This window comes from Polymorphobacter megasporae (assembly GCF_018982885.2).
In the GTDB taxonomy this organism is placed as follows: Bacteria; Pseudomonadota; Alphaproteobacteria; order Sphingomonadales; family Sphingomonadaceae; genus Polymorphobacter_B; species Polymorphobacter_B megasporae.
In genome coordinates this window covers 2,791,507-2,847,853 of sequence record NZ_CP081848.1, presented here as the reverse complement: position 1 = coordinate 2,847,853, position 56,347 = coordinate 2,791,507, and the positions used below count along the sequence as shown (strand labels likewise).

The following is a 56,347-nucleotide window of genomic DNA, read 5'->3' as shown; positions in this document are numbered from 1 at the left end:
CCCGATCCCGACGGCACCAGCGAGGGCTTCGCCACGCTCGATGCGATTCTCCGGATCAAGCCCGGGACCAAGGTGATCGTCGCCTCGGGCCACGGTGCGCGCGCAAGCGGCCTCCGCGCGATTGCGAGCGGGGCGTTCGACTTCTACGCCAAGCCGATCGACATCGACGAGCTCGGCATGATCGTCCGGCGCGCGTATCACGTCCACGACCTCGAGGCCGAAAACCGGCGGCTGACCGCGGCACAGGCCGGCGGCGACGTTCTCGGAGGCATCATCACCGGCGCTCCCGAGATGCTCAAGGTCGCGCGGATGATCGAGCGCGTCGCCACCGCCGACGTCACGGTGATGCTGCTCGGCGCCAGCGGGACCGGCAAGGAACTGCTCGCGCGCGGCCTCCACGAGGCGAGCCTGCGCAAGGGCAAGCCGTTCGTCGCGATCAACTGCGCCGCGATCCCCGAGAACCTGCTCGAGTCAGAACTCTTCGGCTATGAAAAGGGCGCGTACACCGGCGCCGCCAAGACCACCGAGGGGAAGATCGAGCTCGCCGAGGGCGGCACCTTGTTCCTCGACGAGATCGGCGACGTGCCGCTCCCGCTTCAGGTCAAACTGCTCCGCTTCCTCCAGGAGCGCGTGATCGAGCGGATCGGCGGACGGCGGGCGATCCCGGTCGATGTCCGCATCGTCTGCGCGACCCACCAGGACCTCGAGGCGATGATCATCGCCGGGCGTTTCCGCGAGGACCTCTACTATCGCCTCGCCGAGATCATCGTCCGCATCCCGTCGCTCGCGGCGCGCCACGGCGACGCGACCTTGCTCGCGCACCACTTCCTCGCCAAGTTCGGGCGCGAGCACGGCCGGACGTTCAAGGGCTTCACCCCCGCGGCGCTGACCGCGCTCAACGACTGGCACTGGCCGGGCAATGTCCGCGAGCTCGAGAATAAGCTCAAGCGCGCGGTGATCATGGCCGAAAATCCGCTGCTAGACGCCGTTGACCTCGATCTTGGCGGCAAGGACGCGGCGTCGCTCAACCTGAAGCTGGTCCGTGAAGACGCCGACCGCAAGGCGATCCGCCTCGCGCTCGCACGGACCGAGGGCAATCTGTCGACGACGAGCAAGCTCCTCGGCATCAGCCGCCCGACGCTGTACGACCTGCTCAAGCAGTATGCGATCGAGTCGTAAGCGTCACCGCGCTTGCGCTTCCCTCCTCGGCCCCCTAAACCGCGCCTTCGGTCGGAGCGTGGCGCAGCCTGGTAGCGCACTTCGCTGGGGGTGAAGGGGTCGCAGGTTCGAATCCTGTCGCTCCGACCAGTCTTCCCTTCACTATCCCCCCTCCCCGCTCACTCGTGCGGCGCGTCGATGGAATAGACGATGTGGCGGAGGAGCGGGTGGCCGTCGGGCAGTTCGGGGTGGTCGAAGTCGAGATCCTCGCGGCGAACCATGCCGAGCCGCTCCATCAGCCCCCACGACCGCGTGTTGCGCGGCACCGTCATCGCCACGACCGACGTCAGCTCGCGCTCGACGAAGGCGACGTGCAGCGCCGCGCGCGCGGCTTCGAGCGCATAGCCCATGCCCCAGTCGTTGCGGCCGAGCCGCCAGCCAATCTCGAACTCGCCGTGGATCGGGCTGCTGATCGTCACCGGCTGAATTCCGGTGAAGCCGATGAAGCGGTTGGTCGACAACGTCTCGATCGCCCAGAAGCCGAGGCCGGTGGCTTTGATCGCCGCGCTCTGGCGGGTGATGATCGCGTCGCTCTCGTTGCGGAACAGCAGCGCCGGGAAATGCGCCATCACCCGCGGATCGGCGTTCATCGCCGCGAACGGCGCATGATCCGCATCGTCCCACTGACGGAGACGCAGGCGCGCGGTGACGAGGCGGCCTTTGGTGTCACGGACGGGCGGGGCTTCGATCATGGCACCATCGCTTCGCTTAGGGGAACAGGGGGGCGGCACTCAATCCGGCAGCTTCGGGCAAGCCGAGCATGGCGTTCATGTTCTGGATTGCCTGCCCCGACGATCCCTTCACGAGATTGTCGATCGCGACGATGACGATCGCGCGTCCGGGTATGCGGTCGGCGAAGACGTTGACCACGACATGGTTCGACCCGCGCACCATCCGCGTCGCCGGGGCGACGCCTTCGGGGAGGAGATGGACAAAGGCTTCGGCCGCGTACCGCGTGTCGAGCGCGGTGCGGAGGTCGGCGACGGGGTGCGCGGTCTCGACGATCATCGTCACCAGCTCGCCGCGGTTCATCGGGATCAGATGCGGGGTGAAGCTGATCATCACCGGCGACGCGGCGCGAAGCGACAGCTCCTGCTCAATCTCCGGCATGTGGCGATGGCGGCCGATCGCGTACGGCGCGACCGCCTCGGCGACTTCTGCGAAAAGATTGGCCTCTTTGAGCGACCGCCCTGCCCCGCTCACCCCCGACAGCGCGTTGACCGTGATCCGCTCGGGCGAGATCAGGTCTATCAGCGGCAGCAGGCCGAGCAGGACTGCGGTCGGGTAACAGCCCGGGCAGGCGACGATATCGGCTCCCGGGAGGTCGTCGCGGGCGAATTCGGTCAGGCCGTATAGCGCGCCCGGCAGCAGATCGGGGGCAGGATGCGCGTTGCCGTACCAGTCGGCGTAGGTCGCCGCGTCCTTCAGCCGAAAATCCGCCGACAGGTCGACGATCCGCGGCCCGCGGATCCCGCTCAGCAACTCGGCCGACGCCGCGTGCGGCAGGCAGCCGAACACCACGTCGACCCCGGCGAGATCGATATCCTCGGCCTTGACCAAGCGGGGCAGCGCCGGGAACATCGCGAAGTGCGGCCAGACTTCGGCCATCGATTGGCCGGCCTTGGCGTTCGCCGACAGCGCGGCGATCTCGATATTCGGATGCGATAGCGCCAAACGCACGAGGTCGGCCCCGGTATATCCCGAGGCCCCGAGCACGGCGATGCTGACTTTCGACATGGTGTCGGGTTAAGCCACGCTTCAGCCGGTCGCAAGCACGATGCGGCCGCCGACAGGAGATGTGACCGATGCTGCTTCTTGCCCTGACCGTCTTCAGCACCCTAGGCACCCGGCCGCCGGTGACCGTTCCGCGCTGCCAGACGGCGGCGACCACCGTCGCCTTCGACCAATGCCTTGGGCGCGAGCGCGACACATCGCTGCGCACTCTCGAACGCTACCGGCTTGCCGCCCGGTCTAGGATTGCCCGCGAGAACCCCGAGAACGGCCGACTGCTCGGCGACTTCGACGCGGCGCAGACGGCGTGGGTCGCCTACCAGAAGGCCGAGTGCGGCGCGGTGTACACGCTATGGCAGAGCGGCACGATCCGCGGCGCGATGAGCCTGCGCTGCGAACTTCGCCTGACGCAGCTCCGGACGCACCAGCTGTGGTCGACGTGGCTCGTCGACGAGAACGGCCCCGCCCCCCAGCTGCCCGAGCCGGTCGTCGAGGCGGGCTCCTAACGCGGAGGCCGGTCGTTCGGCGGACCGTCGTCGTCGGGCTCGTCCGGCGGCGGGCCGAGCCGCCAGTGGTGGTCGTCGAACTGGACCTCGCTAACCTTGCGGCCGCTCGCGTCGCGGGCCGGGCGGTAGCGGAAGCGCTTCATGACGAGGCGGCACGTCGTCGAGTCGAGCAGCGCGCTCCCGCTCGACCTGACGATACGACAGTCGGTGATGCGTCCATCGGGGCTGATGACGTAGCGCGTCGTCAGGTCGCCCTGGATACCGGCGTCGCGGGCTTCACGGGGATAGTCGCGGTCGCGGATATCGCCGCGCAGGTATTCGGCATGCGATCCGCCGCCGCCGTCGCCGGTGCCGCTCGACCCGCTGCCGGTGCCATTCCCCTGCCCGCCGCTCCCCGATCCCGGGCCGGGGACGGGAGCGGCACCGGCGCTTGGGTCGGCTCCTATTCCCGGCAGCGGCGCGGCGATGATCAGCGGCGGGCGCTCGATCTTGATCGCGGGAGGCGGTGCCACGACCGGGGTCGCGCGTGCCCGAAGCGCGGGGGGTGCAGCGGCCCCGCGCGGCTGCGGTGCGCGGGCATGCGGGGGCACTGGCCGGGGCTTCGGCGGCGGCGGCGCGACGGGTTCAGGCGGAACGTCGAACACCTTCAGCGTCTCAGCAAGGCGCGGCACCGGCGCGACCCCGAGCCCGACGATCAGCGCGTAGCCGAGCAGGAGCTGGAGCGCGACCGCAAGGGTCGCGGGGATGATCCGGTCGGAGTTGAAGGCGGGCATGATCCGAAGGTAACGCCCGATGGCGCGGTTCGTCGCGCGACGAGTGCTTCAGGGCCAGCAACTCGCTGCCGGACCGGTGTCGGGAATTAACCAGCACCGCCGCGGAAGTCCACGAAGTCCACACGAAAGCGGGTAAGATTCCGCCCCTTATGAGCCGAATTGGTACTTTCGACCGGCAGGCTTATCCATCGCTTTAGGAGCCCGATCGTAACCGAGCGACTCGCTCGATTTGAGGTCGACGGCGCTACCCGAGCAGCCGCGCGACATCGCGCGCGAAGTAGGTCAGCACCCCCGAGCATCCCGCGCGCTTGAACGCGGTCAGCGTCTCGATCATCGCCTTGGCACGGTCGAGGACGCCAGCGGCGACCGCCGCCTCCATCATCGCGTATTCGCCACTGACTTGATACGCGAAGACAGGGACTTCGAAGCGGTCCTTCACGCGACGCACGATGTCGAGATACGGCAGGCCGGGCTTGACCATGACGCTGTCGGCGCCCTCCGCAAGGTCGAGCGCGACTTCACGCATCGCCTCGTCCGAATTAGCGAAGTCCATCTGGTAGGTCTTCTTGTCGCCCTTGAGATACCCCCCCGACCCGACCGCATCGCGAAACGGACCGTAGAATGCACTCGCGTATTTCGCCGCGTAGGCCATGATCTGGACGTCGTGGAAGCCTTCGCCTTCGAGCGCGTCGCGGATCGCGCCGACCCGCCCATCCATCATGTCCGACGGCGCGATGATGTCGGCCCCGGCGCGAGCGAGCGTCAGCGCCTGCCCGACCAACACCTCGACCGAACTATCGTTGACGATCCGGTGCTGGGCGTCGAGCAACCCGTCATGGCCGTGGCTCGTGTACGGATCGAGCGCGACGTCGGTCAGCACGCCGATCGTAGCCCCCGAGTCCTTGATCGCCTTGACCGCCCGGCACATCAGATTGTCGGGGTTGAGCGCCTCGGCTCCGTCGTCGCTACGCGCGCTCGCGGGTGTATTGGGAAACAGCGCGAGGCACGGGATGCCAAGCCCGGCAGCCTCGCGCGCCGCTGCGCCGATCAGGTCGACCGACAGGCGATCGACCCCCGGCATTGTCCGCACCGGCTCGCGATTATTGATGCCGTCGGTAACGAACAGCGGCCAGATCAGGTCGGCGGGCGAAAGCGTCGTCTCGGCGACCATCGCGCGCGACCAGGCATAGGCGCGGCTGCGGCGGGGACGAAGGGCGGGATAGCGGGCATGGGTCATATCGGACAATTAGCGCGCGCCGAGTGGCGTGTCCAAGGGTCAGGCTGAATGAGCCGCCGTGGCGCTTTCAGACCGTCGTCATGCGCCAATCATACCCTTCGCCGAGCCATCGCGCCGCCGCACTGCCACTCCGACCAGACCGAAGCCGGCAACAAGGAATGCCCACGACGACGGTTCGGGGGTCGAACTCGCGATCGAGTCGGGCCGCCATGTGCCGCCCCACATCGCCGGACTCTCGCCGAAATCGAAGCTCCAGCTGTGGTTCGAAATCGCGTGGCCATCGGGATCGCCGAGATGGCTGAGTAAAAAGCCAGTCGGGTGGCAGTGGACGAAATCGACCGATCCCGCCGTATATTCGTTCGCCGGGTCGAGGGACGAGGCATCGTCGGCCGTGCTTACCGTCCAGTCGAACGACGAATAGCCGTCGGAAATCATCATCGGGGTCATCGTGTAGGTACCGGTGAACGAATTAGACGGCGCGGGAGGATAACCGTCCGCCGGGTCGCCGGCCGCTGTGCCGAGACGGATGTCGACGTCGATAACGACCGCCTTGCCAACGGCAGGACCGAACTGGCCCGAAGCAGGATCGGACACCGAATAGGTCACGACGCCCGTACCGTGAAACGACAGGTCGGTGATCGCCGCGGTCACGGGCGCTGCTGCGATGGCAACGAGTGCTGCGCCGATCACAAAAATGTGCATCGCGGGATCCGATTAGAGCCTGCCCGAATTGGTACGTCTGCACAGACCATTGCGCCAGCGGTACGGTTGCGGCGGCAGGACGCGCGGGTTAACCGACGGCAATGACCGCTCCCCTGCTTGTCTTCGATTCGGGTGTCGGCGGCCTGTCGGTCCTCGCGCCGATCCGCGCGCTATTGCCGGGCGTTCCAGTCGTTTACGCCGCCGACAACGCGGGCTTTCCCTACGGCACCAAGACCGAGGCCGAGATTGCGAGCCGAGTCCCGGCGCTGCTCGGGCGACTCGTCGAGCGCTACCGACCGCGGCTCGTCGTCATCGCGTGCAACACCGCGTCGACGATCGCGCTCGCCCCTGTTCGCGCCGCGCTCGACCTTCCCGTCGTCGGCACCGTCCCCGCGATCAAGCCCGCCGCCGAGGCAAGCCGCAGCCGCGTCATCGGCGTGCTCGGCACGGCGGCGACGGTCCGGCAGCCGTATGTCGACCGGCTGTCGGCAGAGTTCGCCGCCGATTGCCGCGTCATCCGCTACGGATCGAGCGTCCTCGTCGACCTTGCCGAGGCCAAGCTGCGCGGCATCGCCCCCGATCCGGCGGCGATCGCACGCGAACTAGCCGGGCTGCTCGACCAGCCCGATGGCGACAAGCTCGACACCGTGGCGCTCGCCTGCACCCATTTTCCACTGCTCGCGGAGGAGCTTGCCGCCGCCTCCCCGCGCCCCCTGACCTTCGTCGATGGCGGGCGAGGGATTGCCCGCCGCGTCGCGTATCTGCTGTCGAACACGGCGCCGGTCTTGAGCTCCACCCCTGCGCAAGACCACCGAGCAGCGCCCCCCGCCAGCTCACGCGCCGTGTTCACCCGCCCCTCCCCCGACGTTGACGCGCTCCGCCCCGCGCTCCACAGCTATGGCCTCGACGAGATCGACTTCCTGTAAGGACCGGACGTGGCGCTGACCGATGCCGAACTCGTCGAGCGGATGAACCGCCGCACCGCGCCGACGTCGGCGCTGCTCGGGATGACGGTGCTTGGCGTCGACCAGGCGGCAGGGACGGTCCGACTCAGCTTCGCGCCAAAGCCCGAATTTTGTAACCCCATGGGCAATGTCCAGGGCGGTTTCATCGTCGCGATGCTTGACGACGCGGCGGCACTTGCGGCGATCGTCAAGGCGGGGACGCGGATCGGCATTCCGACGATCGAATTGAAGACAAGTTTCTTCGGCCCCGCCAAGCTCGGCGAGCCGCTTTATGCCGAAGGGCGTTGCATCAAGCTCGGCAAGCGGATCGCCTTCATGGAGGCCGACCTGACCGACGCGGGCGGGAATCTGCTCGCGCGGCTGACGACAAGCGCGGTGCCGCTGCAGATGGCGGGCCCGGCAAATTTGGTGGAGACGGCATGACCGACACGACGATCGACCCGATGATTGCTCCGGCTGCCGATGTGCTGATCGAACGGCGCGGGCGTGCGCTGTGGATCACGCTCAATCGCCCCGCAGCACTGAATTCGCTGACTCGCGCGATGTGCAACACGATCCAGGCGGTGCTTTACGACAGCATCGGCGATGCCGAAGTCGCGCTCGTCGTCATCGAGGGCGCGGGCGAACGTGCATTCTGCGCGGGCGGCGACGTCGTCGCGATGCATGCCGCCGGGCGCGTCGGCATCGAGGGCTGGCAGGCCTTCTTCCACGACGAATACCGGATGAACCAGACCATCGCGCGTTATCCCGACCCGTATGTCGCGATCCTCGACGGGGTCACGATGGGCGGCGGCGTCGGCCTGTCGATCCACGGGCGCTTCCGCGTCGCTACCGAACGGACATTGTTCGCGATGCCCGAGACCGCGATCGGGCTGATCCCCGACGTCGGCGGGACCCATGCCCTGCCCCGCTTGCCCGGGCATATCGGGACGTGGCTCGCGCTGACCGGCGCGCGCCTGAAGGCGGCGGACTGTGTCTATGCCGGGATTGCGACGCATTACGTGCCCGTCGAACGGCTGGCTTTGCTCGGCGAATTGCTGTCGACCGGCGACGAACCCGTCGAGACGATCCTCGAAACGCTCAATGCCGACCCCGGCGAGCCGCCGCTGGCGATGCTGCGCGACGCGATCGACTACCACTTTGCGCACGACACGATCGAGGCGATCCTGGCGAGCCTTGCGACCGGCGACGACTGGGCGCTGTCGATCCACGCGACGATCGCGGCAATGTCGCCGACCTCGCTCAAACTGACGCTGCGCGCACTGCGCGACGGTGCGGGCGCGGACATCGAGGGCGCGCTCCGCACCGAATACCGCGTTGTCAGCCACATCCAAGGGGGTCACGACTTCTACGAGGGTGTTCGCGCGGTCCTGATCGACAAGGACAAGTCGCCGAAATGGTCACCGACCACGCTGGGGATGGTGACAGAAGCCCAGCTCGACCCCTATTTCGCCGAACCGGCGGGCGGCGACCTGACCTTCGACTAGGCGAGCCCGGTATTACGGATCGACATCTGCCACGCCCAGTGCTTCGGGACGAAGAAGCCGGCGGCATGGACGTCGGCAGCATAGGTCTTGAATTCGGCCATCCGCTCGATCGTGCAAACCGAGCCATATTTGCGTAGCGGGCTGATGCGAACCTTGCCGGGTTCCGCCGGATCGGGTTTGAGGTCGGCGAGCGCGCTCGGCGGGTGGAACGCGGTGAGCGGAAAGCCCTCGCCGCCATCCATGTCGCGGCGGGTCAGTGCGCCGAACGCACCGTGGCGATGTGATTCGGCATTGTGGTGGACCCGTCGCAGCGCGGCGTTCGGGCCGATTGCACCCATGTCGATGTTGAGGGCATTGATCGCACGCAGGATGCGCGGCGTAAGGTTGCCCATGTCGCCGTGTTCCTGGAAGGCGACCCCCGTCTTGCCGTCGACCGGCAGCTTCGCCTGTTCCTTGATCTTGGCGATCTGGCCGGTGTGCAGTCGCATGTCGAGAACCTTGTCGAGCGCCGCGCCCGGCTTGTAGACCAGCCCATGCGGCGTGTGACCCGGGACCGGCTTGGCGAGAACGATCGCGTCCTTCGAGATTTCGACCGAGCTTCGCGCCATGTAATCGCCCCACCGCGGGCAAATCGCCATCAGGTCGTAGTCGCCGGTCATCGCTCGGTTGCCGGCACCGACTTCGGCCGACACCATGACTTCGAGCGGCTCGAGCTTGGCGATCATCGCGGCGTCGAGTTTGCCGGTCTTCATCCGGTCGACGAGCGTATCCCAATGACCCCAGATCGGCCCGGCGGGCGGCAGCATGATATCGTACTGGTTCCGGCCGGACTTCTTGCGGCCGATGAAATTGAACCGCATCCGATCACCGCTGCGGAAACAGCCGAGCAGGATGATCCCTTCCTCGGGAAATTCCTTGATTTCGAAGACCGCGGTTCGGGGCGGCGATTCACACGTTTCGCTCAGCTGCATCTGAATCTCGGCGCGGGTCAGGCTGAGCTGTGCCTTGTCGGCAAAGCCCGACTTGATGCCGTCGTTATTGAGCTTGGTCCCGGCTTCGGCCTTGCCCGCGTTGTTGCCGACCTTGCTGTAGATGCCGAGGTGCGGGACGAACCCCGCCTGCGGGCCCCAGTCCGAGCTTTTTCCCTTCACGTGGAAATTCTTCGACGGGTAGGGCGGGGTCGAGCTGAGCCAGCGCTTCGACCACGGGCCGGTCGACCGAAAGACGATGATCTCGTCGAGCGTCGCGGCGGTCTGCAGGCACGCTTCCATATCGCCGCGGGGCATCCCGTTCTCGGAATGTCCTACCGACGGACCGATACCTATCTGCATGCCATTCCCCCCGAACGATAGTAGCAGGACGATGGACTTGCCGGGTGGCCGGGTCCAGCAATTGATTACGGCTGTTAACGAGGGCGCTGCTGGATCGATGGCGCGAATTTTCGAGCCGCCGGTGCTGGCCCCTACTCCGCCGGCTTGACCCGCTCGTCGACGCGGCCCGAGCGCTCGAGCTTGCCCCATCCCACGCTCGGCCCGCGCAGCGCCGCGGTCAGCGCGCGGATGACGACGTAGTACATGATCTGGCGGTAGCCGAAGCGCTGCGGCAGCATCAGCCACAATAGCCGCCAGCGCTCGTTCGCCTCGAGCCCGAAGGCGACGACCCCGGCGAGAATGTCGATCGCGCCGAACGCGAGCCAGAACAGACCCATCCGCGCGACGTCGCTCTGCGTCGCCGCCCAGCCGTGCGCCTCGACCGATAGATAGGTCGCGACGATGCTCGCGAGCAGCGCGAGGTCGATCAGCGGCGAGATCGCGGCGAAGACAACTTGGAACACGATCGCCTGCGGCAGGCCGATCCGCGCCAGCCCGCGCGGCTTGCCGGTGACGAAGATGCCGCGGTGCTTCCACAGGCACTGGAGCGTGCCGAATGCCCAGCGGTAGCGCTGCCGGGCGAGCGCGGCGAAGCTTTCGGGCGCCTCGGTCCACGCGATCGCATCCTGATCGTACATCACCTTCCAGCCAGCGCGCTGGATCGCGATCGTCAGGTCCTGGTCCTCAGCGAGCGTGTCGGCCGGGTAGCCGCCGACCGCGCGGATCGTGCTCGCGCGCCATGCTCCGACTGCACCGGGGACGACGGTCATCGCATCGAGCCGCGCCAGCGCACGGCGTTCGAGGTTCTGCGCGGTGATATATTCGAGCGCCTGCCAGCGCGTGACGAGGTTGACGCGGTTGCCGACCTTGGCGTTGCCCGCGACCGCGCCGATCGCGGGATCGACGAACCAGCGCGCGAGCCGCGCGATCGTGTCAGGTTCGAACTGGGTATCGGCGTCGAGCGCGACGACGATGTCGCCGGTGGCGAGCCCGAGGCCGTGATTGAGCGCGCTCGCCTTGCCGCCGTTGACCAGAGTCAGCAGCCGCACGCGGGGATCGTCGGCGAAGGCGGCGGTGACGATCGCGCTCGTCGCATCCTTCGACCCGTCGTCGAGGACGATGACTTCGAGCCGGACGTCGCGACTGGCGAGGACGCGGCGGACCGAGGCCTCGATCACCCGCGCCTCGTTGAACGCGGGGATCAGGACCGAGACGAAGCGGTCGGGGTCGATCGGCGGACGGACGATCGCCGCCTCGAGCCGCGCCTGCCATAACGCCAGCGCCGACAGCGTCAGCGCGCGCCCGATGCCGAGCGTGATCGCGATCCCGAACATCCATTTTAGCGCGAGGATGCTGAAGCCGAGAATGTCGAACAGCGCGAGGTCGGTCTGCGACGCGGCCAGGTCGTCGGCATTGAGCGCAGGCATGACCTGCGCCGACGTCAAGCCGATCAGCTGCGACACCGGTACGAAGCGGTAGCCGCGCGCGCGGAGGATATCGATGAGCTGCGGGAGCGCCGCGACGGTCTGCGCGCGGTCGCCGCCCGCGTCGTGGAGCAGGACGACGTTGCCGCTGCGGTCTTCGGTCGAATCCTCGACGCCTTCGATCGTTGACTGGACGATCGCATCGACGCCCGGACGCCGCCAGTCGCCCGGATCGACGTGGAGGCCGACGGTCAGATAGCCAAGCTTCTGCGCGACGGTGACCGGATCAATTTCGTCCGCCGTGGTCGGCTCGGCGTCGCCGAAGTACGGCGCGCGGAACAGGCGCAGCGAGCGCCCGGTGAACGCCTGGAACAGCCGCTGGTTGGCGTTTAGTTCGAGCCGCGTCGTCCGGTCGCTCGCGGTGCCGAGGTTGGGATGAGTGTAGGTGTGGTTGCCGATCTCGTGCCCCTCGGCGAGTTCGCGGCGGAGCAGCGCACGCTCGGGCAGCGCGTTCTCACCGATGACGAAGAAGGTCGCGGGGACGTTCTTCGCCTTGAGCACGTCGAGGATCTTTGGCGTCCAGTTCGGGTCGGGGCCATCGTCGAAGGTCAGCGCGACGAGCCCGGGACGGTAGCCAGCGCGCTCGATCGCGTACGGCGTCGGCAGGCGGATGAAGCGCGTGTCGACGATCAGCCCGCGCGGATCGACCGTCACCTCGCGCTGGCCGGCGACCGGGGTCGCGCCGACGTGGAGGATTTCGCCGCTACCCTCGATGTCGACGTTGATACCGGCGGGCATCGCCTCGATCGCGGCGGGTGAGACCGGCCCCGGATGGCCGCGCCCGAAGATCCGCCACACCGACGGGTCTTCGGTGCCGAGCCGCCATAATGCGAAGGCATTCACGCCCAACGCGCGCACCGCCATCAACTGGTTATGAACGCTCGCGGCATCGAGCATCCACACCTGATGCGTCTCGCCGCCGCTGCCGTAGGCGTAGGTAACGTTGCCGCTCGCGGCGTCGAACCGCGGCATGACGCTTGATTCGTGCGCGTTGAGCAACGCCTGCTCGACCGAGGTCGCATCGGCGCTGCCCGGCTTGCTCCAGTCATACGCGTAGCTGCCGAGCGCGACGACGACCTTGCCCGGAGGCAGTCCGCGCAGGTCGTGGCGGATCGTTTCGACGAACCACGGCTGCGACGCGATCGGACCCGGATCGCCGTCGGGGTCGTGCTCGTCGTACGCCATAAGGAACATGCGGTCGACGATCGCGGCATAGACCTTGAGGTTCCACTCGGGGTTGCCGACCGGAACCGCGATCGCCAGCCGCCAGCCATGCCGCGCGCAGCGAACCCGGGCTTCCTTGAGGAAGGCGATATAATCGCGCTGCGCCGACTCGGGCAGGTTTTCGAAGTCGAAGAAAATGCCGTCGACCTTCTCGACGATGAAGCCCTGTTCGAGATTATCGAGCAACGCCTTGCGCTGCACCGGCGAGGCAAGCAGCCGTGCCATGCCGGGACCGTCCCATTCGCCCTGCAGCGCATTCTGGACCATCGGCAGGATCTTCGGCTTCGACGGGGCCGCAGCGATTATCGCGCGGCCGCGCAGATCGGGAAAGCGCGTGATGCGGTGGTCGGGCCCGGTGACCGACACCCACGCCGGGACGAGCCAGTCGAGATCGCCGATATGCCGGACGAGCGACGCGGCGCTGGCATCGTCCCACGGAGCGTGAAACCCGACCGCGAGCGGCGCGGCGGTATTCGGTCCCGCCTTCGCTAGCCACGACGCGCGCCGAAGCACCCGCCCAGCGTCGCGCCGGGTGTCGTGCGCAAGTTGACCGAGGTCGCGGACCGGCGGGCGTTCGACGGTGAACGGCAATGGCGCGCCGGCAGTGGCGGAGACGATCGAGGCGATGAACAGCCCCAGCGCCGCAATGATGAGCAGGACGAAGGCGACGAGCGCGACCCCAAAGCGCCGCCCGCGCCGCCCGGTCGGGTCGTGGAAGATCGCGCGCTCAACCATGAAATGTCGGGATCATCGGTACCATCAGCTTCGAAGCACCGCCCTTAGCGCAACCGTCACGCGGGTGCGATAGGGTCCGACAGGCAGACGCAGGGGGTCGTGCGACGGACCCGGCACCGCTTGGCCGCGTTCGGCTCTCGCCACCACGGCCCCACAAGGAGATCGAGATGAGTTTGTTCGGACGGATCATGGACAAGATTTTCCACCACCCCGCCGCTGCTGCCCCGGCTGCCGCTGCTCCGGCCACCGCAGCACCGACCGCTGCACCGGCGACCGCACCTGCGGCGGCGACCGTCGCGCCTGCCGCTGCACCCGTCGATGTCGAAGCGGTGCTGACCGAAATGGCGTCCCACGGTAACGGCGGAAACTGGCAGACGTCGATCGTCGACCTGCTCAAGCTGCTCGACCTCGATTCGAGCCTCGACGCGCGCAAGGGCCTCGCGCAGGAACTCAACGTCCATGCCGGTGCCGACGGCTCGGCCGAGGAAAACATCGCGCTGCACAAGGCGGTGATGAGCGAGCTCGCCGAAAATGGCGGCAAGGTGCCGGCGAGCATGCGCGACTGATCTGGTATCGGGCGAATACGAAAAGGGCCGGGTCATCGCTGACCCGGCCCTTCACGTTTCGCGTGATGCGCGATTAGCGGCGGCTGCTGACCAGCCAGCCGATCAGGACGCCGACGGCGATGCCACCGACCAGCGTAGCGATCGGCTGCTCCTGGACGGTGTTGCGGACGGCTTCGCTGCCCTTTTCGGCATACTGACGGCCGGTCTCTTTCGCCTTCTGGACATAGTCAGGCGCGTTGTCGGCCCAATCGTTGACCGCGTCCTTGGCCTTGCCGTACGCGTCCTGGACCTTCGCCTTGGCTTCGCCAAAAGCTTCCTGCGCCTTGCCCTTGGTCTCGTCGAAGGCACCCTCGGCCTGGGTCTTGGTGTCGCCGAACGCGCTGCCGACCGCGCCCTTGGCCTTGCCGCCGAACTCGTTCAGCGTGCCTTCGACCGTATCGCTGTTGATGGCCATGATGATTTCCTCTGCGGTTGGAACTCGAGCGGCCCAACCTTCCGGTCCGGCCCGCGCCCGCTCAACGGACATGCAATGAAATAGTTCATTCCGGAGCCGAAAGCTAATCGTCGCGATGCACCCGACCGCGCGCCGCCTTGATCCCCGACCGCACGCTCTTGCCCTCCAGCCGCCGTTCCTTCGACCCCGCGGTCGGTCGCGACGCGCGGCGCTTGACCGGTGCGACGGCGGCGGCGGCGATCAGCGCCACCAGACGCGCACGGGCGTCGGCGCGGTTGCGCTCCTGTTCGCGGAAGCGCTGCGCTGTCAGCACGAGCACCCCATCCTGTGTCATCCGGCTCCCGGCGAGCTTCATCAGCCGCACCGCCACCGCATCGGGGAGGTTGCGCGACCGCCGGACATCGAAGCGGATCTGCACCGCCGAGCTGACTTTGTTGACGTTCTGCCCCCCGGGCCCGCTCGCGCGGATGAAGCTTTCGTCGATCTCGTCGTCGTCGAGCGCGATTTCGGGGGTGACGGGGATCATGCCGACGCCCTACCCTATCCGCCGTCCAGCGTCACCGGAGCCCTTGCGCATGATCACCGTCCACCACCTCAACAATTCGCGGTCGCAGCGCATCCTCTGGCTGCTAGAGGAGCTCGGCACCGGCTACGACATCAAATTCTACATGCGCGACACGACGACCAACCTCGCCCCGCCCGAGCTGAAGGCGGTGCATCCGCTCGGCAAGTCGCCGGTGATCGAGGACGGTGACCTCAAGGTCGCCGAGTCGGGCGCGGTCACCGACTATCTGATCCGCACCTACGGCAATGGCGCGCTCGCCCCAGCGCCGGGGACGCCGCTCCATGAAGCCTATCTCGAATGGCTCCACTTCGCCGAGGGATCGGCGATGCTGCCGTTCATGCTCGCACTGTACACCGGGCGGCTCGGCAACGCCGCCGCGCCATTGAAGCCGCGGATCGACGAGCAGGTCGCGAGCCACCTCGCCTTCTTCGATGCCGAGCTCGGTGACAACGATTGGCTCGTCGGCAATGCGTTGTCGGGGGCCGACATCATGATGTCGTTCGTCGCCGAGATCGCCGCGACGCGCGGGCCGATCGCCGATTTCCCGCGTATCCTCGACTACGCCAAGCGCATCCAGGCGCGCCCGGCATGGCGCGCGGCGCTCGAGCGCGGCGGACCGTACGCCCTGACGCTCCCGGCTTAAGGCTCGGCGGTCAGCCACAGCCGGGTAAAGCGCGGCCACAACAGGTTGAGCGCGAGGCCGCTGAGGACGAGCGCGCCCGCGCCGAGCTTCCACAGCGGCAGCGGCTCGGCGAGCCACCATGCGGCGGTGCCCATGCCGAACACCGGCACGAGCATCGACCATGGAGCGACCGTCGCGGCCGGATAGCGCGTCAGCAGGAAGCCCCACGCGCCGTAGCCGAACATCGTGTTGCCGATCGCCTGCCAGACAATCGCGCCCCATGTCGTGGCGTCGGCGCGGGCGACCCCGGCGACGATGGCCGGCCAGCCCTCGATCGTCAGCGACAGCAGGAACAGCGGCGGCACCGCGAACAGGCTCGCCCAGACGACGTAGGCGAGCATGTCGACGCCCACCGCGCGTCGTTGGACAAGGTTCCCGCAGCCCCACGCCAACGCGGCACCGAGAACCAGCGCGACGCCGGCGACCGTCGTCGTGCCGCCTGAATTCGCGCCGATCACTGCGATGCCCGCTGCGGCGAGAACCAGCGCGACCACTTGGACCGCGCGCAGCCGCTCGCCGGTGAGAAGCAGGGCGAGGCCGATAGTGAAGAAAACCTGGCTTTGCACGACAAGGCTGGCGAGCCCCGGCGAGATGCGGCCGCTCATCGCGATGAACAGCAGCCCGAACTGCCCGACCCCGATCAGGATGCCATACAGCGCGAGCTGACCGAGCGGCACCTTTGGCCGCCGGAGCAGGAAGACCCCGGGAAACGCCGCGAAGGTGAAGCGCAGCGTCGCGAACAGCAGCGGCGGCAGATGCCCGAGCGCGAGCTTGATGACGACGAAATTGGTCCCCCAGACCGCGACGACGCCGAGCGCGAGAAGCGTGTGGCGCGGGGTCAGGGCATCGCTCATGCGTCGCTGCGCTCGCCCCGGCGCGGCAAGGCCAGCCCGAACAGCGCCGCCGCAGCTCCGGCGAGGCCAACCGCCATCACCGCCGCCATCGGCACCGCCGTCCCGTCGTGGAGCGTCCCCGAGATCGCCGCCGCGAGCGCGCCGACGCCGAACGCCGATGCCCCCATCAATGCCGAGGTCGCGCCGGCGCGTAACGGATCGACGCTCAGCGCGCCGGCGCTCGCATTCGATTGGACGAAGCCGTACGCAGTCAGCGTCGCGAACAACAAGGTGACGATCACCATCGCGCCGAGACCCAGCACGGCGGCGGCGCACAGCAGCGCCCCCGACACGACGCACGCGAGACTCGACATCCCGAGGATCGTGTCGGATTCGAAGCGATCGAGCAGCAGGCGGTTGACCTGGCTCGCGCCGATGATGCCGACAGCGTTCAACCCGAACAGCCACGCGAATTGCGTCGGGGTGAAGCCGTACGTCGAAATGAATAGGTCGGGACCCGCGGCAATATAGGTGAACAAAGTTGCGCCGTTGAGCGCCGCGGCGAGCAGATATCCGACCAGCCGCCGCTGGCGGAGGAGATCGAAGAATGACATGACGATGCTCTCGCCGCGCGCCTGTTCCGCCGTTGCGACCGACCGGCTTTCGTCGAGGCGGAAGAACACCGCGAGCCAGACCGCAGCGGCGAAAGCGGCGAGGACGAAAAAGATCGCTCGCCACGGCGCGTAGGTGATCAGCGTCGCCCCGATCAACGGCGCGACGAGCGGCACGACGCCGAACACGAGCATGATGAAGGAGAAGATTCGCGCCGAATCCTGGTGGCTGTAGCGGTCGCGGACGACGGCGCGGCCGACGACCATGCCGGTGCAGCTGCCGAGCGCCTGGAGGAAACGCCCGATCGTCAGCCAGCCGATCGTCGGTGCGGCGGCGCAGAACAGCCCGGCGATGACGGCGATGCCGAAGCCGATCAGCAGGACCGGGCGGCGGCCCATGCGGTCGGACAGCGGCCCCCACAGGAGCTGTCCCGCCGCCATGCCGACGAGATAGGTCGCGACGGTGTTCGCCACCGCCGCCGGCGACGCGTGCAGCGCGAGCCCGATCGCGGGCAGGCTCGGCAAATAAATGTCGATCGCCAGCGCGCCGACCGCCGATAGCGCGCCGAGCAGGACGATGCTGCCGACGGTCGGATGAGCGGCGGCGGCGGGTTGCGGTGAATGCATCGTTTGACTAGCCATGATAACTCAACGCCGGATACCGGCAATTGCTGCGCCGCAACAGCGGCATTTGGGGAGCGTCCGCGCCATGACCGCGATCAATACCGTCACCGACCTGACGATCGACGGCGATGTCGGCGTGATTACGCTCGATTCGCCCCCAGTCAACGCGCTGTCGGCCGACGTCCGCGACGGCCTCGCGCACGGCTTTGCCGCCGCGATCGCCGATCCCGCGGTCAAGGCGATCGTGCTGATCTGCGCCGGACGGACCTTCATCGCCGGGGCCGACATCTCCGAATTCGGCAAGCCACCGCGCGGGGCTGGGCTTCATGAGGTTCAGGCGACGATCGAGAATTGCCCGAAGCCGGTTGTCGCCGCGATCCACGGCACCGCGCTCGGCGGCGGGCTCGAAGTCGCGCTCGTCTGCCATTTCCGCGTCGCGGTGCTCTCGGCGAAGTTCGGCCTGCCCGAGGTCAAGCTCGGGCTTCTCCCTGGCGCGGGCGGAACGCAGCGCCTGCCCCGCCTTGTCGGGGCTAAGGCCGCGCTCGACATGGTCACGACCGGCAAGCACATCGGCGCGAAGGCCGCCGCTGCCGCTGGCCTGATCGACGCTGTCGTCGACGACTTGCGTGACGGCGCGATCCACTTCGCCCGCCGTGTGCTCAACGAGAATCTCCCGCTCAACCGCGTCCGCGACAAGCCGGTGCTCGGCGTCGAGGACGGCATGTTCGACGCGTATCGCAAAGCCAACGCCAAGGCGTTCCGCGGCTTCGACGCCCCTGAAGCCAACATCCAGTGCATCGAAGCCGCCGCGACATTGCCGTTCGACGAGGGCATGGCGGTCGAGCGCAAGCTGTTCATGGGGCTGATGACCGGCCTTCAGTCGCGCGCGCAACGCTATGTTTTCTTTGCCGAACGCCAGGCGAACAAGATCGACGGGCTCGACCCCGACGCTCCCCTCCTGCCGGTCGCCAGCGTCGGCATCATCGGCGCGGGGACGATGGGCGGCGGCATCGCGATGAACTTCTTGAACGCCGGGGTGCCGGTGACGATCGTCGAGATGAAGCAGGAGGCGCTCGACCGCGGCGTCGCGACGATCCGCAGGAATTACGAGAACACCGCCGCGAAGGGCCGGATGACCGCCGACGACGTCGAGGCGCGGATGGGCCTGCTGACGCCGTCGCTCGATCTCGACGCGCTCAGCGCCGCCGACCTCATCATCGAGGCGGTGTTCGAGAACATGGCAGTCAAGAAGGAGGTGTTCGGCAAGCTCGACCGCCTCGCCAAGCCCGGCGCGATCCTCGCGTCGAACACCAGCTATTTGAACGTCGACGAGATCGCCGCGGCGACCTCGCGCCCAGAATCGGTCGTCGGGCTCCACTTCTTCTCCCCCGCCAATGTCATGCGGCTGCTCGAGGTCGTCCGCGGCGCGAAAACCGCCGGGCCGGTGCTCGCGACCGCGATGGCGACCGCGAAGAAGATTGGCAAGGTCGCGGTCGTTGCCGGGGTTTGCGACGGCTTCATAGGCAACCGCATGCTCAGCCAGCGCCAGCAGCAGGCAATGGCGTTGATCGTGGAAGGTGCTTTGCCTGCCGACGTTGACCGCGTGCTGTTCGACTTCGGCTTCCCGATGGGGCCGTTCCAGATGTCCGACCTCGCCGGGCTCGACATCGGCTGGAACGCCGAGACGTCGAAGGGCGTGACGATCCGCGACCGTCTCTGCGAGGCAGGCCTGCGCGGCCAGAAGAACGGCCATGGCTTTTACGACTATGACGCCCAGCGCAACCGTATCCCGTCCCCGGTCGCCGAGAAGATCATCCTCGACTACGCCGCCGAGCGCGGGGTCAACCGCCGCCATATCGACGACGCCGAGATCCTCGAACGCTGCCTGTACCCGATGGTCAACGAAGGCGCGAAAATCCTCGACGAGGGCATGGCGCAGCGCGCGAGCGACATCGATATCGTCTGGATCAACGGCTATGGCTGGCCAGTCTATCGCGGCGGGCCGATGTTCTGGGCCGACAGTGTCGGTCTCCCGGCTATCGTCGACAAGCTCAAGCAATACGGCATGGAGCCTGCGCCGCTGCTCGCGAAGCTGGCAGGCGAGGGCAAGGGCTTCAACTGAGCCCTGTCCTACACGTTGCACGGTCGGATATGGTGTCGCCTCGATTCGCCGGATCCGTCCCCGGCGACGCTCTTTCTCATTGTTGGCCGCCGACCGATGGCTTCGATTTCAGCCCCCCGGGGAAAGCGATAATCATCGACGTTTGTGTGAACTTATTTTGAACTTAGCAGCCACGATGCGGCATCGGCGCATCGCAGACCGGTAACCAATCGGCCATCGGCATCGTATATGATGGGTACAACCCATTGATCAGAGGCCTTATGCCCGTTAGCCGCCGTTCATTCGTCAACCTCGCCACCGCTGCCGTTGCCGCTCCGCTCGCGTGGTCGCTGCTCGGCGGCCGCCTCACCGCCCGCGCCGCGACCACTGAGAAGTTCGAGGTCAACCTGACCCCGGCGCAATGGAAGGCGAAGCTGTCTCCCGCCGCGTTCGCCGTGCTGCGCGAGGAAGGTACCGAGACGCCGTTCACCTCGCCGCTCAACGATGAACATCGCGTCGGGACGTTCGCGTGCGCCGGGTGCGCGCTGCCCGCGTTCGCCAGCTCGACCAAGTTCGACAGTCATACCGGCTGGCCGAGTTTCTGGGCGCCGCTGAAGAACGCGGTTCGCCAGCGCGAGGACGGCTCGCTCGGCATGACCCGGACCGAGATTCATTGCCGCCGTTGCGGCGGTCACCTCGGCCATGTCTTCGACGACGGACCGAAGCCGACCGGACTGCGATATTGCATGAACGGGGTCGCGATGACCTTCGCCCCTACCCGCGCCTGAAGAGGATAAAGCCATGAAAAACTTGATTCTCGGCATTGCCGCCGCCGCCGTTGTCGTCACCCTCGCCACGCAGCGCACGGGTGCATCGGAAGCCGTCCGTGTCGTCCCCGCCCCTGCCATCGACGCCCCCGCCGCGAAGGGCACCGCAGTCGCGGTTCTCGCAGGCGGCTGTTTCTGGGGACTCGAAGGCGTGTTCGATCACGTCGCGGGCGTGACCAACGTCGTCTCGGGCTATGCCGGCGGCAAGGCCGCGACCGCGCATTACGAAGTCGTCGGCACCGGCCTGACCGGCCACGCCGAGTCGGTCCGCGTGACCTACGACCCGGCAAAGGTCAGCTACGGGCAGTTGCTCCGCATCTATTTCTCGGTCGCGACCGACCCGACTCAGCTCAACCACCAGGAGCCCGACAGCGGGACTCAGTATCGCGGCACGATCTTCGCGCAGACGCCCGAACAAGCGAAGGTTGCCGCGGCGTATATCGCCCAGCTCAACCGGGTGAAGGCATATCCTGCGCCGGTCGTGACGACGGTCGAGACCGGCAAGTCGTTCTATCCTGCCGAGGATTATCACCAGAACTTCCTCGCGCGAAACCCGACCTACCCGTACATCGTCATCAACGACATGCCGAAGGTTGCCGCGCTCAAGAAGCTCTTCCCGGCGCAGTATAAGGGTTAAGGCCAGCCGGCAAAAAGACCGCGCAAGGCACTGATAAAGGCCAAGGGCTGGTCGACCATCACGTGGTGCTCGGCGTCGGGGATGGCCACCGCAGGCGTCCCCGGCGGCAGCAGCGCGAGCATCGATGCGATCCGCGTCGGCGGCATCAACATCGACCGCTCGCCCCAGACGAGCGCAACCGGGCAGCGCGGATCGGCGAGCAGCGCGGGGGCATCGCCGACTTCGAAGCGGTGCCACAGGAACGGGTCGAAGCGCCACGTCCAGCCGCCGCCGTCGCTGGCGCCGACCTCGACGAGCGACTTTCGCGCCATATAGTCGGCGATGAACGGGTTCGGACACCCCTGCGGCGGCGCGAAACGGAAGCGGGCGAGCGCGTCGGTCAGCGTCGGATAGATGCGGTGCGGGCGGTTGGTCGCATTCGGCGGACGCCCGCCGGGTTCGCCGGGCGGGCGGAACGGCGTGTCGACGATGACCGCGGCGGCGAAGCGCTCGCCCTGCGAATGGACCGCCGCCATCATCGGAAACCCACCGAAGCTGTGCGCAACGACCGTCGGCAATCCGGCGTCGTAGAGTCCTGCAGCGTCGGCGACCGCAAATATCTCGGCGACGAAACCGTCGATCGAGTACGTCGCGCGGTGGTCAGAGCCGCCCATTCCGCTCCACGAGAAAGCGGCGACGCGGTAGTCGGCGGCGAAAAATGGCGCGATGAAGCTCCACCAATCCGCGTGCGCGCCGTTGCCGTGGAGGAGGAGCAAGCCGGGCTTGCCGCGATCGCCCCACGTCAACATCTCGATTTCCGCGCTATGGACGATGATCCTCGACCGCTCGGGCTCGACGGCGATCGCGCGGGCAAACCACGGCGGTGCGGGCGGAACCGCACCGCCGAACTCAACCAGCGGGGCGGGAATTTCGGGTTCACTCATTCCACATCCGTCGCCGACGTTGACGTGCGCGTCAACCGTATTGCGGCTCCTCCCACCAGGGATAGAAATCGGGCATGCCGTCGGCGACTGTTTCCGGGAAAGCGGCGGGTCGCTTCTCGATGAATGACATCACCCCTTCCTTGGCGTCGCCCGAGCGTCCACGGCTGTAGATCGCGCGGCTGTCGATCTTGTGCGCGTCCATCGGCGACGCCGCGCCAAGCATCCGCCACATCATCTGCCGCGTCAGCGCGATCGATACCGGCGCCGTATTGTCGGCGATCTCACGAGCGATCCGCATTGCCTCGGCGATCAGGTCGGCGGCGGGGACGACCTTGCTGACGAGCCGTCCAGCGAGCGCTTCGCTGGCGGGGAAAACGCGTCCCGAGAAGCACCATTCGAGCGCCTGGGCGATGCCGACGATCCGCGGCAGGAACCACGACGAACACGCCTCGGGGACGATGCCGCGCCGGGCGAAGACGAAGCCGAAGCGCGCGGTGTCGGCGGCGATGCGGATATCCATCGCCAGCAGCATCGTCGCGCCGATCCCGACCGCAGGACCGTTGATCGCCGCGATCACCGGCTTGAGCGACTGGAATATCCGCAGCGTCACCCGCCCGCCCCCGTCGCGGACCGCGTCATGCACATAGTCGATCGACCCGTCGGCGCGGACCGGCGACGCCCCGCGCGGGTTGTCGGCGCGGTTGTCGTAGTCGAACGTCGCCGCTCCGGCGCTGAGGTCGGCCCCGGCGCAGAACGCCCGCCCCTCCCCGGTCACGATCACCGCGCGAACTGCGTCGTCGGCATCGGCAGCGTCGAACGCGGCGATCAGCTCCGCCATCATCGTGCCGGTAAACGCATTGAGCTTGTCGGGCCGGTCGAGCGTGATCGTCGCGATGCCGTCGGCGACGGCGTAGCGGATCTGGGTGAAGTCGCTCACAACGCCTCGACGATCGTGACGTTGGCGAGCCCGCCGCCCTCGCACATCGTCTGCAGGCCCCACTTCTGCTTTCGCGCGCGCAAGGCGTGAACCAGCGTCGTCATCAGTTTGGTCCCCGACGCCCCGAGCGGGTGGCCGAGGGCGATCGCGCCGCCGTTGACGTTGAGCTTGTCGGGATCGGCGCCGAGCATCTTGACCCACGCCAGCGGCACGCTCGCAAACGCCTCGTTGACCTCGAAAAGGTCGAAATCGGCGATATTCATCCCCGCTCGCGCCAGCGCCCGCTGGGTCGCGCCGATCGGGGCTTCGAGCATGATGACAGGGTCTTCGCCGACGACGGTCATGTGGTGGATGCGCGCGAGCGGGGCCACACCGAGCGCCTTGAGGCCGCGGTCGTTGACCACCATTACCCCCGACGCGCCATCGGCGATCTGCGACGACGTCGCCGCGGTCAGACGCCCGCCCTCGCTGATCAGTTTGACCCCGCGAATCGCCTCCAGCGATGCGTCGAGGCGGATACCCTCATCGCGGACGTGCGCTTCGCTCGATCCGTCGGGCAGAACGACGTCGACCGGCACGATCTCGGCGTCGAACGCCCCCGAGGTCGCCGCCGCGATCGCCTTCTTCTGGCTGGCGAAGCCGAACGCATCGAGGTCGTCGCGCGACAGGTCGTGCTTTTCCGCGAGCCGCTCGGCCCCGGTGAACTGGCTGAATGCGACGCCCGGGTAGCGTGCTTTCATCCCCGGGCCGCCGAACGGCGAGCCCATGTCGGCGTCGCGGGCGAGCTTGGCCGCCGCGCCCATCGGCACCCGCGACATCGATTCGACTCCGGCGGCGATGACGATGTCCATCTGCCCGCTCATCACCGTCGCGGCGGCGAAGTGAAGCGCCTGCTGGCTGCTGCCACACTGGCGGTCGACGCTCGTGCCGGGAACGCTCTCGGGCAGGCGCGACGACAGCACGGCATTACGCGCAACGTTGCCCGACTGCTGCGCGAACTGGCTGACGCAGCCCATTATGACGTCCTCGATCAGCGCCGGGTCGGCCCCGGCGCGGTCAACGAGTGCGTTGAGGACCTGCCCGGCGAGGTCGGCCGGATGCCAGCCCGTCAGGCGGCCACCGCGGCGGCCTCCGGCGGTGCGTGCGGCGGCAACGATATAGGCGGCTTCCATCGTGTCTCTCCCCAGAGGTTGGACCCGATCTTGCACCGGGCTGGACGCGCTTGCCACCCCCCGGCATAGGCAGGGCACAATTCCCCGAGGAAACCCGACGATGACGGCGAAGGCGATTACCCTGCTCCTGGCGTGCGCGCTGACTGCCCCGGCGCTGGCGCAGACCGAGCACACGCCGTTGTTCGGCAAGCATAAAGCCAAGACAGTTGCGCAGCCGGTCGCGCCGGTTGCAGCATTGCCAACACCTCCGGTTGCCGCTGCGCCTGCCGCTCCGGTCGTCGCTGCAGAAATCCCCGCAGCCCCGCCTGCAGAGGCCGTAGCGGCACCTGCCGGTCCGATCGGGATCGCGCAGCTCCGCGCGGCGTACGCCTTCGCGCTCCCGTTCTACGAGATGATGCGAACGCGCCACCTCCAGATCGCCAAGGCCGAGAGCATGGGCGCGCCGGGGGTCAACCGGCTGTACGCGCGGACCGTTCTTGCCGATGCCACCACCCGCGACGTGACGACGCCGAACAACGACACGCTGTATTCGAGCGCATGGCTCGACCTTGCGGGCGGTCCGGTGATCCTCGAGGCTCCGGCGCTCCCCAAGCGGTATCATAGCGTGGCGCTGATGGATGTGTTCACCAACAACGTCGCGATCGTCGGGACGCGCACCGGCGGCAAGGGCGGTCGCTATCTGATCGTCGGTCCGGGGTGGAACGGGACCCCGCCGGATAACATGACGGTGCTCCGCTCGCCGACGAACGATGCGTGGCTGCTGGTGCGGGTGCTCGTCGACGGCAAGGCCGATCTGGCGGCGGCAACGGGGCTGATCCGGGGCTTTACGCTCGAGGTTCCCGCCGACCATGCAGCTCCGGTCGCGACCAAGGCGGTGCCGGTTGTCGTCCCCGACGCGGCGACGTTCATCGCCGTCGTCGACGAGGCTTTGGCGCGTTCGCCGCTGGCGCACACCGTCCGCACACGGCCCGAACTCAGCGCGCTCGGCGTAACCCCGGATGCGATCGATCCGACGTCGGTGCGTCCGGCGACGATGGCGTTGTGGACCAAGTCGCTCCCGGCCTTGCGTGCCGAATTCAAGGGCGGCTTGACCAAGACCGGCACCGAGATCGACGGCTGGAGCTACCCCGGCCCGGGCATCGGCCACTACGGCGAAAGCGACGACGCCGACCGCGCGCGCGTCGCACTTGGCGGCCTCGGCGCGCTGCCGCAGACCGAGGCGATTTACCTGACCGCGACCAAGGACAAGGACGGCGCGCCGCTGACTGGGGCGAAGGCGTACACCGTCCATCTGCCCGCGCAGCTTCCGGTCGGCGCGTTCTGGTCGCTGACGATGTACCAGGCGGACGCCGCAGGCCACCTGTACTTCGTCGACACGCCGTCGAAGCGCTTCGCCATTGGCGACCGCACCCCGGAAATTCGCGCCGAGCGTGACGGCGGCTACGATATCTTCGTTCAGCCGCTCGCGCCGTCGGGCGAGCGCGTCGTCAACTGGCTGCCGTCGCCGAAGGGTCCGTTCCGCCTGATCTTCCGCGCGTATCTGCCGAAGGCAGGGTTCCTCGACGGCTCGTTCAAGCTGCCTCCGGTCGAGGCTACTGAGGTCATTCCCTAAGCCTACCCCTCTCCCCGGACGCTGGTTACGGCCAGTGTTCGGGGAGCGGTGCGACGGCCGTAACCGGCACCCCGCCCTCGACGTACGGCACCATCACCTCGCGGGCGTGGAGCAGCATCGGCCCCTGCCCTGCCCCGTACACCGGATCGCCCATGATCGGCGTGCCGAGCGTGGCGGCGTGGACCCGGACCTGATGCGTCCGCCCGGTTTCCGGCATAAAGGCGATCAGGCTCCGGTCGCCCCGCTCGAGCACCTGCCACCGCGTCCGCGCGCTTTTCCCGCGGGGATCGACCACCATCCGCCAGCCATCGGCGGCGGTCGACACCTTGAACAGCGGCGCGTCGACGACGCCGGTATCGCCGCCCTCGGGCGCGCCATCGACCAGCGCCCAGTACGTCTTGCCGATCCGCCCCGCCTCGAACAATTGCGTCAGCCGCTTCAGGGCTTTCGGGTGCCGCGCCAGCACAAGGCAGCCGCTGGTGTCGCGGTCGAGCCGGTGCGCGGGCTGCGGCGAGCGTACGAAGCCTTCGCGCAAGCTGACGAGATGCGCCTCGAGACTGTGCGGTGTCCGCGGCCCGGGATGGACCGCGAGCCCCGCCGGCTTGTCGAGGATTATCAGGTGCGCGTCGATCTTGAGGATGCGGCGTGTCAGGTCCATCGGCCGCCTTGTGCCACAGCGGATTAAACAAGTCGCGGGCAGCGTCGCTCTTAGGTCCATCGGCCCCCCGCACCTTAGCGGTGGCCGGGGGACCTTCGAACAGGAGCGACGCCAATGACCGTCATCAACACCAACCTTTCGGCGCTGACCGCGCAATCGGGCCAGCGCATGGCGCAGGCCGGCATGGCGACCGCGATGGAGCGGCTGTCGACCGGGCAGCGGATCAACAGCGCGAAGGACGACGCCGCCGGCCTCGCCATCTCGCAGCGAATGACCGCCGACGTCCGCGGCCTCGCGGTCGCGACGCGCAACGCCAACGACGGCATGAGCCTCGCGCAGACGGCGGAAAGCGCGATGGGCGAAGTCACCAATATGCTCCAGCGGATGCGCGAACTGTCGGTCCAGGCCGCGACGGGCACGGTCACCGCTGACGACCGCAAGGCGATGCAGGCTGAGGTCAAGCAGCTCACCAGCGAAATCGACAACATCGGCAAGACGACCAACTTCAACGGCATCAAGCTGCTCGACGGATCGGCCAAGCAGCTGACCCTCCAGACCGGCAGCCGCGCCGGCGAAACAGTCAAGTTCGGCATCGGTTCGGCCCGGACCAGCGATCTCGGCACCGGCGCCAGCGCCGCGCTCAGCGCGACCGGCGCGTTCCAGGCGACCGCCGCCAACCTCACCGCCAACGAGTCGCTCAAGACCGGCGACCTGACGATCAACGGCGTCACGATCGGCGCATCGTCCGCCGACGACGACAGCGTGTCATCGAGCGAAAAGGCCGCCAGCGGGCTCGCCAAGGCCGCCGCGATCAACCGCTCGACCGCTGACACCGGGGTCTCCGCCGTCGTCGGCAAGACGGTGATGACCGGGACCGCGATGACGGCCGCCGCAACGACCGGCACGATCACGATCAACGGCCAGACCACCGCCGCGGTCACCACGACGATCGACGCCGCCGCCAGCCGGACCCTCGTCGCCAATGCGATCAACCTGATGACCGGGCAGACCGGGGTCCGCGCGATCGACACCGGCGACGACACAGCCGGCATCCGCCTCGAGGCCGCCGATGGGCGCAACATCGTCGCCTCGGTCACCGGCCTTACCGCCGCCGCCTCGGGCGTGAAGGTCGGCGCGCAGTCGGCGAGCATCTCGCTCATCTCGCAGAACGGTGCCCCGGTCGTCATCGGCTCGACCTCGGCAGGCCAGTTGAGCCACTCGGGGCTTGCGCTCGGCTCGTATGAGCGCGGCGTCTCGTCGGTGAGCAGCGACGCGCGCGCCGTCGCCGCGACCGTCGCTGGTGCCTCGACCCTCAACTCGGGCGATTTGACGATCAACGGCGTCGCCATCCGCGCCGCCGCCGCCAGCGACGACACGGCGTCGAACGAACTTGCCGACACGAGCAAGAAGGCGGGCAGCGCGATCGCCATCGCCGCCGCGATCAATGCGGCGACCGCGGCGACCGGGGTCACCGCCAAGGCCAATGCGCTGACCCTCGACGGCACGACGACGTCGGTGATCGCCGCCAGTGCAACCGCGACGATCGCGATCAACGGCGTCCAGATCGACGTCGACCTCACCGCCGGCGTCTCGCAGCAGGCAACGCGCGACACGGTGGCGAAGGAGATCAACAAATACACCGGCCTGACCGGGGTCGCGGCGAGCGACAACGGCAAGGGCGGGCTGGCGCTGACCGCGGCGGACGGACGCAACATCAGCATCTCGGTCGACTCCGACGAAGGCGCGGCGGCCAACTTCGGCCTCGGCGGCGTCACGGTTCGCGGCACAGCCACCGCCTACACCGTCGCCGCGATCACCGACCCGACGGCTCCCGCGACCGGCACCGTGTCGACCGCTTACTCGACGGTGTCGCTGAGCTCGTCGAAGACCATCGACGTCGCCACCGGCTCGCTCGGCTTCGGCGCGGCGTCGAACTTCACCAAGCTCGGCTTCGAGGGCAATAGCTACGGCGCCGACAAGGGCGGGATGAAGATCGCCGACATCGACTTGTCGAGCGCCGACGGGGCCAACGCCGCGCTCGATACGATCGATTCGGCGCTATCGTCGGTGTCGCTCGACCGCGCCAACCTCGGCGCGGTGCAGAACCGGCTCGAGGCGACGGTCAACAACCTGACCTCGACCTCGACCAACCTCGTCTCGTCGCGCAGCCGGATCGTCGACGCCGACTTCTCGGCAGAAACGACCGACCTCGCGAAGAACCAGGTCCTGTCGCAGGCGGCGCAGGCAATGCTGGCACAGGCGAACCACTCGCAGCAGCAGGTGATGACACTGCTGCAGTAACGCCGAGCGAAGAGACCGGAGCGATCGTGCCCGGCGGGACCCCTTCCGTCGGGCACCTTATTTTCTGGGCCTTGCTTCAAAGTGCTTTACGATGCCGTAACGACTTCGGCCTAGGGACGCTACAGGGGGATCGGTCATGGACAGTGCTGACGCGCGGACGAAGTTGCTCACCAGCCCTGCCGAGTTTCTCAAATATTATCCGATCAATTGCGCCGGCGGAAACGCTCCGAGCCAAAATGCGGCAAACCTTCAGCAGTTCAACATCAACAAGCGCGACGGCGATATGCCGCCTATCCAGGGCGCCGTCACCGGCCACCTTGGGGCAACGCGGCCAGGACTGTTCGGGCATCAGCGCGAAATTTCCAGCTGGATGATCCAGCCCGGCGTCTCCGTCAATGGAGCAACAATCTTGTCCGCCCATGTCGTGCCGATGGTAAATTACGATGCCGTCGACGTCGGCATCCTTGATCTTCAAGGAGATGTCTCGGCTATGCCCTACTTTTTGCTCGACGCCAGCGGCGACGGGCTGATGTTCACCGGACAATTGTCGGGATGCTGCTTCTGCTGGTCGACACATGGTGCCAACCTGTGGACTACCCACGTTAGGCCGCGCACCGGCATCGCCGCGATTGCCTTGCAGAACCGGCTGATTACTGGTGGACGCTTCGCTGCAGCGCCGACCGACCCGCTCCGCACCTTCGGACGAAGCGAATATCCGGGCCACGCGAACGTCATCGGCGTCCGGCGCGCCGGATCGTGGTCGCTCTACTCGCAGTTGAGCATGGACGTGTTTGCGACGCTGGCGGGTGCCTTCAAGATTCACCCGGGCCCAATCACGCGGCTCTAGGCAAACTCGCTCGCGCGCTCCATCGCCATCGGCACGACCCCGAGCCGCGCAAACAGCACCGCGTCACGGTCAGCCTCGGGGTTCGATGTCGTCAGCAGCCGGTTGCCGACGAACAGCGAGTTCGCCCCCGCGAGCAAGCACAACGCCTGCGTCTCGTCGGACATCGCTTCGCGCCCCGCCGACAGCCGCACGACCGACCGCGGCATCATGATCCGCGCGACCGCGATCGTGCGGACGAACTCGAGGCCGTCGATCGCGGGCTTCTCTCCGACCAGCATCGCGTCGCCGCGCGGCGTGCCCGCGATCGGTACCAGCGCGTTGATCGGCACGCTCTGCGGATGCTCGGGCAGCGTCGCCAGCGCGACGAGCAGCCCGATCCGGTCGCTGCGGCTTTCGCCCATGCCGATGATCCCGCCGCAGCAGACGTTCATCCCCGCCGCGCGGACCCGCGCCAGCGTATCGAGCCGGTCGTCGTACGTCCGCGTCGTGATGATCTCGGGATAATGCTCGGGCGAGGTGTCGAGGTTGTGGTTGTAGTAATCGAGCCCAGCGCCAGCGAGCGCCTCGGCCTGCGGGTCGCTCAGCATCCCAAGCGTCATGCACGTCTCGAGCCCCATCGCGCGGACGCCCTCGACCATTTCGACGAGCGCCGGGATGTGCCGGTCGGCGGGATTGCGCCACGCCGCGCCCATGCAGAAACGCTGCGCCCCCGCCTCCTTTGCCGCGCGCGCGGTGTCGAGCACCGCCGCGACGTCGATCAATTTCTCCGCCTTGACCCCCGTCCCCCACTTCGCCGACTGGCTGCAATAACCGCAGTCCTCGGGGCAGCCGCCGGTCTTGATCGACAGCAATGTGCTGAACTGGACCTCGTTCGCCGCGAAGTTGGCGCGGTGGACATTCTGCGCGCGCCACATCAGGTCGGCAAACGGCAGGTCGAACAGCGCGGCGGCCTCGGCACGGGTCCAGTCGGTTCGCGTCGTCTCGGTCATAATCGCTCCGGCATCGGTTCGACCGGCTTGTCGCCCAACCATTTGCCATGCGCAACCGGGTAACCCGGCCCGGTCCCCGAAGCTCGTGACTTGTCCGTGCGGCGGCGGTCATGCTACCGCCCCCGGCAACGGATCGGTGGCCGAGTGGTCGAAGGCGCACGCCTGGAAAGTGTGTAGGGGTCAAAAGCTCCTCCAGGGTTCGAATCCCTGCCGATCCGCCATTTCATTATCCGCACGATCGACGGCGGCTGGTGTGCTGCTTCAAACCTGTGCCAGTGCGAAGCCATAAAACTCGATAAATCCCGTTTCATTACCGAAACGTCTGTACAGTTTCACGACAGAACGATACGGTTCCGACATGATTACTCGGATCGAGATTGCACGTCATATTGTCGCCCGCTTGAAGGCCGATACGCCCCGGCTACAAGCGGCCTTTCGATCAAATAATGTCCATGCCTGTGCCGTTGATAAAGTCCTGCCGGTCGACCTGGCGATGCGAATTTTCGATGCCTTCCCGGACGCGGCAACGATGCGTCATCGCCGATCCATCCGCGAAGACAAGCACGTCGCGGCACAGATGGACGCCTATGATCCTTTGCTGGAGGAAGCAGTTTTCGCTTTTCAGGACGTTGATGTCGTCGATGCCGTTAGCGAGATTACCGGCATTCGATCGCTCATTCCCGACGATAAATTGTATGCGGGCGGCATCAGCGTGATGACGAAAGGCAGCTTTCTCAACCCGCATCTCGATAATTCTCACGACGCCGACCGACTATTATATCGTGCGATCAACTCGCTATTCTACGTGTCGCCGGATTGGAGCACGGCAAGTGGCGGCAACCTCGAAGTCTGGGATGACGGGCCTAAGGGCCAGCCGCGAGAGTTTGTCAGCGCCTTCAACAGGTTGGTCCTGATGTCGACGGGCCGCGAATCGTGGCATTCGGTGAACAAGGTTGTCGCCGATGCCAAGCGCTGCTGCGTGAGCAATTATTACTTCGCCAGCCAGCCGACCGAAGGCGTCGAGCATTTTCACGTCACATCGTTCCGCGGTCGTCCCGAGCAACCTGTCGTCGACCTCGTGCTGCAGGCCGACGCATTCGCCCGCAATGCCGTGCGAATGATCTTGCCGCACGGCGCCGCCGCGACAACGCACATCTATCGCCGTTAGTTTAGCCGCTCGTAGAACGCGCCGGATAATAAGCGACATCGGGCATCGTACTCGGCTATGCTAGTTTCGGCGGCGGAGTGCTGGCAGCCAGCCGATCCGTCGGCAAGTGTCGAGTTGTAACGCCATGCGAGGCGCTCAACCTCGCGGCCCAACCGCCGGAGCGTCCGATGAAGAATATCGCTATTTTTTGTGACGGGACGTGGCAGAACCTTGGCCAGCGTTATCCGACGAACGTCACGCGCCTCGCCCGCGCGGTGACGCCGTTCAGCCGGATCGACGGGCGCGACACAGTGCAGGTGGTCTATTACGACGACGGTGTCGGCGTCGGGAACGGCATTCTCGACAAGGCGCAGCGCATCCTTGGCGGGGCGTTCGGCGAAGGGCTCGATGACAAGATCGCGCGGGCGTACGAATTCCTCTGCCTCAATTATTGTCCCGGCGACCGCATCTTCATCTTCGGCTTTTCGCGCGGGGCGTATACAGCGCGCAGCCTTGGGGGGCTGCTGCGGCGGGCGTGGATCCTCAAGCGGCAGAACATCGGGCTGATCGATCAGGCGATCGACATCTACCGCAACCACAGCAAGGACGCGGTGGAGACGGCGGTGTTTCGCCGCAATAATTGTTACGATGCCGCACTTTTCCTCCGGCCGCGCGAGGCCGATCCAAAGCGGACGACGCCTGCGGACAAGGCCGGAAAGACCGAGGCGTCGATCCAGTATCTCGGGGTGTGGGACACCGTCGGCTCGCTCGGCGTCCCCGACAGCCTGCCGTTCGCCGACAGCTTCAACGACAAGTACCGCTTCCACGACGAGAGCCTGTCGCGCTTCGTCGTCAGCGCACGCCACGCGGTCGCGATCGACGAGCGCCGCGCGAGCTTCGCGCCGTGCCTGTGGGACAATCTCGCCGACCTCAATGCCAATGCCGGGGTCACCGGCGCGACGCCGGGCGATCGGCCGTACCAGCAAAGCTGGTTTCCCGGACACCACGGCTCGGTCGGCGGCGGCGAGGACGATGGCGGCATCTCGATCCTGCCGCTGCTGTGGATCGCCGGGGGCGCGGTCGCCGCCGGACTGGCGTTTGACGACGACCTGCTGGAGATCTACCGCGACGCCGCCGACGCGGTCGCCCCCTTCCCCATCGCACACCGCACGATCGGCGACATCGTCCTCGCGACGAGCGGCCAGCACGACCGGATCGGCCCGGCAGCCACCGACGAGATCGCCGACGCTGCCGTCCGTCGCTGGCGCGGCCTCGCGACGTATCGCCCCGAGCCGCTGCAGCGTTGGGCGGACTATCTCGCGGGCTAGAAGCCGAACGCCAATGTGCCGAACACCTGCCGCGGCGGCAGCGGGAAGGCATTGTAGGTGCCGTTCGCCGCGCCGATCGACAGTGTCGACGCTGCCTTCTTGTCGGTCAGGTTGGTGATGTTGACGCTGATCGTCGCGTTGTGGACCGGGAAGCTCGGGCTCAGCGGCAGTGTGTAGGCGACGCGCGCGCTCGCAGTGAAATACGCCGGGACCGAGAGGTCGTTGGTGTACGTTGCGAAGCGCCGTCCGAGATAGTCGCCGATGACCTGGACGTCGACGCCGCCGTAATTGGCGCTGACGACGGTCTTGTTGAGCCAGTCGGGCGACCCCGGGACCTTCTTGCCCGCGGTGGGGACGACGGTCGACGCGAGGCCGACCGAGTAATTATCCTCGTAGCGCGAATTATTATAGCTGACCGCGTCGTAGATCGAGAAGTGCGACCCGAAGTGGAGCGTTCCGGCGATGTCGACGCCGTCGGTCTTGACGCTGCCGACGTTGCCGAGGATCGCCGCGCCGCTGATGATCGAGGTGATGACGGTGGTCGGGCTGATCGCGAGCAGGCGGTTCGAGAAGTCGACGTGATAATATGACGCCTGCCCTTCGAAGCCGGTGATCGGCCCGAACGAAAAGCTGCGGTGGGTGCGGATGCCGCCCTCGTAGGTCCAACTCGTCTCGGGCTTGACCGTCGCCTTGAACGCATCGAACACCTGCTGGCTGCCGAGCGCGAACGGCGAGAGGCCCGACGCCGCGCTCGTTTGGAACTGGCGGATGTTCTGCTGGGCATTGGCGAAGATTTGCTCGTTGCCGGTGACGTCCCACAAAGCGCCGACTTCGGGCAGGAACGCCTTGTCGGTGTTGAGATTGCCGACCGGCAGCGCGGTCGAATTCGAGAACGACCCCGGGATCGGCTGGACCGGAACGTCCTGCCGCGCGCGCTGGAAGGTTGACTTGAACCCCGCGAGGACGGTGACCGCGGGGAGCACATGCCAGCTATCCTGGATGTGTGTCTGGATCTCGTCGACCTTCACCTGGCTGCCGTACTGGGTGATCAGCGGCGTCGCATAGTCGTGCGGGCGGGTGTACGGCGACTGCGGATTGTTGACGTCGACCGCATACCAGCGGCGGAACGCCGACGAGCTTTGATGTTCGTACCAGCCGCCGAGTTCGATGTCGTGATTGCCGAGGTTGAGGTGGAGGGTTGAAATCCAGCCCTCGCGATTGATCCGGTATTCGGTCGTCCGCGCCGCGAGCCCCGAGCCGCCGAAGATCGTCGTCAGCCGCGCGAGGTTCGCCGGGCTCGTCGCCGATCCGGTGCCGGGGAAGTAGAACGAGAATAGCCCCGGCAGTCCGGCGACATCGATCGGTCCGGCGACGACACCAACGCCGTCGTCGTGATGATAATAGGCCTGGTTCGACCATTTAATCTTGTCGCTGACGTTCCAGTCGTACTTCGCATAAGCCAGATAGTCGGTGCGCTGGGCGTCGCTGTAATAGTTACGGTAGTTCGATCCGGCCGCCTTGTAGGCGCCGCTGCTGAGGTACGTCTCTTCGCCGGCGAAATCGGGATAGAAGAACGGGCGAGCGTAGGGTGCGGTGCCAACGGTCGCGGTCGTGAAGACGGTCGCGTCTTCGTTGGGCTCGGTCTTGTCCGAATAGGCGCCGTAGATCGTCAACTTGCCGGTGGCGTCATCGTGGACGAACTTGCCGTTCGCCTGATAGCCGCCCTGATGGCCGTTGAAGTCCCACGCCCGCGCGTCCTGGCGGACGCCTGAGACATACAGGCTGTTGCCGCTGCCGAACTCGCCTGAATCGACGCGGACGAAGGTGCGGTAGGTGTCGTAGCTGCCGACGGTCTGCGATACCGAGACGCCGCGCGTCTTCGTCGGGTCGCTGGTGAAGGTGTCGATCGTCCCGCCGAGGTTCGACGTCGACGCGGTGCCGAGGTCGCCCGCGCCGCTCGCGAGCACGACGCGGCCGACGTTCTCGCTGATGACCGCGCGCTGCGGCGACAGGCCGTTGTAGTTGCCGTAGGTCTGGTCGCCGAGGGGGATGCCGTCGAGCGTGTAGCCGAGCTGCTGCGCGTTGAAGCCGTGGACGAAGAGCGAGATGTTCTGCTCGTTGTTGCCGAACGGATCAGCAGTCAGGTACGTCACGCCGGGAAGCGTCTGCAGCGCCTTGAGCGGGCTGATCCCGGGCAGCACCTTCTGAATTTCGATGCCGCTGACTTCGGCGACCGAGCGGGTGCGGTGCGAGGTGACGACGATCTCGCCGACATCGTCGCTTGCGTCTGCGCTCGGTGCGTCGGCGGCGGGGACGTCGGTTGGGATGGCCGCCGCAAGCGTCGCAGCACTCCAGGCAAGCGACGTCGATGCCAGCAGCAAGTTTATCGTCCGCACTATCAAAATTCCCCGGAGCGTTTTCGCAGCGCAGCATTAGGCGGGGTGTTGGACAGTCGCATGAAAGCGCGGTTACGGCATCGTGACAGCGCGCTCCTGCCGGTCTCGGGAAATCCTCACCACATTAGACGGCGCGGCGGAGCTCGCTTTCGGTGCCGGCGACGACGCGCAGATTGACGTGGGCAAGCGTGACTTTCGTCCCGACCGTGCCGCCGATATCGATTCTCGCGCGAAGCTGCTTGGCGAGCGCCTCGACGATGCTTGTGCCGAGCCCGGTACCGCCCGGCGAGCGCTCACGGGGCATGCCGACCCCGTCATCGGCCACCGTCAGGGTCCAGCCCATCGGGGTGGAGCGGTAACCGACGTCGATCCGGCCCCGGCGTTGCCCGGGAAAGGCATGCTTGAGCGCGTTGATCACAAGTTCGGTCACGACGAGGCCGACGCTAACCGAAAGCTCGGGGGCGACATTCGCGTCTTCGGCATCGACCACGATCTCGAGCTGGGCGGGATCGTAGATCAACGACGCCCCGATGTTCGCGCATAACTGGCTGAGATACGGCCGCAATGCGACGCTGCCGAGCGTCGTCACTGCAAGCTGCTTCTGCACCTCGGCGACCGACATCACCCGGTGATGGGCATCGTGGAGATAGCCGCGCAATTCGTCCGACGACGTCTTCCGCGCGCTCTGCATCAGCACGCTCGCAATAATCTGCAGGCTATTCGCCGTGCGATGCTGCAGTTCCTGAAGCAATACGCCTTGATCGCGGAAGAGACTTTCACGCTCGCGCTCACGCATCCGTGTTTCACTTGGGTCGGTGACCGCGACAAGCATGAGATCGCCGTTGCCACTGGTGTCGCGGACCATGGTCGCATCGAAGCTGAGGCGGAACTCGCCCCGTGTCGTATTACAAAGCTCGACCTCATAGGCGTCGATGTTCCCGCCGCCGGACACCGTCGTGGTCAGCATCGACGATATGAGCGGCGTCGCCCACTCGCCCGACCCCAGCGTAAAGATTGACCGCCCCGCTACGGATGTCCGGTCGATGCCGAAGGTGCGGCAGAAGCCGTCGCTCACCGCGAGCACCGTGAGATCCTGTTCGACGAGGAGCAGATATGCCGTTGCGGCAGAAACCGTGGCAACTGCCAAGGCGAGGCCCTCGCGCGAGCGCGGCAGCACTGTTGTCATCTGCAGTCCCCCAAGACGCACCGCAAGAACTCCGACCGAGTTCATCTGGCATGCGTCTGCCCGCGAAACACCCTTGCAACCCATGGGTATCCGCGACCAAAACGCTCGTCCAGAAGATGTACGGTTACGCACATCTTAAAGTTGCCACGACTTAACCGCTGAAACAGCCGCTAACCATGCGTCGCCCGATCGGCTATTCGGCGTGTCTAGATAAGGAACAAGCGATGACCGACCCAACTCCGACGACGGGCCTCCAACTGACGTCGCTCATCACTGCCGAAGCGCAGCTCGAGGTTACGCTGGTCGATAAGCCCATACCCGAGCCGCGCCCCGATCAGGTCGTGGTCAAGGTGCTGGCGACGCCGATCAATCCGTCAGACCTCGGGTTGCTGTTCGGCGCCGCCGACATGACCGGCGCACAGGTGTCGACCCGCGACGGCCAGCCGCTGGTCACCGCTCCGGTAACCGCGCCGGGCATGCGCGCGATGGCGGGCCGCATCGGCGAGGCGATGCCGGTCGGCAACGAGGGGTCGGGAGTCGTCGTCAAGGCGGGTGCATCGCCTGAAGCCCAGGCACTCCTCGGCAAGACCGTCGCGATGCTCGGCGGTGCGATGTACGCGCAATATCGTTGCCTGAAGGTCGCCGACTGCCTCGTCCTCCCGGATGGCACCAAGCCTGCCGACGGAGCGTCGTGCTTCGTCAACCCGCTGACCTCGCTGGCGATGACCGAGGTAATGCGCCGCGAGGGGCACACCGCGCTGGTCCACACCGCCGCCGCATCGAACCTCGGCCAGATGCTCGTCAAGATCTGCCTCAAAGACGGCATTCAGCTCGTCAATGTCGTCCGCAGCCCGGCGCAGGCGGCGCTGCTCCACGGTATCGGTGCGATCCACGTCGCGGATTCCAGCCAGCCCGATTTCATCGAGACGTTGATCGCGATGATCGTCGAAACCGGCGCGACGATCGCGTTCGATGCGATCGGCGGCGGCAAGCTCGCCGGGCAGCTGTTGACGTGCATGGAGGCCGCGGCGGTCAAGCGGATGACGACGTACAGTCGCTATGGCTCGGACAGCTTCAAGCAGGTCTATATCTACGGCGGTCTCGACGTCACGCCGACGACGCTCAACCGCAACTTCGGCTTCAGCTGGGCGCTCGGCGGCTTTTTGCTGACGCCGTTCCTCGTCAAGATCGGCCCCGATGCGGTGCAGGCGCTCAAGGACCGCGTCGTCGCCGAACTGACGACGACTTTCGCCAGCCACTACACCCACGAAATCTCGCTCGTCGAGGCGCTCCAGCCCAAGGTGTTCGCCGACTATAATCGGCGCGCGACGGGCGAGAAGTTCCTGATCTGCCCGCACAAGGACGTCGCCTCCGCCTAGGCTCGATCGGGCGCGCCGGGAAGGTTGATTTCGGACCGCGCGCGCCCATTTCGGAACGACGAGACCTTGGGACAGGAGCAGCCGGTGACCGATCGCGACAATGGACTTTTATCCGGCCTGAAAGGCTTTTTCGCGCCCGAGCCCGATGCGCATGCCGCGACCCCGGCGGCGCTTGCGATCGACGAACATGGCGTGGATGGCGGCACGGCGGCGAAGACCGACGCCGCCAAGACTGACGCGGACTGGCGCGCCGAATTGTCGGCCGACCAGTATCGCGTCCTCCGCCAGCACGGCACCGAGCGCCCCGGGACGTCGCCGCTCAACAACGAGAAGCGCACCGGCGTGTTCGACTGCGCCGCGTGCGGGACGCCGGTCTATACGTCGGAAACCAAGTACGACAGCCGCTCGGGCTGGCCGAGTTTCTTTGCGCCGATCCCGGGGGCTGTCGCAACGACGGTCGACCGCAGCCTCGGCATGGTCCGGACCGAGGTCCATTGCGCGACTTGTGGCGGCCACCTCGGCCATGTTTTCGACGATGGCCCGCGTCCGACCGGGCAGCGCCACTGCATCAACGGTGTCGCGCTGAATTTCGAGCCCGACGACCAGGTTTAATCGGCGATGAGTTGCCGGGCTAATTTCTGGTCCGGCAACTCAGCGACGAATTGATGACCCGATAATTAGTGAGATCGGCGATGTGGTCCGGCGCAGGGTGGCGCCGTCGATCACCGCGGCGCACTTTCAGTGTAGCCGCCTCGTCTGCCCAAGACGCACGGGATGCACATTAAATCGCTGATTGAACTGTAGCTCGCCGTTGAGCGTTCGCGCGCCGAGTTGCTGACAATCGCGTTCGACAATGCAAAGTCATGGTAAACAAACGCTAGTGATAATATTGTTCCGTCATTCTGCTAATATATTTCACATGTTCAGTAACGTACATATTAATTCGTGCTTATTCAATCGTAACCATTATCCTTAGTCAAGTATTATTACTCGTGCTGCATAGTCGATACTCTGATTGGGCCAATCAAGGCTGGATTGGAGTGGTAGACAGTATGGCAATTTCCCTGAATTCAATTGCGATCGCCCTCGTCGCATTCTCGGCTGCGGCCTCGGCGAATGCCGGAATGGTCTGCCGCGGCAGCGTCGTCACTGGGTTCGAGCGCGAGGCCCGGATCGCGGCCGCGACGCTCGGCGCGACGACCAGCAACCCCGCGGCGCTGCGCATTTATTCGACGCACACCACGCGTGGCTATTATTACGAGTCGAACTTCGTTCGCCCTGGGCAGCAGAGCCCGACAAAGATCGTCTCCGACGTGCCGATGACGCCGCGACAGGTGGTCAACAATGTCATGTTCGTGTCGCAGGCCGAGGTTGCCGCCAACACCGCCGCGACCCAGATCGCCCTCGCCGCATCGAATGACACGGTCCAGTTTGCCAGCCTCGACTGAGGAGCGCACCTCCGGTTGCGAAAATACCGGGCTTGCGCTAAGGGCTGACCGCTCGCGCAGCGCATAGTCGCCGCGCCGCCAGCGAAAGCCCCTGCCAATGCCCTTTTCGACCACCCCTGCCGCGCTCGGCACGGCGCTCGCCGCGCGCGGTTACGCGACGGCGACTCCGGTCCAGGCGGGCGTCCTCGTTCCCGAGGCGCAGGAGCGCGACCTGCTCGTCTCGGCGCAAACCGGGTCGGGCAAGACCGTCGCGTACGGCCTCGCGATGGCCCCCACCCTGCTCGGCGACGCCGAACGCCTGCCGCGCGCTGCCGAACCACTCGCGCTCGTCATCGCCCCGACCCGCGAACTCGCGCTCCAGGTCGCCCGCGAACTCGACTGGCTGTACAAGGATGCGGGTGCCATCGTCGTGACCTGCGTCGGCGGCATGGAAATCCGCCGCGAGGCGCGCGCGCTCCAGCAGGGCTCGCATATCGTCGTCGGCACCCCCGGCCGCCTGCGCGACCATCTCGAGCGGGGCACGATGGCGACCGGCAGCCTCAAGGTCGTCGTCCTCGACGAAGCCGACGAGATGCTCGACCTCGGCTTCCGCGAGGATCTCGAGGAAATCCTCGACTCGACACCCGCCGAACGGCGCACCCTGTTGTTCTCGGCGACGCTGCCGAAGCCGATCCAGACGCTCGCCAAGCGCTACCAGAAGAACGCCTTCCGCATCGCCACTGCGAACGACCGCGAGCAGCACAGCGACATCGACTATCGCGCGATCCGCGTTGCCCCGAACGACCTCGAAGTCGCCGTCGTCAACACGCTGCGATACTTCGAGGCCGGTGCCGCCCTCGTCTTCGCCAGCACCCGCGAGGGCGTGCGCCGCCTCCACGCCAACCTCGTCGAACGCGGGTTCGCCGCGGTCGCGCTGTCGGGCGAGCTGAGCCAGGCCGACCGCACTCATGCACTTCAGGCGTTGCGCGACCGCCGCGCCCGCGTCTGCGTCGCCACTGACGTCGCCGCGCGCGGCATCGACCTCCCCGACCTCGGCCTCGTCATCCACGCCGAACTGCCGCATGACGCCGAAGTCCTCCAGCACCGCTCGGGCCGCACCGGGCGCGCGGGCAAGAAGGGCGTGTGCGTCGTTCTCGTCCCCTACCCCAAGCGCCACCGCGCCGAGAGCCTGCTCCGCGCCGCGAACGTCCGCGCCGAATGGATGGACGCCCCGACCGCCGAGGCGATCTACGCCAAGGATCAGGAGCGGATGCTCGACGAGGTCGCCGACGCCGGTGACGAGCGCGAAGCCGCCGAAGCGCTGATGGCCGCCAAGCCCGCGGTCGACATCGCCGCCGCACTGCTCCGCCTGCAACGCGCCCGCCTCCCCGCCCCCGAAGACCTGTCCGACACCGGCCCCGCCGCGCGCGCTGTCCCCGATGGTCCGCGTCCCGGCTTCGAGGACACCGTCTGGTTCCGCATCAACGCCGGACGCAACAACAATGCCGACCCGCGCTGGCTGCTGCCGTACCTCTGCCGCCGCGGGCACCTGACCAAGCGCGAGATCGGCGCAATCCGCATCTTCGACCGCGAGACCCGCTTCGAAATCCCGCGCGCCGCCGCGACCCGCTTCGTCCAGTCGCTCAAGAAGACCGACGACGGCGACCCCGATGTTGCGATCGAGCCGGTCGGCGACGCACCCGAACCGAACCGCACGCCACGGCGTGGTCCGCCAGCAGGCGGCGGCGGGCAGCGGGGTTATGCCAGGCGGTAGGCGGCGGCTGGCGCGGCCACTGCTGCCACGTTAGACTGGCGGCATGAGCGAGACGCATCATCGCCTGCATCGGCCCGCTGCACCGTCGACGCCGCCTGGCCATCGGTCGGCAACTCCGGCGTCACCGCATGCTGCCCCGCATCGCAAGCACAGCGTTTCTCTCAGCCATCGTCTATCGTACGACGAGATCGCGGCACTGGTCAGCGCCAACAATGTCTCGGGGCAGCCCGACACGCTGATCATCGCCGTGATCTACAAGGAATCGCGGTTCGACCCGCTCGAGAAGAGCAAGGTCGCGGGATCGAGCGCGACCGGGTTGATGCAAATTACGCGCACCGCCGTCACCGAGGTCGACCGGGTCGACAAGACCAAGAGCGATTTCACGGCGATGACGTCGGGGGCGGCGAATATCAAGCTGGCCACCCGCTACCTCAAGCTGCGCATCGACCGCGCCGGTGGCGACGTCGCCAAGGGCCTCGACGGCTATGGCACCGGCCCCGGTTATGCGACGTCGATCGTCGCCGCCAACAGCCGCCTCACCGCGCTGTCCAAGGGCGGCGACCCGATGGCCGAACTCGCGGCGACGATCGGCAAATTTTGATTGCCCTGCTCGCTGCCGCCGCCGTTGCGGTAGCCGCCGCCCCGCCCGCCGCGCGCCTCGATGTCGACATCGGCAGCGCCAGCTATGCCATCGCGGTCGAACGCGGCGGTGCGACGACGTCAGGGGCGCTGCACATCGATTGCATCGCCGCGTGCCGCTCTGCCGTCCATTTCACCGAAGCGGTCGACGACGCCCCGCTCGGGCTGTTCCGCCTGTGGGACGGCGACAATCTCGTCTTCACGACGTGGGGCGGCGGCTCAGGGTACCGCGTCCGCGCTTACGCGATCGACGCGCGCGGAGTGCGCAAAGTCCTGGAGGCGGCGTCACGCGGCGCCCCGTCATTCGCCACCGCGACCGATGGCACGACGGTCGTCGGCACCACCGAGCGCGGCGACCGCGACCCGCCGTCGGCTCCGCTCCACCGCGTCAGCTGGACGTGGCGGCACGACCGTTTCGTGCGCCGGGCGACGCCGTGATATCGCTCCCCGAGCGTCGCTTCGGCGGCGCTGAGGTCAGCCGATACGGGCAGCGTTGAAACTGCGCTGCCGCAGGGCGCTGCCGACGAGGCCGAAGCCGACGATCATCAAAAGCCAGCTCGCCGGCTCGGGTACCGCAGTCGACACGAAGGTCAGCTGCGTTACGGGAATGTAGAAGAAGTTCGCAAACCCCTTGATCGCAGTCGCCGAGCCAGTGGTTCCAACCGAGCCGAGCGTTGCACTGTGCGAGACCGCGTCGAGCGGGACAAAGGCTCCGACGGTGTCGTCGGCAAGCGTGTCGCGGATCGTGATCAGCAGGTCACCGCCCTGATAGGCGTACGGTGTGGTGAAGCTGATCGTATAGAACGGGTTGTATGTCTGGTCGCCGATGAATGTGCCCGCGGCGATGCTCAGCGCGCCCGACCGCGCCGTGATCGTGTCGCCGCCGAGGTTATTGTCGAAGGTCCGGCTCAATCCTGCGATCGTGTTCGACGACGTGCCAACCTGAATATCGAACGACGTGTAATTGAGATCCTGATCGTTCGATTCGTATTCCGAATACATTCGAAAGCCGATGCCGGTGATCATCGTGCCGACGGCGACGCTCGAAAGCTGCGACGCGCCGTAGGCGATCTGCGTGACGAAGCCGGATGAAGACGTGTTTCCAAATGGCGAGTTTGCATTGTGTTCGCTTTCGAGGGCCGCATTTTCCCCCGGTACGATCACCGTGCCCGCCTCGACCGGCGAGGCAATCGACGGGATGGCCAAAGCCAGCCCTGCAAAAATCATTAGCCTAAACATATAAGAACCCCCCTGATGTCCGAGCCATACCCGAATGTTGCGTAGACGGAAGGATAATCGTTACGCCTATGACCGATACGGACACACCATTCCAACGCAGCCCGTCGATGATCCTTGTCGATGCCGACGCTTGCCCGGTGAAGGACGAAATCTACCGCGTCGCGCGACGCACCGGCGTGCCCGTCAAGGTCGTCGCCAATTCCTATTTCCGGGTGCCCGCCGAACCGTTGTTCGAACAGGTCGTCGTTGGTGACGGCTTCGATGCTGCCGACGACTGGATCGCCGAGCGTGCCGCACCGGGGGTGATCGTCATCACCGGCGACATCCTGCTCGCCGACCGCGCGGTCAAGGCAGGAGCGACCGTGCTCGGCCACAACGGCCGCCCGTTCACCGCCACCAATGTCGGCACGGCGGTCGCGGCGCGCGCGCTCGCCGAGGATACACGGGCGATGTCGTGGGCAGGCTCACGGTCGGGCGAGACGTCGCGCAGCGGGCCCGCCCCCTTCGCCGCTGCGGACCGCTCGCGCTTCCTGTCGGCACTCGACGAGGCGATTGGGCGGATTAGGCGCGGGCGATAAATCGCTGTCCTACATGGCGCGCGCAGGTCTAGCCTCCGCGCCGACGAGGACGACGGGAGGCGAGAATGCGCGTAGCCGAATATAGGAATTCGAACAAAGGAACCGATTCGGCTCACCAGGGCCTACGTTTCACCGTGACGTGGCGTCAGGTTCGTCAACTTCCAACTATTTTCGCGCTGTCGATGTTCGCCATTCCGGTTGCCGCAGCCGCGCCGCCAGCCCCCTCCGCGCCAACCATCGCCGAGGTCGAATCGTCCGCACCGGCGGACGCCTGGCGGCCGGTCGCGCCTGAAAACCTGATGCTTGTCGACACCGCGAAGGGCACGCTGACGATCGAACTCGCCCCAGGCTTCGCCCCCGCCCATGTCGCGGCGATCCGCAAGCTGGTCCGCGACGGCGGCTTCACCGGCGGTGCCGTCGTCCGTGTTCAGGATAATTACGTCGTGCAGTTCGCAGCCAAGACCGCAGTCGCCACTGCCAACGCGCCGGGCGTTCCGGCGACCGCTCCCACCCTCCCCGCCGAATATGAGCGGCTTCGCGCGCAGGTACCGTTCACCCCGCTCCCGTTTCCCGACGCCTACGCACCGCAGGCCGGCTTCAGCGATGGCTGGCCGGTCGCGCGTGACGCCGATGCGGCGTGGCTGGTGCATTGCTACGGCATGGTCGGCGCCGGCCGCGACCTGCCGCCGTCTACCGGCGACGGGTCGGAGCTTTACGCCGTCATCGGGCACGCACCGCGGCATCTCGATCGCAACATGGCGGTCGTCGGGCGCGTGATCGACGGCATCGCGCCGTTCGCGGCCTTGCCGCGCGGGACCGAGGCGCTCGGATTCTACAAGACCGACGCGGAAAAGTTGCCGATCACCGGGGCGCGGCTCGCGAGCAATGTTCTGCCGGGACAGCGCCCGTCGTACGAGGTGATGCGGACCGATACGCCGAGTTTTGCGGCGCTGATTGCGGCGCGCGCCAATCGCCGCGAGCCGTTTTTCCTCCGCCCCGCCGGCGGGGTCGACGTCTGCAATGTGCGAATTCCCGTACGTCTTATGGCTAAACATTAAAGTATTGGCGCTATGGGTGAAATATCATGGTGCAACGCTTCCCGATCACAACGCTGGTGCCACCGACCGTCACCCCCGACCGGCGCCTCGAACGCGTCCAGCACCGGTTCCGCCAGGCCGAGCGGATGGCTGGGATCGGCACATGGCGACTGACGATCGAGGACAATATTTGTGAGTGGTCCGATCATGTCTTTGCAATTCATGGCCTTGAGGTCGGCCCGCACCCGGGACTCGACATCGCGCTCGGATTCTACCCGCCCGAGAGCCGGGCGACGGTTTCGGACGCCGTTGCCCGGACGATCTCCACCGGCGAGCCATTCCTGTGCGAGACCGACCTTATTACCGCCCGCGGCGACCGGCGGCGGGTTCGCGCGATGGGTGAGATCGAGCTGCTTGACGGCGTGCCGGTCGCGGTGATCGGGGTGTTCCAGGACATTTCCGACCATTATGCGATCCAGCAGGGCCTGCGCCTCGCCGCCGCGACCGACGATCTGACCGGTCTGGCGAACCGCGGCGCATTCGAGCGCCACCTCTCCGAAAGCATCACCGCCAGCCGCTTGAGCGGCGCTGCGCTCGGGTTGCTGCTGATCGATCTCGACGGGTTCAAGGCGGTCAACGACGCCTTCGGGCACCCGACCGGCGACACCGTGCTGCGCGACGTGGCGGGCGAGCTCCGACGGCATTGCCGGACGGACTGCTTCGCGGCGCGCATCGGCGGCGACGAATTCGCGATGATCGTCGGCGGCGTCACCGCCTCCACACAACTCGACGCGCTCGTTGCGGCGCTGCTCGTCAGCCTCCGCCGCCCCATCCGCCGCGACGGCCGCAAGCTCGAAGTGTCGGCGAGCATCGGCATCGCGTGGTGGACCGACGATAGCGACGGCAGCTCCGACCTGATCGCCCGCGCCGACGCCGCACTCTACGATGCCAAGCGCCAGGATCGCGGCTCGGCACGCATTTTCGGCAACCGCTTCATCTCGACCGGTGTCGCAAAGCGCGTGCCACTCAAGGCGGTCGGGTAGCGCGATCGGCCCAAAGCCATCGCGTGCATCCCCCGGCATCCCTTCCGCAGTGCAGCATGACGTGATACACGCCGCCGCATGCTGACGATCAACGCCGTGACGGTGCGCCTTGGCGGGCGCGTCATCCTCGACCGCGCCTCCGCCGCGATTCCCCCCCGTGCGCGCGTCGGCCTGATCGGGCGCAACGGCGCGGGCAAATCGACGCTGATGAAGCTGATCGCCAAGGTCAACGAGCCCGACGAAGGCGGCATCGACATGCCGCGCGGTGCTCGCATCGGCTATGTCGCGCAGGAGGCTCCCGCCGGTGCCGCGACGCCGTTTGAGACCGTCCTCGCCGCCGACGTCGAGCGCGCCGCGCTGCTCGCCGAGGAGGAGGGTCACCCCGACGCCCACCGTATCGGCGAGATCCACGAGCGCCTCAACGCGATCGACGCCCACACCGCCCCGGCCCGCGCCAGCCGCATCCTTGTCGGACTGGGCTTCGACGAGGCCGCGCAGCACCGTCCGCTCGACAGCTATTCGGGCGGCTGGCGGATGCGCGTTGCCCTCGCCGCCCTGCTGTTCTCGCAGCCCGACCTTTTGCTGCTCGACGAGCCATCGAACCACCTCGACCTCGAGGCGACGCTGTGGCTCGAAAGCTTCCTCAAGAGCTACCGCGCGACGATGGTCGTCATCAGCCACGAACGCGACCTGCTCAACAACGTCGTCGACTATATCCTCCACCTCGAAGGCGGGACGACGACGCTGTATGCCGGCGGCTACGACGACTTCGAGCGCCAGCGCAACGAGCGGCTCGCCCAGTTGGCCTCGGCGCGCGAGGCACAGGCGACCCAACGTGCCAAGCTGACCGACTATATCGCGCGTAACTCGGCCCGCGCCTCGACCGCGAAGCAGGCGCAGTCGCGGATGAAGGCACTGGCGAAAATGCAGCCGATCGCCGAGGCCGCGAACGACCCGAGCCTGGTATTCGACTTCCCCTCGCCCGCCGTGCTCAAGCCACCTCTGGTTCAGCTCGATCACGCTGCTGTCGGATACGATGGCACGCCGATCCTTGAGCAGGTCGACCTGCGCCTCGACCCCGACGACCGGCTGGCGCTGCTCGGGCGCAACGGCAACGGCAAGACGACGCTCGCGCGGCTACTCGCGGGACAGCTTCCCGCGATGGAGGGGCATATCGGCATGTCGACCAAACTCAAGGTCGGCTATTTTACTCAGTATCAGGTCGAGGAACTCGACAGCGACGACACCCCGCTTGCCCACATGGGACGGCTGATGCCCGGGGCGAAACCGGCGGCGGTGCGCGGCCAGCTGGGGCGCTTCGGCTTCTCGGGGCTGATGGCCGAACAGAAGGTCGGCAAGATGTCGGGTGGCGAAAAGGCGCGGCTCGCGCTGGCGCTGATTACCCGCGATGCCCCGCACCTGCTCATCCTCGACGAGCCGACCAACCACCTTGACGTCGATGCGCGCGAGGCGCTGGTCCAGGCGCTCGCCGATTATGGCGGCGCGGTTGTTGTCGTCAGCCACGATCGACACATGCTCGAAGCGACCGCCGACCGGCTGGTGCTTGTCGAGGACGGCCACGCGACCGAGTTCTCGGGCTCGCTCGACGACTATACCGATCGCGTCCTCGGCCGCGGCGATGCCCGCCCCGAGAAGCGCCCTGCCCCCGCTAAGTCAGAGAAAAAGGCGGCAAGGCAGGAGTCGGCGGGCGACCGGGCAAAGTCGGTCGTCATGCGCCGGACCGCACGCGAGGCGGAGGCTGACATCACCCGGCTGACCGCGCGGCTGGCACAGCTCGACACTGCGCTCGGTGACCCGACGAAGGCGACCGGCGCAGACCGGCTGGCCGGCGTCCCCGCACTCCTCAAGACGCGGGCGACGGTCGAGAAAGCGCTGGCGGAGGCCGAGGCGAAGTGGGTGGCGGCGAGCGAAGCGCTCGAAGCGGCGGCATAGCGACGGCGGCATAGGCGCGTTCGAAACTGGCGAAGGCCGCGAGCGCCGCCGCGATGCACTCATTCTCCGCGCCTGCGTCGAGCGGAAGCGCCTCGAGCACCCGCAGGAAGGCGGACCAGCTTTTCGGGATCGCCGTCTGCCTTGCAAAGTGCCGGGCGCCAAACGCGGGGCCCATGCCGAGCGCGTAGGCGCGCAGAGCAAGCTGCCGCCCGCCGAGTGCCGATCCCTCGAGGACGTAGAGACTGCCGATCGTCTGCGCCGCCGACATCAGCGGGCCAGCGGCATCCGGGGCGGATCGAGGGTCTGCGCCGCGGACATCGGCGATATCAGCACGCAGCGCCGGGGCAATGAGACGGTCGGGCCACATCTCGAAAAATGTAGTTGCACCGCTTTCGGTCAGCGCGCGTTCAAGCGGTTCGCGCGCCTCCAATGTCGCATCGAGATAGGCGGCGTACGAGCGACAATCATCGAAAAAGCCGGCGTAATTGACGATTGCATCGAGTCTCCGGTGCGCGTGATCGGTGGCCGATCGCAGGCGTGAGCGCCGGTCAGGGCTGGTCAAGGCGGGCTCATCCAGGACTGCCGAAGCCGAGCCTGCGCAGCAGCGGGACCAATTGCGCAGTGCCATAAGGCTTGCCGATCACCGGTGCATTGGCATGCCCCCGGTCCTGCAGGTCACCGTCATAACCGGTGGCAAACGCGAACGGAATCCCCCGAAATAATAGGACATCGGCGACGCCGAGGCTCGTCTCCACACCGAGGTTGAAGTCGAGCAAAGCGAACTGAAACACTTGGGCGTCGAGCGCGTCGAGGGCCTCGGTCACCGACGCGGCCATCGTCACATGCGCCGCTCCGAGCGACTGGAGCATCTCGGCACAATCCATCGCGATGATGATATTGTCTTCGACGAGCAGCACGTTCAGCCCCGCCAGCAGTGACGATCGATCCGCAACGAGCGCCACTGTCTGCGCCGGCGAGACCGTCGTCGACACCCCCGCAAGATGCCGCGCGGGTATTTTGAAGCAGGCTGAAAAGCCTGATGCGCCGTATTCAACCGCTGCCGTGCCGCCTAGGTCGTACGGGATCGCGCGCTCGATGATCGTCGATCCGAATCCCCGGCGCGTTGGCGTGGCGACCGGCGGCCCTCCCCGCTCGACCCAGTCGACAAGCAGATCGCCATCGTCATCGGACCGCCAATCGATCGCGACAACGCCGGTCGACGACAACGCCCCATATTTGGCGGCGTTGGTCATCAGTTCGTGGAAGACGAGGGCAAGGGTCGTGAATGCTGCCGGGTAGACGAGGATATTTGCCCCGTCGATGCTGACCCTATCACGCCGATTGTCCAGATACGCCGCCGCTTCGGTTGCAACGAGGTCCTTCAGATTGGCCGGCCCCCAGCGGTCGCTGGTGATCTGGTCGTGCGCTCGCGCCAGCGACTGCACACGGTAGTCGAGCGTAGTGACGAACGCCTCGACGGTTTCGGCGCCGCCGCGCGTCTGCGAAATTAAACCCTGAATCAGCGCGAGAATATTGCGGACACGGTGATTGAGCTCGGCGATGAGCATGTCCTGCCCGCGCACCGGCGCTTCCGGCACGACATCGCTCGAGTGAAACCGGGACTCTCCCAGCGCCGCTCTGATCGTTTCCGCCGCTTCCTGCTCGGACGCCGTGAATGGTTCGCATCTGCCGTGAACCAGTTCGGCCCAAGCCTCGAAGCTTTGGCGCGGGCTGATCTTTCCGTTGTGCTCGGTTGCCTGTTTATCGGGATCACCGGCCCAGTTCCGGATTTGCGTGAGTTCCGACCGGAACAGCAGGATAAAATCTTGCGGACCACGCATGAGTGGGATCGCGATAAACCCGGCGGTGCCGTCCAACGAACCAGGCGGCATCAGCGATGCCGCGCAATCGGTGGCGAAGACCTTGTGTAAGGATTGCTCGGCCAGCATCGACGCCACCACTTTGCACGCGTCGGTGCTAGGCGTCTTGCCGGTCGGCCAGACGGCTCCGTCGATGCAAATCGCCATGCCGTCACCCGGGATCGTGTCGAAGATCAGTTCAGCGAGCCGTCGTGCATCTTGAAGGACGCTCTGGTCGTGCGCCACCTCGGCGACCAGCAGCGCCGCGAGCGCCCGGGCGCGCTGATCATGCATGTCGGCTTCACGGCGGAGCCTGCCCTCGAGTTGCATCGAGAACATCTCGCCGAAGAGCTCGGCAGCAGTCCGGTACGCGAAGCTGGGCAGTCTCGCCGCGGGGTGGTGGCAGGCGAATAGGCCCCACAGCTTGCCATCCACGATGATCGAGATCGACAGCGACGCAGCAACTTCCATGTTGCGCAGATATTCGATGTGGACCGGCGCAACGGCGCGAAGCACCGACAGCGATTGGTCGAGCGGCGGACCGGCATCGCGCTCTGACAGGGCGACAAGCAGAACCGGTTCGGCCGCAACATCGGCGATGATCCGAAACGAGTTGCGGAGGTACAGCGCGCGCGCCTGAACCGGGATATCCGATGCCGGATAGTGCAGTCCCATGTAACTATTTTGATATCCCCGCAGGGCCTCGGCGACAACTTCCCCATGCCCTTGGGCACCGAGGCGATAAATCATGACGCGGCCGAAGCCGGTCAGCGCCTGAACGTGGCGCGTTGCGTCTCGATAGAAAGCGGGCAACCCTATGCTGTGCTTGAGCCGCGCGACCATCGCCCGGATTAGTGCGGCGGCTTCGCGCTCGTCGGCGACGGCGGGTTCGGCTTCGATGACGAGCGCGTCACCTGCGCGGTGCAGTGCGACGTCGAACGGTGGCTGGCCTGCGATCAGCACGATGGCAAATGTTCGCTGGACCGCATCGGGGCCAAACAACGTGACCGCGAGATTGCGTAGCGTATGCGCCGCAACCGGATCGACATTAGAGATGAGCGGTTGCCCGAGCCACGCTTCCGGCGGCGATCCAGTAAACGCCTCTATGTTCGCCGAAACCTTGCTGACCACCCAGTCCGGAGTCAGTACGACGAGAAAACCGTGGGGCTGTATACGTCCGGGAACGTGGATCGGCTCGAGATCGCAGTTGTTAAGATCGAGCGATTCTGCGGTTGCCTTAGGGGATTGACCATCGTCGATCGCGAAGAGGCCTGCAGCTGCATCCGACGACATGACGGGCGGCGGGTCGGCGACGTGAATGGCATCCATCGCGAGTTCCGATCCTTGGCAGAGCGAAAAGCGCGGTAGGCACCCCCCGATTCGAACTTGACCGGGACAAAGGGTCGGAGCGCATGGCCCAAGGTCCGCCGCAAGCAACGACCGAATATGGCTCCGTAACAGTTATCCCTCGATCACGCTTATACTATTTGGCCACGCGGCGAGGGCGTCGACAGTGTCCACGTGATGACTGGCCTGCGCGCTGCCGCGCCGTACATTTTGCAGCGCCGATTACCCAGCGAGACGATCTCGATCCGGGTCAGATGTCCTGCGCCAGACGCGCGTAGAGGTCGGGCCGCCGGTCGCGGAAGAATCCGAAGCTCGCGCGGTTCGCGCGGACTTCGGCGAGGTCGAACGTCGCGACGACTGCGCCCTGCTCATCGGTCGGCAGCTCGTCGACGATGTCGCCGCGCTGGTCGGCGATGAAGCTGTTGCCGTAGAAGCGCTGGTCTTCCTCGACGCCGGTGCGGTTGGCGGCGACCACGGGAACGACGTTCGACACCGCATGCCCGATCATCGCGCGGATCCACATCCGCCGCGTGTCGAGGTTCGGCTCGGCGGGCTCGGAGCCGATTGCGGTCGGGTAGAACAGGATTTCGGCCCCCATCAGCATCATCGCGCGGGCGCTTTCGGGGAACCACTGATCCCAACAGATGCCGACGCCGATCCGGCCATGGTCGGTGTCCCAGACCTTGAAGCCGGTGTTGCCCGGGCGGAAGTAGAATTTCTCCTCATACCCCGGGCCGTCGGGGATGTGACTCTTGCGATAGACACCCATGACGTCGCCGCGGCGGTCGATCATCGCGAGGCTGTTATAATAATGCGGTCCGTCAGCCTCGAAGAACGAGCACGGGATGTAGGTGCCAGTTTCCTTCGCCACAGCCTGCATCGCGATCACCGAGGGGTGCGAGGGGGTCGGGAAGGCGCGGGCAAAAAAGCGGTCGTGTTCGTGGCGGCAGAAATAATAGCCCTGGAACAGTTCGGGCGGCAGGATGACTTGCGCCCCCCGCCCCGCCGCGTCGCGGACGGCCGCTACGGTCGCGGCGATGTCGGCGTCCATGTCGTCGGTGAAGGCGAGCTGGAGCGCGGCGGCGGTGATGGTCATAGGGCAATCCCGAAACGCGACAGGGCCGCGACCATGCCGAGATAGAGCAGCATCGTGACAAGACAACCTATGCCGAGCGCGGGCGCGAAGCCCATGCCGCCGCGGAGCAAAGCGGGAACGATCAGGAACATCGGCAGCGAAGGCAGGACATACCAGAAGGTCGCCCCGGCGTGCGCCGAGAGCCGTGCCCGGTCGCCGGTGTCACGCCAAAGCCAGATCATGCCGAGGATCGACACCAAAGGCAGCGACGCGATCAGCGCTCCACCTGCCGGAAAGCGGCGCGCGACCTCGGACACGGTCGCGACGATTGCCCCCGAAATCAGCGCCTTGACCAGCCAGTAGCCGATCACGCTGGCTGTTGCTGCGTGATGCAATGGAAGCTGCCGCCGCCCGTCAGGATCGCGTTGCCGCGGAGGCCGACAACGCGTCGCCCTGGGAAGAACGAGCCGATCGCAGCCACCGCGGCCGCATCATTGGCCGCTCCGTAGGTCGGGACGACGACGACGCCATTGGCGACGTACCAGTTCATGTAGCTCGCCGGTATCGCGACCCCGTCGACCTCGACGAGCCCCGGCGACGGCACGCGGACGACATCGACGCCGAACGCGGTGGCGCGCTCGTGGGCGTCGTCATAGACCTCGGCGTTGGGGTCGTCGCTCCCCGCGGCGGCGGGCAGCGCGAGCACCCCGGGGGCGACGAAGCGCGCGAGATTGTCGACGTGCCCGTCGGTATGGTCGTTCGCGAGCCCGTCGCCGAGCCACAGCACGCGTTCGATCCCGAGGTCGCGGCGGAGGTGCGCTTCCACTTCGAAGCGGTCCATCCCCGGGTTGCGATTGGGGTTGAGCAGGCACGCCTCGGTCGTCACGCACAACCCCGTGCCGTCGACCTCGATCGCCCCGCCCTCAAGCACCCAGTCGTGCTTCGCCAGCGGTACGCCCGCGCCGTGGGCGACGAACGCGGCGACGGCATCGTCGCCCTCGAGCAAATACTTGCCGCCCCAGCCGTTGAAGCGGAATCCGGCGGCGGCGGGACCGGCGGTGGACGCCATGAACAACGGTGCGGTGTCGCGAAGCCAGATGTCGCCGAACGGCTGGTGGTGAAAGCGGACGCTCGCGCCGTGGAGTGCTTCGTGCGCCGATGCCGCCGCTTCCTCGGTGCCGACGAGCAACTCGACCCGCTCATGTTCGGCGATCGCCCAGATCATCGCCGCGACCTCGGCGCGCGCGGGGAGCAGGTCGTCCTGCCAGAGCGCCGGATCGCTCGGCCACGCGGTCCATGTCGCGACGTGCGGCATCCACTCGGCGGGCTGGCGAGCGGTCACTTGCGCAGGCTCGCAGTGGTGTCACGGATCGCGCGGAATTCACTCCCGGGATACCAGTTCGGCCAGTCGTGGCCGTCGGCAAGCTCCCGCCCGACCGCATAATATAGGTCGAGGTCCTCGACCGCCCCCGCCCAGCTCCACTTAGGATCGTAGTTGTCCGACGGCTGATGATAGCGGTGCGCGGTGTAATCGTCGGCCGCCGCCTGCCCCGCCGCCTTGCCGCCGTCGCGCAGGTCGACGCCGCTGGCGCCGCGGAACATCGGCACGCCGAGCTTGGCGAAGCTGAAATGGTCGGAGCGGAAGTAGCCGCCTTTCTCGGGGCTCGGCTCGGGGGCGACATAGCGGCCCTGCGCCTTCGCCACCGCGATCGCCATTGTGTCGAGGTCGGACTTGCCGCCGCCGCTGAGGACGATGTCATGCGTCCGGCCGCCGACCGCGAGCCCGTCCATGTTGACCCCGCCTGCAGTGAGCGCGAGTGGATAGATCGGATGCTCCGCGTAATAGCGGGACCCAAGAAGACCCGACTCCTCGCCGGTCACCGCCATGAACGCGACCGTCCGCTCGGGCTTCGGCCCCTTCTCGAACGCCTCGGCAAGCGCAAGTACGCCGGCCACGCCGCTGGCATTGTCGACCGCGCCGTTGCAGATGTCGTCGCCAGTCTTGTCCGCCGGGCAGCGCCCGAGGTGGTCCCAGTGCGCGGTGATGAACACCGTCTCCTGCGGGTATTTCGTCCCGGGGACGACGCCGATGACGTTCTTCGACGCCGACCGTGCGATCGTATTATGGAGCGTCGTCGACGCCTTGAGCGGGATCGCGACCGCGGTGAAGCCCTTTTTCTGGGCAGCAACAGTCAGCTTGGCGAGGTCCTGCCCACCCGCTGCCAGCATTTTCTCCACCGCCGCCTTAGTAATCCAGCCCTCGACCCCGGTCCGGCCCATGCCGTGATCGGCGCTGTCGAGGTCGATCTGCGGTCCGGTCCAGCTGGTCGTGATGACGTTCCACGGATAGCCTGCGGGCGCCGTGTCGTGGATGACGAGCGCGGCGGCTGCGCCCTGCCGCATCGCTTCCTCGAACTTGTAGGTGTAGCGCCCGTAATAGGTTTCGGCGCGACCCTCGAACGGACCCGCATCCTTGCCCGCCGCTGCGGTCTGCCAGTCGGGATCGTTGACGAGGAACACCACCGTCTTGCCGTGGACGTCGATCCCGGCATAGTCGTTCCAGCCCTTTTCGGGCGCGTTGATGCCGTAGCCGACGAACACCACCGGCGCATCGGCGAGCACCTGCGTCGCGACCTGCCGCTTGGTCCACAGCACGACCTCAGTACCGTAAGCGAGCGTCAGCGGGGTCGCGCCGCCGGTCAGGACGAGGCTCGTCGCCGGATCGGTCGTGATCGTCACCAGCGGCACATCCTGCGTCCACTGGCCGTGGTTACCGGGCTTGAGCCCGATCGCCTCCATCCGCTGGGTGATATACGCGACCGCCTTGTCACCGCCGGGGGTCCCCGGCCGCCGCCCCTCGAACGCGTCCGAAGCGAGCGTCGCCGTATCGCGCTTGAGGCTGGCGTTGCTGATCCCCGACACCGGGAGCGCGACCGCCGACGTGGCGAGAAGGAGGGCGATAAGGGCTGGAATCGACTTCACGCGATGCTCCTCGACGGGTCGGCGTCGTTAACGTCGTCGTCCATGCCACCGGCTTCGGCATCGCACAACGCCACCCGCCCCTTGAACCCCTGCGCGACGACGTACCATTCGGACGAGCCAGCGCGGCTCGCAGGGGGCTTGGCGTGCTTGACCGCCGCGAAGTGCCGCTTGAGTTCGCCGACGAGCCCCGGGTCAGCCCCGCCCGCAAGGACCTTAGCGACGAAGGCGCCGCCTGGCCGCAGCATGTCGACCGCGAAGGCCAGCGCGTGCTCGACGAGCGCCATCGTCCGGATATGGTCGGTCATCTTGTGACCGACGGTGTTCGCCGCCATGTCGGAGAGCACCAGGTCGGCGTCTCCGCCCAGCGCCTCGCGCAGCATCGCCTCGGTGTCGTCGGCGAGGATGTCCTGCTGGAAGATCGTCACCCCCGCGATCGGCTCGATCGGCAGCAGGTCGATCGCGACGATCTTCGCCTTGGGCCGCGCCTTGAGGACGATCTGGCACCAGCCGCCGGGCGCGGCACCGAGGTCGATCACGCGGGTAACGTGCTGGAGGAGGCCGAAGCGATCGTCGAGCTCGGCGAGCTTGAACGCCGCGCGGCTGCGGAAGCCCGCCGCCTTCGCCGCCTTGACGTAGGGGTCGTTCAGCTGCCGTTCGAGCCAGCGGTTCGACGAGTTCTTGCGCTTCTTGGCGGTCAGCACGCGGACCTTGCCGCCCTGGCTACGCCCAGAACCGCCACCCGATTTCACGCCACCCGACTTGCCGCCCGACTTGCTCCCAACCGTCATCGGCTATCCCGGCCCATCAGCGTTCGCAGGATGCCTTCGCGGATGCCGCGATCGGCGACACGGAGGGTTTCGCTCGGCCAGGCATCCATGATCGCTTCGAGGATTGCGCACCCCGCGACGACGAGGTCGGCACGGTCGGCGCCGATACCCGGAACCGCTGCGCGTTCGCTGGGCGAGCGCGCAGCGAGCATCGCCGAGATCGCGCGCATCGAGATTGCGGTTACGGTGCAGCCATCGACCTTGCGCCGGTCATAGCTCGACAGGCCGATGGCAATGCTGGCGAGGGTCGTAATCGTCCCCGATGTGCCTAAGAGTTGCAGCAATCCCGGCGCCATCCCCGTCACGCGCTGCAGGAACCCGCCGAGATGATCGTCGACCCGCCCCTTCAGCCGATCGTAA

At 66.8% G+C, this 56,347-nt stretch carries 52 protein-coding genes and 2 tRNA genes (2 of these 54 running past the window's edge); 27 read left to right on the top strand and 27 right to left on the bottom strand.

Annotated features, from left to right (window positions below; translation table 11 throughout):
* Together prsR and KTC28_RS13330 are read left to right on the top strand one after the other, a co-directional pair.
* On the top strand, positions 1-1,179 hold the 3' portion of the coding sequence (gene prsR, locus KTC28_RS13335; RefSeq protein WP_439650100.1) for a PEP-CTERM-box response regulator transcription factor. It extends 180 nt beyond the left edge of the window; only the last 1,179 of its 1,359 coding nucleotides appear in the window; the start codon falls outside the window, past its left edge; its stop codon occupies positions 1,177-1,179.
* A 52-nt stretch (positions 1,180-1,231) separates the two neighbouring features.
* Positions 1,232-1,308, top strand: a tRNA-Pro gene (locus KTC28_RS13330).
* Between the two features lie 29 nt (positions 1,309-1,337).
* Here KTC28_RS13330 and KTC28_RS13325 read toward each other — a convergent pair.
* Together KTC28_RS13325 and argC are read right to left on the bottom strand one after the other, a co-directional pair.
* Positions 1,338-1,910 (bottom strand): GNAT family N-acetyltransferase, encoded by a 573-nt coding sequence (locus tag KTC28_RS13325; RefSeq protein WP_216707634.1) that lies wholly within the window; start codon positions 1,908-1,910, stop codon positions 1,338-1,340.
* Between the two features lie 16 nt (positions 1,911-1,926).
* On the bottom strand, positions 1,927-2,955 hold the full coding sequence (gene argC / locus KTC28_RS13320) for an N-acetyl-gamma-glutamyl-phosphate reductase (protein ID WP_216707633.1): 1,029 nt from the start codon (positions 2,953-2,955) through the stop codon (positions 1,927-1,929).
* Between the two features lie 68 nt (positions 2,956-3,023).
* Between argC and KTC28_RS13315 the strand changes: the two genes are divergently transcribed.
* On the top strand, positions 3,024-3,455 hold the full coding sequence (locus KTC28_RS13315; protein ID WP_216707632.1) for a lysozyme inhibitor LprI family protein: 432 nt from the start codon (positions 3,024-3,026) through the stop codon (positions 3,453-3,455).
* On the opposite strand, the gene KTC28_RS13310 is transcribed toward KTC28_RS13315, so the two are convergent.
* From KTC28_RS13310 to KTC28_RS22865, 3 genes are all read right to left on the bottom strand, one after another.
* Entirely contained in the window at positions 3,452-4,228 is a 777-nt protein-coding gene (locus tag KTC28_RS13310) for an energy transducer TonB (protein WP_216707631.1), read from the bottom strand. The two genes, KTC28_RS13315 and KTC28_RS13310, sit on opposite strands and share 4 nt — an antisense overlap.
* A 244-nt stretch (positions 4,229-4,472) precedes the next feature.
* Positions 4,473-5,465, bottom strand: a complete 993-nt coding sequence (gene hemB, locus KTC28_RS13305; protein WP_216707630.1) for a porphobilinogen synthase — start codon at positions 5,463-5,465, stop codon at positions 4,473-4,475.
* Between the two features lie 78 nt (positions 5,466-5,543).
* Positions 5,544-6,167: a PEPxxWA-CTERM sorting domain-containing protein gene (locus tag KTC28_RS22865; protein ID WP_255602017.1), complete on the bottom strand. Its 624-nt coding sequence runs from the start codon at positions 6,165-6,167 to the stop codon at positions 5,544-5,546.
* A gap of 101 nt (positions 6,168-6,268) precedes the next feature.
* On the opposite strand from KTC28_RS22865, the gene murI reads away from it, so the two are divergent.
* From murI to KTC28_RS13285, 3 genes are read left to right on the top strand one after another with little or no spacing between them, the layout of a single operon-like run.
* Positions 6,269-7,093, top strand: a complete 825-nt coding sequence (gene murI, locus KTC28_RS13295) for a glutamate racemase (RefSeq protein ID WP_216707629.1) — start codon at positions 6,269-6,271, stop codon at positions 7,091-7,093.
* Positions 7,094-7,102: 9 nt separating this feature from the next.
* Positions 7,103-7,555 carry a PaaI family thioesterase gene (locus KTC28_RS13290; RefSeq protein WP_216707628.1) on the top strand — a complete coding sequence of 151 codons (453 nt, stop codon included), beginning with the start codon at positions 7,103-7,105 and terminating at the stop codon, positions 7,553-7,555.
* The gene (locus KTC28_RS13285) at positions 7,552-8,619 is read left to right on the top strand and encodes an enoyl-CoA hydratase/isomerase family protein (protein ID WP_216707627.1); all 1,068 of its coding nucleotides are present in this window, start codon (positions 7,552-7,554) and stop codon (positions 8,617-8,619) included. Before KTC28_RS13290 ends, KTC28_RS13285 begins: the two co-directional genes overlap by 4 nt.
* On the opposite strand, the gene KTC28_RS13280 is transcribed toward KTC28_RS13285, so the two are convergent.
* Positions 8,616-9,950: an anthrax toxin-like adenylyl cyclase domain-containing protein gene (locus KTC28_RS13280; protein WP_223132250.1), complete on the bottom strand. Its 1,335-nt coding sequence runs from the start codon at positions 9,948-9,950 to the stop codon at positions 8,616-8,618. The genes KTC28_RS13285 and KTC28_RS13280 overlap by 4 nt on opposite strands.
* A gap of 131 nt (positions 9,951-10,081) precedes the next feature.
* Entirely contained in the window at positions 10,082-13,432 is a 3,351-nt protein-coding gene (locus KTC28_RS13275; protein WP_216707625.1) for a polysaccharide deacetylase family protein, read from the bottom strand.
* 167 nt (positions 13,433-13,599) lie between these two features.
* Between KTC28_RS13275 and KTC28_RS13270 the strand changes: the two genes are divergently transcribed.
* Entirely contained in the window at positions 13,600-13,998 is a 399-nt protein-coding gene (locus tag KTC28_RS13270; RefSeq protein WP_216707624.1) for a DUF3597 family protein, read from the top strand.
* A gap of 73 nt (positions 13,999-14,071) precedes the next feature.
* Here the strand turns inward: KTC28_RS13270 and KTC28_RS13265 are convergent, their stop codons facing one another.
* A complete protein-coding gene (locus tag KTC28_RS13265) occupies positions 14,072-14,452 on the bottom strand; it encodes a CsbD family protein (RefSeq protein ID WP_216707623.1) in 381 nt (126 codons plus the stop codon).
* Positions 14,453-14,555: 103 nt separating this feature from the next.
* The gene (gene arfB / locus KTC28_RS13260; RefSeq protein ID WP_216707622.1) at positions 14,556-14,978 is read right to left on the bottom strand and encodes an alternative ribosome rescue aminoacyl-tRNA hydrolase ArfB; all 423 of its coding nucleotides are present in this window, start codon (positions 14,976-14,978) and stop codon (positions 14,556-14,558) included.
* A 49-nt stretch (positions 14,979-15,027) separates the two neighbouring features.
* On the opposite strand from arfB, the gene KTC28_RS13255 reads away from it, so the two are divergent.
* Positions 15,028-15,660, top strand: a complete 633-nt coding sequence (locus KTC28_RS13255) for a glutathione S-transferase family protein (RefSeq protein ID WP_216707621.1) — start codon at positions 15,028-15,030, stop codon at positions 15,658-15,660.
* On the opposite strand, the gene KTC28_RS13250 is transcribed toward KTC28_RS13255, so the two are convergent.
* Together KTC28_RS13250 and KTC28_RS13245 are read right to left on the bottom strand one after the other, a co-directional pair.
* On the bottom strand, positions 15,657-16,553 hold the full coding sequence (locus KTC28_RS13250; RefSeq protein ID WP_216707620.1) for an EamA family transporter: 897 nt from the start codon (positions 16,551-16,553) through the stop codon (positions 15,657-15,659). The genes KTC28_RS13255 and KTC28_RS13250 overlap by 4 nt on opposite strands.
* Positions 16,550-17,770, bottom strand: a complete 1,221-nt coding sequence (locus tag KTC28_RS13245) for a multidrug effflux MFS transporter (RefSeq protein ID WP_255602016.1) — start codon at positions 17,768-17,770, stop codon at positions 16,550-16,552. Before KTC28_RS13245 ends, KTC28_RS13250 begins: the two co-directional genes overlap by 4 nt.
* A gap of 82 nt (positions 17,771-17,852) precedes the next feature.
* Here KTC28_RS13245 and KTC28_RS13240 point away from each other — a divergent pair, with 82 nt between their 5' ends.
* The 3 genes from KTC28_RS13240 to msrA all read left to right on the top strand — a co-directional run bounded on the left by KTC28_RS13240 (position 17,853) and on the right by msrA (position 21,332).
* Positions 17,853-19,889, top strand: a complete 2,037-nt coding sequence (locus KTC28_RS13240; RefSeq protein ID WP_216707619.1) for a 3-hydroxyacyl-CoA dehydrogenase NAD-binding domain-containing protein — start codon at positions 17,853-17,855, stop codon at positions 19,887-19,889.
* Positions 19,890-20,149: 260 nt separating this feature from the next.
* Positions 20,150-20,656: a peptide-methionine (R)-S-oxide reductase MsrB gene (gene msrB, locus KTC28_RS13235; RefSeq protein WP_216707618.1), complete on the top strand. Its 507-nt coding sequence runs from the start codon at positions 20,150-20,152 to the stop codon at positions 20,654-20,656.
* Between the two features lie 13 nt (positions 20,657-20,669).
* Positions 20,670-21,332, top strand: coding sequence for a peptide-methionine (S)-S-oxide reductase MsrA (gene msrA / locus KTC28_RS13230; protein ID WP_216707617.1), 663 nt, complete (start codon positions 20,670-20,672; stop codon positions 21,330-21,332).
* Here msrA and KTC28_RS13225 read toward each other — a convergent pair.
* The 3 genes from KTC28_RS13225 to KTC28_RS13215 are packed head-to-tail and all read right to left on the bottom strand — an operon-like array spanning position 21,329 to position 24,364.
* Entirely contained in the window at positions 21,329-22,255 is a 927-nt protein-coding gene (locus KTC28_RS13225) for an alpha/beta fold hydrolase (RefSeq protein ID WP_216707616.1), read from the bottom strand. The two genes, msrA and KTC28_RS13225, sit on opposite strands and share 4 nt — an antisense overlap.
* Before the next feature lie 31 nt (positions 22,256-22,286).
* Positions 22,287-23,192, bottom strand: a complete 906-nt coding sequence (locus KTC28_RS13220) for a crotonase/enoyl-CoA hydratase family protein (protein WP_216707615.1) — start codon at positions 23,190-23,192, stop codon at positions 22,287-22,289.
* The gene (locus tag KTC28_RS13215) at positions 23,189-24,364 is read right to left on the bottom strand and encodes an acetyl-CoA C-acetyltransferase (protein ID WP_216707614.1); all 1,176 of its coding nucleotides are present in this window, start codon (positions 24,362-24,364) and stop codon (positions 23,189-23,191) included. The genes KTC28_RS13220 and KTC28_RS13215 overlap by 4 nt, the downstream gene beginning before the upstream one ends.
* Positions 24,365-24,464: 100 nt before the next feature.
* Here KTC28_RS13215 and KTC28_RS13210 point away from each other — a divergent pair, with 100 nt between their 5' ends.
* Complete coding sequence (locus KTC28_RS13210; protein ID WP_216707613.1) at positions 24,465-25,976, top strand: DUF1254 domain-containing protein; 1,512 nt, start codon at positions 24,465-24,467, stop codon at positions 25,974-25,976.
* Between the two features lie 25 nt (positions 25,977-26,001).
* On the opposite strand, the gene KTC28_RS13205 is transcribed toward KTC28_RS13210, so the two are convergent.
* Positions 26,002-26,634: an RluA family pseudouridine synthase gene (locus KTC28_RS13205; RefSeq protein ID WP_216707612.1), complete on the bottom strand. Its 633-nt coding sequence runs from the start codon at positions 26,632-26,634 to the stop codon at positions 26,002-26,004.
* A 114-nt stretch (positions 26,635-26,748) separates the two neighbouring features.
* Here KTC28_RS13205 and KTC28_RS23480 point away from each other — a divergent pair, with 114 nt between their 5' ends.
* Both KTC28_RS23480 and KTC28_RS13190 read left to right on the top strand, forming a co-directional pair.
* Positions 26,749-28,935 (top strand): flagellin N-terminal helical domain-containing protein, encoded by a 2,187-nt coding sequence (locus KTC28_RS23480; protein ID WP_439650099.1) that lies wholly within the window; start codon positions 26,749-26,751, stop codon positions 28,933-28,935.
* Positions 28,936-29,071: 136 nt separating this feature from the next.
* Entirely contained in the window at positions 29,072-29,782 is a 711-nt protein-coding gene (locus tag KTC28_RS13190; RefSeq protein WP_216707611.1) for a hypothetical protein, read from the top strand.
* Here the strand turns inward: KTC28_RS13190 and bioB are convergent.
* The gene (bioB, locus tag KTC28_RS13185; RefSeq protein WP_216707610.1) at positions 29,779-30,771 is read right to left on the bottom strand and encodes a biotin synthase BioB; all 993 of its coding nucleotides are present in this window, start codon (positions 30,769-30,771) and stop codon (positions 29,779-29,781) included. The genes KTC28_RS13190 and bioB overlap by 4 nt on opposite strands.
* A 130-nt stretch (positions 30,772-30,901) precedes the next feature.
* Here bioB and KTC28_RS13180 point away from each other — a divergent pair.
* The 3 genes from KTC28_RS13180 (at position 30,902) to KTC28_RS13170 (ending at position 33,246) form a co-directional block, all read left to right on the top strand.
* Positions 30,902-30,992 (top strand) — tRNA-Ser (locus KTC28_RS13180).
* Positions 30,993-31,129: 137 nt separating this feature from the next.
* The gene (locus tag KTC28_RS13175) at positions 31,130-31,939 is read left to right on the top strand and encodes a 2OG-Fe(II) oxygenase (protein WP_216707609.1); all 810 of its coding nucleotides are present in this window, start codon (positions 31,130-31,132) and stop codon (positions 31,937-31,939) included.
* Between the two features lie 167 nt (positions 31,940-32,106).
* Positions 32,107-33,246: a T6SS phospholipase effector Tle1-like catalytic domain-containing protein gene (locus KTC28_RS13170; RefSeq protein ID WP_216707608.1), complete on the top strand. Its 1,140-nt coding sequence runs from the start codon at positions 32,107-32,109 to the stop codon at positions 33,244-33,246.
* Here KTC28_RS13170 and KTC28_RS13165 read toward each other — a convergent pair.
* Together KTC28_RS13165 and KTC28_RS13160 are read right to left on the bottom strand one after the other, a co-directional pair.
* A complete protein-coding gene (locus tag KTC28_RS13165) occupies positions 33,243-35,648 on the bottom strand; it encodes a TonB-dependent receptor (protein WP_216707607.1) in 2,406 nt (801 codons plus the stop codon). The two genes, KTC28_RS13170 and KTC28_RS13165, sit on opposite strands and share 4 nt — an antisense overlap.
* A gap of 118 nt (positions 35,649-35,766) precedes the next feature.
* Positions 35,767-36,828: a histidine kinase dimerization/phosphoacceptor domain -containing protein gene (locus KTC28_RS13160; protein WP_216707606.1), complete on the bottom strand. Its 1,062-nt coding sequence runs from the start codon at positions 36,826-36,828 to the stop codon at positions 35,767-35,769.
* 224 nt (positions 36,829-37,052) lie between these two features.
* On the opposite strand from KTC28_RS13160, the gene KTC28_RS13155 reads away from it, so the two are divergent.
* The 6 genes from KTC28_RS13155 to KTC28_RS13130 all read left to right on the top strand — a co-directional run bounded on the left by KTC28_RS13155 (position 37,053) and on the right by KTC28_RS13130 (position 42,485).
* Positions 37,053-38,207 (top strand): zinc-binding dehydrogenase, encoded by a 1,155-nt coding sequence (locus KTC28_RS13155; protein ID WP_216707605.1) that lies wholly within the window; start codon positions 37,053-37,055, stop codon positions 38,205-38,207.
* A gap of 177 nt (positions 38,208-38,384) precedes the next feature.
* Positions 38,385-38,819 (top strand): peptide-methionine (R)-S-oxide reductase MsrB, encoded by a 435-nt coding sequence (msrB, locus tag KTC28_RS13150; RefSeq protein WP_255602449.1) that lies wholly within the window; start codon positions 38,385-38,387, stop codon positions 38,817-38,819.
* Positions 38,820-39,259: 440 nt separating this feature from the next.
* On the top strand, positions 39,260-39,655 hold the full coding sequence (locus KTC28_RS13145) for a hypothetical protein (protein WP_216707604.1): 396 nt from the start codon (positions 39,260-39,262) through the stop codon (positions 39,653-39,655).
* Positions 39,656-39,752: 97 nt separating this feature from the next.
* On the top strand, positions 39,753-41,408 hold the full coding sequence (locus KTC28_RS13140) for a DEAD/DEAH box helicase (protein ID WP_216707603.1): 1,656 nt from the start codon (positions 39,753-39,755) through the stop codon (positions 41,406-41,408).
* Positions 41,409-41,451: 43 nt separating this feature from the next.
* Entirely contained in the window at positions 41,452-42,009 is a 558-nt protein-coding gene (locus tag KTC28_RS13135; RefSeq protein WP_216707602.1) for a lytic transglycosylase domain-containing protein, read from the top strand.
* Positions 42,006-42,485, top strand: coding sequence for a hypothetical protein (locus KTC28_RS13130; RefSeq protein ID WP_216707601.1), 480 nt, complete (start codon positions 42,006-42,008; stop codon positions 42,483-42,485). Before KTC28_RS13135 ends, KTC28_RS13130 begins: the two co-directional genes overlap by 4 nt.
* Before the next feature lie 36 nt (positions 42,486-42,521).
* Here the strand turns inward: KTC28_RS13130 and KTC28_RS22860 are convergent, their stop codons facing one another.
* A complete protein-coding gene (locus tag KTC28_RS22860) occupies positions 42,522-43,286 on the bottom strand; it encodes a PEPxxWA-CTERM sorting domain-containing protein (RefSeq protein ID WP_255602013.1) in 765 nt (254 codons plus the stop codon).
* A gap of 107 nt (positions 43,287-43,393) precedes the next feature.
* On the opposite strand from KTC28_RS22860, the gene KTC28_RS13120 reads away from it, so the two are divergent.
* The 4 genes from KTC28_RS13120 (at position 43,394) to KTC28_RS13105 (ending at position 47,897) form a co-directional block, all read left to right on the top strand.
* Entirely contained in the window at positions 43,394-43,864 is a 471-nt protein-coding gene (locus tag KTC28_RS13120; protein WP_216707600.1) for a YaiI/YqxD family protein, read from the top strand.
* Between the two features lie 182 nt (positions 43,865-44,046).
* Entirely contained in the window at positions 44,047-44,922 is an 876-nt protein-coding gene (locus KTC28_RS13115) for a peptidylprolyl isomerase (protein WP_216707599.1), read from the top strand.
* Positions 44,923-44,948: 26 nt separating this feature from the next.
* Positions 44,949-45,944, top strand: a complete 996-nt coding sequence (locus KTC28_RS13110; RefSeq protein WP_216707598.1) for a sensor domain-containing diguanylate cyclase — start codon at positions 44,949-44,951, stop codon at positions 45,942-45,944.
* 78 nt (positions 45,945-46,022) lie between these two features.
* A complete protein-coding gene (locus KTC28_RS13105; protein WP_216707597.1) occupies positions 46,023-47,897 on the top strand; it encodes an ABC-F family ATP-binding cassette domain-containing protein in 1,875 nt (624 codons plus the stop codon).
* On the opposite strand, the gene KTC28_RS13100 is transcribed toward KTC28_RS13105, so the two are convergent.
* From KTC28_RS13100 to KTC28_RS13065, 8 genes are all read right to left on the bottom strand, one after another.
* Positions 47,809-48,459, bottom strand: coding sequence for a biliverdin-producing heme oxygenase (locus KTC28_RS13100; protein ID WP_216707596.1), 651 nt, complete (start codon positions 48,457-48,459; stop codon positions 47,809-47,811). The two genes, KTC28_RS13105 and KTC28_RS13100, sit on opposite strands and share 89 nt — an antisense overlap.
* A 7-nt stretch (positions 48,460-48,466) precedes the next feature.
* Positions 48,467-51,085: an HWE histidine kinase domain-containing protein gene (locus tag KTC28_RS13095; RefSeq protein WP_255602011.1), complete on the bottom strand. Its 2,619-nt coding sequence runs from the start codon at positions 51,083-51,085 to the stop codon at positions 48,467-48,469.
* Positions 51,086-51,353: 268 nt separating this feature from the next.
* Positions 51,354-52,199 (bottom strand): N-carbamoylputrescine amidase, encoded by an 846-nt coding sequence (gene aguB / locus KTC28_RS13090; protein ID WP_216707595.1) that lies wholly within the window; start codon positions 52,197-52,199, stop codon positions 51,354-51,356.
* Positions 52,196-52,546, bottom strand: coding sequence for a DUF3147 family protein (locus KTC28_RS13085; protein WP_216708140.1), 351 nt, complete (start codon positions 52,544-52,546; stop codon positions 52,196-52,198). Before KTC28_RS13085 ends, aguB begins: the two co-directional genes overlap by 4 nt.
* Positions 52,546-53,520 (bottom strand): agmatine deiminase family protein, encoded by a 975-nt coding sequence (locus KTC28_RS13080; protein ID WP_216707594.1) that lies wholly within the window; start codon positions 53,518-53,520, stop codon positions 52,546-52,548. Before KTC28_RS13080 ends, KTC28_RS13085 begins: the two co-directional genes overlap by 1 nt.
* Positions 53,517-55,160, bottom strand: a complete 1,644-nt coding sequence (locus KTC28_RS13075) for a M28 family metallopeptidase (RefSeq protein WP_216707593.1) — start codon at positions 55,158-55,160, stop codon at positions 53,517-53,519. The genes KTC28_RS13080 and KTC28_RS13075 overlap by 4 nt, the downstream gene beginning before the upstream one ends.
* On the bottom strand, positions 55,157-55,948 hold the full coding sequence (locus KTC28_RS13070; RefSeq protein ID WP_216707592.1) for an RlmE family RNA methyltransferase: 792 nt from the start codon (positions 55,946-55,948) through the stop codon (positions 55,157-55,159). Before KTC28_RS13070 ends, KTC28_RS13075 begins: the two co-directional genes overlap by 4 nt.
* Positions 55,945-56,347, bottom strand: partial view of a Ppx/GppA phosphatase family protein gene (locus KTC28_RS13065; RefSeq protein WP_216708139.1) — the 3' end only. Its footprint extends 614 nt past the window's final position; only the last 403 of its 1,017 coding nucleotides appear in the window; its start codon lies beyond the right edge, outside the window; its stop codon occupies positions 55,945-55,947. Before KTC28_RS13065 ends, KTC28_RS13070 begins: the two co-directional genes overlap by 4 nt.

What these genes read in the sequence shown, in the direction of transcription:
- arfB (WP_216707622.1), bottom strand. Translation starts at nt 14,978, where the DNA reads ATGATCCCCGTCACCCCCGAAATCGCGCTCGACGACGACGAGATCGAC.
- KTC28_RS13255 (WP_216707621.1), top strand. Translation starts at nt 15,028, where the DNA reads ATGATCACCGTCCACCACCTCAACAATTCGCGGTCGCAGCGCATCCTC.
- KTC28_RS13250 (WP_216707620.1), bottom strand. Translation starts at nt 16,553, where the DNA reads ATGAGCGATGCCCTGACCCCGCGCCACACGCTTCTCGCGCTCGGCGTC.
- msrB (WP_216707618.1), top strand. Translation starts at nt 20,150, where the DNA reads ATGCCCGTTAGCCGCCGTTCATTCGTCAACCTCGCCACCGCTGCCGTT.
- murI (WP_216707629.1), top strand. Translation starts at nt 6,269, where the DNA reads ATGACCGCTCCCCTGCTTGTCTTCGATTCGGGTGTCGGCGGCCTGTCG.
- KTC28_RS13155 (WP_216707605.1), top strand. Translation starts at nt 37,053, where the DNA reads ATGACCGACCCAACTCCGACGACGGGCCTCCAACTGACGTCGCTCATC.
- KTC28_RS13110 (WP_216707598.1), top strand. Translation starts at nt 44,949, where the DNA reads ATGGTGCAACGCTTCCCGATCACAACGCTGGTGCCACCGACCGTCACC.
- KTC28_RS13105 (WP_216707597.1), top strand. Translation starts at nt 46,023, where the DNA reads ATGCTGACGATCAACGCCGTGACGGTGCGCCTTGGCGGGCGCGTCATC.
- KTC28_RS13175 (WP_216707609.1), top strand. Translation starts at nt 31,130, where the DNA reads ATGATTACTCGGATCGAGATTGCACGTCATATTGTCGCCCGCTTGAAG.
- KTC28_RS13115 (WP_216707599.1), top strand. Translation starts at nt 44,047, where the DNA reads ATGTTCGCCATTCCGGTTGCCGCAGCCGCGCCGCCAGCCCCCTCCGCG.
- KTC28_RS13160 (WP_216707606.1), bottom strand. Translation starts at nt 36,828, where the DNA reads ATGACAACAGTGCTGCCGCGCTCGCGCGAGGGCCTCGCCTTGGCAGTT.
- KTC28_RS13210 (WP_216707613.1), top strand. Translation starts at nt 24,465, where the DNA reads ATGACGGCGAAGGCGATTACCCTGCTCCTGGCGTGCGCGCTGACTGCC.
- KTC28_RS13270 (WP_216707624.1), top strand. Translation starts at nt 13,600, where the DNA reads ATGAGTTTGTTCGGACGGATCATGGACAAGATTTTCCACCACCCCGCC.
- KTC28_RS13145 (WP_216707604.1), top strand. Translation starts at nt 39,260, where the DNA reads ATGGCAATTTCCCTGAATTCAATTGCGATCGCCCTCGTCGCATTCTCG.
- KTC28_RS13190 (WP_216707611.1), top strand. Translation starts at nt 29,072, where the DNA reads ATGGACAGTGCTGACGCGCGGACGAAGTTGCTCACCAGCCCTGCCGAG.
- KTC28_RS23480 (WP_439650099.1), top strand. Translation starts at nt 26,749, where the DNA reads ATGACCGTCATCAACACCAACCTTTCGGCGCTGACCGCGCAATCGGGC.
- KTC28_RS13135 (WP_216707602.1), top strand. Translation starts at nt 41,452, where the DNA reads ATGAGCGAGACGCATCATCGCCTGCATCGGCCCGCTGCACCGTCGACG.
- KTC28_RS13275 (WP_216707625.1), bottom strand. Translation starts at nt 13,432, where the DNA reads ATGGTTGAGCGCGCGATCTTCCACGACCCGACCGGGCGGCGCGGGCGG.
- KTC28_RS13120 (WP_216707600.1), top strand. Translation starts at nt 43,394, where the DNA reads ATGATCCTTGTCGATGCCGACGCTTGCCCGGTGAAGGACGAAATCTAC.
- KTC28_RS13310 (WP_216707631.1), bottom strand. Translation starts at nt 4,228, where the DNA reads ATGCCCGCCTTCAACTCCGACCGGATCATCCCCGCGACCCTTGCGGTC.
- KTC28_RS13170 (WP_216707608.1), top strand. Translation starts at nt 32,107, where the DNA reads ATGAAGAATATCGCTATTTTTTGTGACGGGACGTGGCAGAACCTTGGC.
- KTC28_RS22865 (WP_255602017.1), bottom strand. Translation starts at nt 6,167, where the DNA reads ATGCACATTTTTGTGATCGGCGCAGCACTCGTTGCCATCGCAGCAGCG.
- KTC28_RS13205 (WP_216707612.1), bottom strand. Translation starts at nt 26,634, where the DNA reads ATGGACCTGACACGCCGCATCCTCAAGATCGACGCGCACCTGATAATC.
- KTC28_RS13245 (WP_255602016.1), bottom strand. Translation starts at nt 17,770, where the DNA reads ATGCATTCACCGCAACCCGCCGCCGCCGCTCATCCGACCGTCGGCAGC.
- hemB (WP_216707630.1), bottom strand. Translation starts at nt 5,465, where the DNA reads ATGACCCATGCCCGCTATCCCGCCCTTCGTCCCCGCCGCAGCCGCGCC.
- KTC28_RS13070 (WP_216707592.1), bottom strand. Translation starts at nt 55,948, where the DNA reads ATGACGGTTGGGAGCAAGTCGGGCGGCAAGTCGGGTGGCGTGAAATCG.
- KTC28_RS13285 (WP_216707627.1), top strand. Translation starts at nt 7,552, where the DNA reads ATGACCGACACGACGATCGACCCGATGATTGCTCCGGCTGCCGATGTG.
- KTC28_RS13225 (WP_216707616.1), bottom strand. Translation starts at nt 22,255, where the DNA reads ATGAGTGAACCCGAAATTCCCGCCCCGCTGGTTGAGTTCGGCGGTGCG.
- KTC28_RS13215 (WP_216707614.1), bottom strand. Translation starts at nt 24,364, where the DNA reads ATGGAAGCCGCCTATATCGTTGCCGCCGCACGCACCGCCGGAGGCCGC.
- KTC28_RS13315 (WP_216707632.1), top strand. Translation starts at nt 3,024, where the DNA reads ATGCTGCTTCTTGCCCTGACCGTCTTCAGCACCCTAGGCACCCGGCCG.
- KTC28_RS22860 (WP_255602013.1), bottom strand. Translation starts at nt 43,286, where the DNA reads ATGTTTAGGCTAATGATTTTTGCAGGGCTGGCTTTGGCCATCCCGTCG.
- KTC28_RS13265 (WP_216707623.1), bottom strand. Translation starts at nt 14,452, where the DNA reads ATGGCCATCAACAGCGATACGGTCGAAGGCACGCTGAACGAGTTCGGC.
- KTC28_RS13325 (WP_216707634.1), bottom strand. Translation starts at nt 1,910, where the DNA reads ATGATCGAAGCCCCGCCCGTCCGTGACACCAAAGGCCGCCTCGTCACC.
- aguB (WP_216707595.1), bottom strand. Translation starts at nt 52,199, where the DNA reads ATGACCATCACCGCCGCCGCGCTCCAGCTCGCCTTCACCGACGACATG.
- KTC28_RS13280 (WP_223132250.1), bottom strand. Translation starts at nt 9,950, where the DNA reads ATGCAGATAGGTATCGGTCCGTCGGTAGGACATTCCGAGAACGGGATG.
- msrA (WP_216707617.1), top strand. Translation starts at nt 20,670, where the DNA reads ATGAAAAACTTGATTCTCGGCATTGCCGCCGCCGCCGTTGTCGTCACC.
- KTC28_RS13095 (WP_255602011.1), bottom strand. Translation starts at nt 51,085, where the DNA reads ATGGATGCCATTCACGTCGCCGACCCGCCGCCCGTCATGTCGTCGGAT.
- KTC28_RS13140 (WP_216707603.1), top strand. Translation starts at nt 39,753, where the DNA reads ATGCCCTTTTCGACCACCCCTGCCGCGCTCGGCACGGCGCTCGCCGCG.
- KTC28_RS13240 (WP_216707619.1), top strand. Translation starts at nt 17,853, where the DNA reads ATGACCGCGATCAATACCGTCACCGACCTGACGATCGACGGCGATGTC.
- bioB (WP_216707610.1), bottom strand. Translation starts at nt 30,771, where the DNA reads ATGACCGAGACGACGCGAACCGACTGGACCCGTGCCGAGGCCGCCGCG.
- argC (WP_216707633.1), bottom strand. Translation starts at nt 2,955, where the DNA reads ATGTCGAAAGTCAGCATCGCCGTGCTCGGGGCCTCGGGATATACCGGG.